Here is a 57,671-nt window from a genome sequence, read left to right as displayed (position 1 = left end):
TCGGCAGCGCCGCTGCTATCGCCGGGCTGGCCTACTGGCTGGGGCAGCCGTTCAACGCTTCGCTGGCGTTGGGTATGATCCTGTCGTTGTCATCTACCGCTATTGTGCTGCAAACGCTCAATGAAAAAGGGTGGATGCAGACGGCTGCAGGGCAGAGCGCTTTTTCCGTGTTATTGTTCCAGGATATCGCGGTAATCCCGATGTTGGCCATTTTCCCGTTGCTGGCCAGCGGAGCCGCCGGCACAACAGATGTTCATGAGTCATCGTTACGGGACAATCTGCCGGCATGGGGGCAAACGCTGGTGGTGTTGGGCGCCGTAGCCGCTATTGTTGTAGCCGGCCGCTACCTTGTCAACCCGCTGATGCGTATTATTGCCCGTACCCGTGTGAGGGAATTATTTACCGCGACGGCCCTGCTGATGGTGGTGGCCATTGCCGTACTGATGAATCTTGTAGGGTTAAGTTCCGCGCTGGGCGCCTTTTTGGGTGGCGTGGTGCTGGCCAACAGTGAATACCGCCACGAGCTGGAAAGTGATATAGAGCCTTTCAAAGGTTTGTTGCTGGGATTGTTTTTCATTGCAGTGGGAGCGTCCATTGATTTTTCGCTGATCATGGAAGAGCCGTTGCTGATATTCGGACTGGTACTGGGATTGATGGTCATAAAAGGTATTGTGCTGATGATATTGGGGAAGATATTCAAGCTGAGTACCGACCAGAACCTCCTCTTTGCCTTTGCGTTGGCTGACATTGGCGAGTTTGCGTTTGTATTGCTGGCCTTCAGCAACCAGGTAAGGCTGATCGATGGCAGGCTGTCGGCAATGCTCACCGCTATTGTGGCCATCAGCATGGCGCTGACGCCGCTGATCATGTTGTTGTACGAAAAAGTGATACAGCCGCGGTTCACCCGCCAGGCCCCGCGCGGAAACGAGCGTTCTTCCGATGAAATCCATGAAAAGAACCCGGTGATCATCGCCGGCTTCGGCCGTTTCGGCAGTATGACCGGGCGTTTCCTGCGGGCCAACGGTATCAAATGTACCATTCTTGATATGGATTCGGACCGGGTGGATGCGCTGCATAACCTGGGCATCAAAGTATATTATGGCGATGCTTCCCGTTACGACCTGCTGGTCGCTGCCGGCGCCGCCGACGCCAGGCTGCTGATCGTAGCGACCGACCAATACGAACAGACCCGCCAGATCGTAACGCTGGCGCAGAAATATTTCCCTCACCTGCAGCTACTGGTACGAGCGCAGCAGGTGGAAGACACCTTCGAGCTGATGGACCAGGGCGTACTGCATATTTACCGTGAAACGGTGGACACTTCGCTGCGGATGGGCGCCGATGCGCTCCGGATGCTGGGTGTGCGTGCCTATCACAGTGAAAGGGCCGCGCGGACTTTCTTCCGCCAGGACGAACGGACGTTAAAAGGCCTGTCGGCCATGCGCGACGATAAAAAGCAATACCTCGTCAGTATGCGCGAGCGTATTGATGAGATGGAAAAACTCATCGCCTCCGACCGGATCAAAACATGGCTGGACGAAGGACAGGGCTGGGACGCCAGTTCCATCCGCGATGAGGTACGTGGAGAAGCAGAAAGCTGATTATTGAATGTGGTGTATGATCAGTTCAGCCACGTGGTGCAGTAGTTCTACGTCTACCGGGTGGCTGTGGTCGTGTATGGGTTTATCGGAAACGGCCCGCACATAACCTTCTTCATCGGGCTCGAAAGAGATCTCGTGTTCTTCAATGACGACTTTGTATACGGTTTTGTACGTCTGATGTACCGTGTTCACCTCCAGAATATGAGGGTGTCCCTTATATTCAAACTTCAGGGTAAATGTATCTGTTGCCATTGGTTACTGCCGTTGCAGGGCTCAGGCTTCTTTTTCTCTGTGCTGCTGTTGATAATAACGCTTGATCCTGTTTTTTTCATCGCGGGAAAGCTGATGAATGAACAACAGGGAGAAATAAGCCAGTCCGCTAATGATAAATATGTATCCTACGAATCCCAGTGTATGGAAAATCCGGAACCACATCCAGTCATTCGTGTAGGCGTACTGCGCTAAGATAGCTAAAATCACACCTGCCAGCATCAGAACAATTGCTATTTTTTTCATCGGGGGTAAATTTTGGGATAAAGAATACTACTCACGGGTTCCGGCGGCAAACGAAATGCCATTACCATATCTACGTTACAACAACCATATGCGGATGTTGTTCATGCAGATATTTTTCTACATAACGTATAAGCTATAACGAATAAGTGGGGAATATAGTTACAGCTGAAGGCGGATATGCAATTTGTTCAGTCCCTTTACCACGAACAACATGGCCACCGCGAAGCACATGCACCAGATGATACCCGGCACGCCCTGCTGTAGAACAGCCGGCAGGCTGAGGCCCAGGGCCATCATCCCGAAATAGACAATGTCCGGCAGGATGTAGGTGAGGAGTGGGTTAGAGCCTGCGGGCTTAAAGAAGGAAGTCCATCTGTTGAAATGTTTTACATCTATTAAAAAATATAAAAGTGAAAAGACGGCCACACAAATGGCTGCGCAGTACAGGCACCAGCTGGGCGTTGCCTGGATCTTTGATAATTTGTATGCGGGCCTTAACCAGGCGCCTGCAATCAGCAGCACCGTGCAAAACCCTGCCACCCTGGATACCAGGCGGCTGCCGGTCAGGCCCAGGTCTTCATCAAAATAAAATAAAGTCAGCAGCATTCCGCACAACACAATAGCGGTGTGGGCCGCATTACCGCTCTGTGCAGCCAGCAGGCTCCACTCGCTGTTTTGAATAAACGGCTGCCTGCATAAAATATAATACCCGATGCACACAGCAATCATCAAAAAGATAGCGTTGTGATTACCCTTAAAGAGCTGATAGATAATACAGGCATACAGGTATGCCCAGCCAATCAGCCCGAGGATGCCCCACCACTGTGGCGTGAGATAATGCGTTCCGTCTTCACCGCCGCGGTAGATCACCGCCAGCACGATCAATATCACAGCTCCGGCACCTTTCAGGCACCAGCTGATCCACGGCTGTTCAAATTTGTATACATTCCATACCAGTATTACGCTACCGTAAAACAACAGGGCCCATACGGCCATGCTCATACCGGTGGCAGCAGGATTGAGCTCACCGGTATTCACCATAAACACGCCCAGCACCAGCAGGCCCAGCGTGCGCCAGAGGATATGTTTCTGCAACTGCCAGAAGCTGTCGCCTTTACTCAAACGGCTATTGATCGCAAAAGGAATAGACATGCCCACGATAAAGAGGAATGCGGGAAACACCACGTCCACAAAAGTCATCCTGTCTTCATCCGCATGTGCATGCTGCATCCAGGAAGGGATACCCTGCACGCCGGCAACACTGTTAACAAAAATCATCACAAGGATGGTGATTCCGCGAAAAGCATCGATAGATAAAATACGACCGGTTGATAATTTATTGATCATAGGGGATGTGGGTTGACGATCATCCAAAATACAATATAATACTGATAGTATTAAGGCTATTTTAAGCAGGCAGTGTCCAAAAAAATTTATCTTTCCGGCCTTAAACCAATGAACACTTATGAGGAAATACCTGCTCACAGGCGTCAGCATTGCCGGCATGGCATGCATGGCCGCCTGCAACCAGGGACAGTCGACGGCCGATCAGCAACAAGCCACTCCCGACATCCTGGCTGCCAACGTAGACAGCACCGTCAACCCCGCACAAGATTATTTTGACTATGTCAACGGCGGATGGATCAAACGTAATCCTATCCCTGCAGAGTACAGCTCCTGGGGCATCGGCAATCTGGTGCAGGAAGAACTGTATAAACGTCTCCGGCTCATCAACGAGCAGGCTGTCGAAAAACCGGGCGATGATATCTCCCGTAAAATCGCCGCTTTCTGGAAAAGCGGGATGGACTCCGTAGCACTCAACGCCGCCGGCATTAAACCTATCGAGGCCGATCTGAAAGCCATCGATGCCGTTACCAACACCGGGGAACTGGTAGCCCTCGCCGCACAGCAAAACATCTTCACCGGCGCCATGTGCAGCCCCTACATCGCACAGGATGCCAAAAACAGTGAAGCCATGGCGCTGCAGTTCTACCAGGGCGGCCTTGGTTTACCCAACCGCGATTACTATTTCAATACCGACGAACGCACTACCAAAATAAGACAGGCGTATCCCGCGCACATCGCCAAAATGCTGCAGTTCACCGGTATGGACAGCATTGCCGCCAAAGCTGCCGCCGCCAGCGTCGTACAACTGGAAACCATCCTGGCGAAGTCCAGCCGCAAACTGGCGGACCTGCGTGATCCCGAAGCCAACTATCATAAAATGGCCGTCACCCAGCTGAACAAAATAGCCGGTAATATTGACTGGGCCGCCTTTATCAAACAACAAGGTATTAACAGTCACGCAGATACGATTATTGTGGGTCAACCGGAATTCTATACCGCTCTCAGCAACGCAGTGAAATCACAGCCGCTGGACACCTGGAAGCAATACCTGAAATGGCACCTGATCAACAGCAGCGCTTCCATGCTCAGCGATGACATTGCCGCCACCGACTTTGCCTTCTACGGCACCCTGCTGAAAGGCCAGGAGAAACAAAAACCACGCTGGAAACGGGTGCTCGATGCTGAAGAACGCGCTATGGGCGAGGCCCTCGGCCAGCTGTTCGTGAAAGAGTTCTTCAACGCCACCGCTAAAAAGAGATACGAGAACCTGGTGGAAGATATCCGCGGCGCGCTGAAAACACGCATCGAAAACCTTACCTGGATGAGCGACAGCACCAAACAGAAAGCGCTGTACAAATTGTCTAAGATCACAAAAAAAGTGGGTTATCCGGACAAGTGGAAAGACTTCTCCACAATGGCCATCAAAGACCAGTCTTATGCAGCAAATGCCAGAGCCGCACAGCAATGGTGGCATAACTACCAGGTCAACAAACTGGGCAAACCGGTAGACCGCACCGAATGGGACATGACACCGCAGACCTATAACGCCTACTATAACCCCAGCAACAACGAAATTGTGCTGCCTGCCGGTATCTTCACCGTGCCCGGCAAACGTGACGAAGAGCTGGACGACGCACTGGTATACGGTTATGCCGGGGCCTCCACCATCGGTCATGAAATTACCCACGGCTTCGACGATGAAGGCCGTCAGTTTGACGCAGACGGCAACCTGAAAAACTGGTGGACCAAAGAAGACGAAGCGAAATTCAATCAACGTGCAGCCGTGATGATCAACCAGTTCAACTCCTACGTAGTAGTAGATTCCCTGCATATCAACGGTAAAGCCACCCTCGGCGAAAATATCGCAGACCTTGGCGGTATCCTCCTCGGCTGGGACGCGTTCCAGAAAACAGAACAGTTTAAAAAGAACCAACCTATCGCCGGTTATTCCCCAGCACAGCGCTACTTCATGGGCTATTCCCTCGGTTGGCTCAGCCACACCAAAAAAGAAGACCTGGCGAGAAGAGTGCTGACCGATGTGCATTCCCCTGCCAAATTCAGGGTGATCGGACCTTTCAGCGATGTAGACGCTTTTTACAAAGTGTATAACCTGAAAGAAGGCGATGGCATGTGGAGACCGGACAGTGCACGCGTCAGAATATGGTAGTACCTTTTTAAGATGTCTTAAAAGCCTGATTGGGACTCCTTTCCAGTCAGGCTTTTTTGTTTGTCTGAATGCCGTCAGGAAAAGAGATAATGTACATATTGCGCGAACTATTATTTATCTTGAGTCCCGAATTTTAGGAATTGGATTGCTAAATTAATTTTGGAGCTATAAGAGAAATGGGAAGTTCATGCTATGAGGCGCGCAAACCAGCCGCCCACGTTTTTGCTATTGTTATTATTGGAGTTATCGCAGTTTGCGCCGGGGTAAAAAACGTTTCCGCTCAGACTTTTTCGGAAGCCTTCAAACCCTTTGCCGGTACGCCCCGCCACTATGTATGTTACCGTACTGCTGACAGTGTGGCCATTGACGGCCGGCTGTCGGAAAAAGCGTGGGGACAGGTACCCTGGACGGAGGATTTTACTGATATTGAAGGAGCTGTGAAACCGGTGCCACCGCTTCGCAGCCGCGTAAAAATGATGTGGGACGACCAATATCTCTACATTGCCGCCGTGATGGAGGAGCCTCACATATGGGCTACCCTTAAAGACCACGATGCGATTATATTTCAGGATAATGACTTTGAAGTGTTCATAGATCCTGATGGCGATACACATCAATATTTTGAACTGGAAATCAACGCCTTTAATACCATGATGGATTTGTTTATGAACAAGCCGTATCGTCATGGTGGCAACGCGTTGCTCAACTGGGATACTAAAGGGCTGAAGACCGCCGTTCATATCAACGGCACCCTCAACCAGCCCGGTGACAAAGACCAGGAGTGGACCGTGGAAATGGCGATCCCGTTTCATGCGCTGCGTTTCTTCAACGATGCGCGCCGCCCGTCTGATGGCAGCACCTGGCGTATCAATTTCTCCCGGGTAGAGTGGGACACTGATATCAAAGACGGTCGGTATGTAAAGCGGAAGAAGCCGGAAAACAACTGGGTATGGTCTCCGCAGGAAATCATCAATATGCATGCCCCTGAGAGATGGGGATACCTGCAGTTCAGCACACAGCCCACCCATGAAGCCACCGCTCCCTTCCGGATGCCGGTTGCCGAACCCGCCAAACGCCTGTTGTGGCATGTATTTGATGAGCAGGTGCGGTACCGGGAGCGGCACGGTAAATTTGCCGCCAACCTGCGGGAGCTGAACCTGCCTGCCAAACAAACCGCTGCCGATGGTGTTACCTACTCGCTGCAGCTGGAAGGCATCAGTTCGCAGTTCACCGCCTCCGTACAGGGCGGCAAACTGGAGGGAACTGTTTACATTAACCAGGAAGGCCGTATCTACAGCAACACGAAAAGAAAATAACGCTTATGAATAAACGTAATTTCATCAAAGCATTGGGACTCAGCGGGCTGGCATTAGCAAAACCGTCGCTGCCCGCGCTGGCGGGCACCGCAGAGAAGCCGCAGTCCATGGAAAAAACAGGTGTACAGCACCGTGTCTGGATCAATCCGGATCCCAGGGAGAAAGCAGCCGATCTGGCAAAACGTTATGCCACGTATCGTAAAGCAGGCATTACGGACCTCTTCTTTGAAGCGGACAGCGAAGTACATTTCAGGGCGGCCAAAGCTGCCGGCATAAAGGCGCATCGCTGGATGTGGACCATGAACCGGGGCGAAAAAGAGCTGCTGGCCAGTCATCCGGAATGGTATGCGGTGAACCGCAAGGGCGAGTCCTGCTCCGACCATCCGCCGTATGTGGACTACTACCGCTGGTTGTGTCCCAGCAAACCGGAAGTGATCAACTATCTGAAATCGCAGGTGGAACAGGCATTGTCTAAGAATTATGTAGATGGTATCCACCTCGACTATGTTCGTTTTTGCGATGTTATTCTGCCGGTGAACCTTTGGAGTAAATATGGTATTGATCAGTCGAAAGAACTGCCGGAATACGATTTCTGTTACTGCAACGATTGCCGCAGTGCTTATAAAACCGCATATGGCAAGGATCCGCTGGAGATAGCGCATCCGGACCAAAGTCCTTCCTGGCGGAAGTTCCGCTATGACCGGATTACCAACGTGGTAAAGAACCTGGCACAGGTAGCCCAACAACATAAAAAGCCTATTTCCGCCGCGGTATTTCCCACACCGGAGATAGCCAAACGCATTGTGCGGCAGGATTGGACCAACTGGCCGCTGAACGCCGTTATGCCGATGATCTATCATGGGTTTTACTGGGAAAACATCACCTGGATAGGGGATGCGGTAGCAGAAGGCGTTAAAACCCTGCATGGAGCGTTTCCATTGTATGCAGGCTTATTCCTGCCTGACTTCAATAATAACTACAATGATCTGCGCGAAGCGGTGAAACTGGCCATAGACAATGGCGCCGCGGGGGTCTCTATTTTCGGGGATATGACGCCTGAAGTACTAAGGGTACTGGGAGAAAGCGTGTAAATTTAGAAATTTGGGTATTAGGTATTTAGCTATTTAGTGCCATGTTGTTTCGGCTTGTTTTTAATAGCTAAATTCCTAAATACCCAAATTTTCACATGACAAAATTTACAACTCGTTGGCAGGCCTGTCTGCTACTGCCTTACCAAAATTGACATTCGGTTTGTTACCCATTGTCACTACCATGGTACCGCCTTTTAGGAGGTCCTGGTGGGTGATAAAGCTCTTCGTATATGGCTTACCGTTAATGGTAACGTTTTGGATATAGATATTTTCCTTGCTATTGTTGATCGTTTGTACTGTGAAGGTCTTACCGCCTTCCAGTTTTACCGTTGCCTTATCGAACAGCGGGCTGCCCAGTACATACACGCCATTGGCGGGGTTTACCGGGTAGAAGCCCAGCGAGGAGAACACATACCATGAGGACATCGCGCCGCAATCTTCATTGCCTGCCAGGCCTTCCGGCTGATCGAAGTAAAAGTCTTTCATCACCTGTCTTACTTTCTCCGCGGTTTTCCACTGGTTACCTGCAAAAGCGTACATGTAGGTAACGTGATGGCTGGGTTCATTACCATGCGCGTACATGCCGATCAGGCCGGAGATATCGTTGGATGCCTGCGCGCCCATATCGCCTTTGGCCGTAAAGAGGCTGTCCAGTTTGCGGGTGAAAGCTTCATCGCCGCCCATCAGGCTGATCAGTCCTTCCACGTCCTGCGGTACCAGCCAGGTGTATTGCCAGCCGTTGCCTTCTGTGAAGTCGCCTTTCTCATGGATGGAGTTGAACGGATCGTAAGGTGTTTTGAAGCTGCCGTCGCTTATGCGCGGCCGTACAAATTTAATGGTGCTGTCGAAGTAGTTTTTATAGTAGGCAGCACGTTTTTTATAGTATTCGTAGTCTTCCTGTTTGCCCATTTTTTTAGCCATGGCAGCGATACACCAGTCGTCGATCGCGTATTCGAGGGCTTTGGACACAGATTCGTATTCTTTATCCGCAGGGATGTAACCTCTTTCTTTTACGTATTTCACGCCGAGGTCGTCGCGCATGGAAGTGGCTTTCATGGCTTCGAAGGCATCTTCAGCGTTAAAGCCGGTGAATCCTTTCAGATAGGCGTCCACGATAGGGGGTACGCCATGATATCCTACCATACAGTTGGTTTCGCTGCCCATGAGCGGCCATACCGGCAGTTTGCCCTGTTGTTTGTGTATGGTGATCATGGAGTTTACGAAGCTGTTCACTTTTTCCGGATGCAGGATGGTGCTCAGCGGCGCAGCAGAGCGGTAGATATCCCACAGGGAGAAAACGGAATAGTTATCGAAGCCCGGGTTGGGATATACTTTTTTATCGGTGCCGCGGTAGCTGCCGTCGTGATCGTTGAAGAGGGCAGGATCTATCATCGTGTGATAGAGGGCGGTGTAGAATACACGGCGGGCCGCATCGTCTTTTGTCTGGATGTCTACTTTAGACAGTTCCTTGTCCCACTTGGCGTTGGCGCTGTTCACCACCCGGGTGAAGTTCCAGCCTGGCATTTCCGCGTTGATGTTAGCCAGTGCGTTGGCGCTGCTGACAGGGGAGATACCCACTTTCAGCATGACCTGTCCCGGTGATTTTGCAAAGGAGATCACGCCTTTTACAGCTTTTCCTTTCAGGGAGACGCCTTCCTGTTTTGTATCTCCTTCGAATACCTGGAATTGTTTTACCGGCACATTGGATTTAATGGTGAACCATACGCGCTGGTCTTCCGCCCATCCTTTGGAGTAGCGGTAACCTTCGAGGGTATAGTCGTCTACTTTGCGGATGAATGTTTCCACCGGAGCGTCCCAGCCGATACCTTCCTTCAGGTCGATGATAATGTTGGCTGGTTCGTTTTTCGGGAAGGTGTATTTATGCAGCGCCACTCTTTCAGCGGCAGTGAGTTCCACGTCGATGTTGTAGTCGTCCAGTTTTACCCGGTAGTAGCCGGGTCTGGCTTGTTCGCGGGCATGTGAATAGTGGGAGCCATAGCCGGATGTAGGATTTTCCTGGGTACCGCGGTTAGTACGGATTTTTCCGGTGTAGGGCATGATCAGCACGTCGCCGAGGTCGCCGATGCCGGTGCCGCTCAGGTGCATCTGAGAGAAACCGATGACAACGCTGTCAGAGTAGTGGTAGCCGGAGCACCAGTCCCAGCCCTTTACGATATTGGTAGGGCCTACCTGTACCGCGCCATAAGGCACGCTGGCGCCTACAAATACGTGGCCATGGCCGCCGGAGCCAATGTAAGGGTCTACCGCCGCTACCGCGCTGCTTTCGATGAAACCTTCAGCGGCTTTAGCCTTTTTGGCCTGTGCTGACACCTGCGTGCCTTGCAGCATCAGGGCCGACAAGGCCAGTGCGCCACCGATCCTAAATCCCATATTCATAACTAAATCCTTTTAGCAAGCTAATATACGCGGTCGGAACAACTTTTCAAGCACTTTTTTTGTGAATGGCAGGTTATTGTAGAGAGGGAGGAGAGGTAGAAACGGGGCGGGGGAGGCCCGAGTGAAAGCGGAGGATTGAGTGGGGGCGGAGGTTCGGGTAAAAGCAGAGGATTGAGTAACAGCGGAGGTTCGAGTGAAGGTGGAAGCTCGAGTGGAAGCGGAGGCTTGAGTGGAGGCGGAAGCTTGAGTGGAAGTGGAGGCTTGAATGGAGGCGGAGGCTCGAGTGGAAGCGGAGGCAGGGAATCAGTTTTTAAAAAAGCAGCCGGAAAACGGACATGGTAAACGCCGTTTTCCGGATGGAGACTTAAAGTTGCCCGGCGGGTTCCAGTACAGGAGCAGCTGCTTCCGGCTTTTCCAGCTTCTTCAGGAACTGTTTGGTAAGAATTTCCCATGCGATCATCAGCCACAGTACAAGGCAGGGCAGGGCTTTCAGCGCATAGGGCACAGCAACGTTTTTCCGTACCCACGGTGTGACGAGGTCTGAATGGGAGAAGCTCACCAGCAGGATGGCGAAAAACAGGAAGATATTGGTCGCGCGGGTGATAGGCTGCATCACATACCAGATACAGATAGCCGGTATAGCAATAATGTAAGTTGGTGATTCTGAGCTGCTGCTGAATAATACCGGGAACATTAGCACGGAACAGAGCATATACAGCCGGTAGCGGGAATTATAGCGATAGGGCAGCCGGATGTATTGTGCCAGGAAAATCAATACTGCAGGGACCAGCACATAATTATGATTCAGCGCAGGCAGGTGGAGCACGCGCTGGATAAAGCCTCCGGCGGATATATTCTGGAAGATGGTGGTGGTAGCCTCGTTCAGCGTATTCTTGTGCACCAGGGCGGCATACCATTCAAAATAACAGTTAATAACATACTGTGGGCTGGAAAGCAGCATAGGTGCAGCAAACAGGATAGCTCCCCAAAGGAACAAGCCGCCAATCAACCGTCTTGGGTTGCTGCTGAAAAAGAAGAATGCCAGTCCCACAACGCCGTAAATCTTCGTCAGCGTTCCCAGTACTATCAGGAATGCCGCCATCATATCCTTCCCTTTTACAATACTGGCGAAAGTCAGGATAATAAAGGCGCCGATGAACTGGTTCATCTGGAACCATCCGCTGGCGCCCATCAGTTCCTGGGTACAGAGCAGCAGGATAATGTTTTGCTGTATCCTGTTGAGCGGCAGCTGGCGAATAGCATAATACAATACACCGGCGCCGGCCATTGCCCATAACATGGCGCCGACTTTCGTTTCCAGTCCGGCGAAAGGCGCGATGACAAGGCTGAATACCGGTCCATACAGGTTCACATCGTAGTATTCCTGCGGATACTCGATATAAAGTGGTTGCTGATGTATGAGATGAAAGAATACGTTCTTGAAAATGAGGAAGTTATTGATATTACCCCGGGATATTTCCGTAATAGCACCAATAAAAGCCAGTCCAAACCAAAGGAACATGATCAGCCATTCCTTTTCTCCCAAATAAGTCAGCAGGTTGCGTTTATGCTGTACAGCCGTGTAGTTCATCGTAGGTCTAAATACTATATATGCTGATATGACGCAGCAAAAAGCCGCATCCCCCTATTAGAGGGCGGCGATTACAAAAAGTAAGCAGGTAATTAATCTTCGGAAGAAGCCCACTGTGCGGACTGCAGATTAATGGCGGTTACCGCGCCTGCCACCAACACAACGGCCGCGGCCGCAACAAGAACAAGTACTACCATGTAGATCAGATTTTGCATTCTCAGGGGCAAATATAGGGAATTGGTCACCGGTTTCGCATGGCATTTTTCCGTAAATTAATACCATGAATAAGTATGGCACAACGCACAAGAAACGAACAAGGGCTGCGGAAGATAAACTGACTTTTCAGGAAAGACTGGCCGCCCTTCGTAATATCCCTGCCTTTTTCAGGATGGTATGGCAGACCAACCGCGGCTTAACCATCACCAACGGACTGCTGCGTATTGCCCAGTCAGCCATGCCGCTTTCCCTGTTGTATGTAGGCAAACTCATTATCGACGAGGTGGTATTGATCAGTAAAGACCATGCCCACCATGGCACACAACACCTGTGGCAGCTGGTGGCCCTGGAGTTCGGGCTGGCTATCCTCTCCGATGGGCTCAGCAGGGCCATTACACTCATTGACAGCCTGTTGGGCGATCTGGTGGCCAACCATACATCCGTTAAAATTATGGAGCATGCCGCTTCGCTGGACCTTGACCAGTTTGAAGATTCGGAATTTTATGACAAGCTGGAACGTGCCCGGCAACAGACAATAGGCCGTACTATCCTGCTGTCGCAGGTATTCAGCCAGGTGCAGGATCTCATTACCATGGGCTTTCTGGCCGCCGGCCTGATTGTCTTCAACCCATGGCTGATACTGCTGCTGCTCGTTGCCGTTATCCCGGCGTTCCTGAACGAATCGCATTTCAACCACCTGCATTACCGCCTTACCTGGGGGCAGACATCCGACCGCCGGGAACTGGACTATATCCGTTACCTCGGCGCCAGCGACGAAACCGCCAAAGAAGTGAAAGTCTTCGATCTCTCCAATTTTCTCATCCAGCGCTTCCGCGTGATCTCCGATAAGTTCTACAACGATAAAAAGAACCTCGAATCCCGTCATGCCGTCTGGGGTACCCTGTTCGCCCTGCTGGGCAGCGCCGGCTACTACGCCGCGTATGTGATCATCATCCTGCAAACCGTCAACGGCGTGCTGACCATCGGTAGCCTCGCCTTCCTCGCCGGCTCCTTCCGGCAGCTGCGCACCACCTTCCAGGGCATCCTGATCCGCTTCTCCAGCGTAACACAAGGCGCCATGTACCTCAAAGACCTCTTCGACTTCTTCGAGATACAGCCACAGATGCGCTCACCGCAGCATCCAAAACGTTTTCCCCATCCTATCCGCCAGGGCTTTACCTTCGAAAATGTAGGCTTCAAATACCACAACTCCGACAAATGGGCTATCCGTCACCTGAACTTCACCCTGCACGCCGGCGAAAAACTGGCGCTGGTAGGAGAGAACGGCGCCGGGAAGACCACGCTGGTGAAGCTGCTGGCACGCCTCTACGATCCTGTGGAAGGCCGTATCCTCCTCGATGGCGTAGACCTCCGGGAATACGACCTTTCAGAACTACGTACGCAGGTAGGCGTTATCTTCCAGGACTATCAGCGGTATCAGATGACCGTCGCCCAGAACATTGCCGTCGGTAATATCACTCACAGCCATGACCATCAGCTCATACAGGATGCTGCGCGGCAAAGCCTCGCTGAACCCCTCATCGAAAAAATGCCACTCGGCTACGAACAGATGCTGGGCCGCCGCTTCAACCAGGGCATCGATCTCTCCGGCGGCGAATGGCAGAAGATAGCGCTCGCCCGCGCCTATATGAAAGACGCACAGCTGCTGATCCTCGATGAACCCACCTCCGCCCTGGACGCCCGGGCGGAATACAACGTGTTCCTCCGCTTCGCAGACCTTACCCGCGACAGGACCGCAGTATTGATATCTCACCGGTTCTCTACCGTACGCATGGCCAACCGGATACTGGTGCTGGAGAAAGGACAGCTGGCGGAGATAGGGAGCCATGAAGAGCTGCTGGAGCAAAGAGGGAAGTATGCGGAGTTGTTTGAGTTGCAGGCGGCGGGGTATAAGTAGTACCTGCGCTTTTTGTTTGACTGGCAGCAGCAGCATAAACTGCAATCAGTATAGACAATATTTTGTAATATTGAAGAGAACCCCTGGATCATGTTAAAAGAACTATTCTCAGAATTCATCGATATCTATCCTGGAGAGAAAAATAGTGTTAAGAACTCCGCAGATAAAAATTACGGACATCTTCGTTCTACTAAAATAATGACGGAAGAACTGCCTGCGCTACTGCAGCAAATGTCAGGTTTGCCCGCTACTCAATACCTTTTCAAAGGTTCCGTGGGAAAAGGTAATATGACAGAAGTGCCCAACTTGTGTATCCTAGATCAAGCTATCACACATTCACCCGAAAGAGGGTATTATATTGTTTATTTGTTTGATCCTGAAATGACCAAGTTTTACCTAACATTATTAATAGGATGGACACAGTTTGAAAAATATTACGATTATCCACAGCAAGGTAGAAAAGCTATTCTAAAACTTCAACAGGCGCTCAGAAATCAATACGACACGTTGACTTCATTCTCATCAAGCGAGCTAGGCCTAATAGCGGAAAGAACACGAACGAGAGGCTATATCTATGGAACGATCTTTCACAAAGTGTACTACATTGATGAAATGCCCAGCGATCAAATGTTGTTAAACGACCTTCACCAGATGACGAACCTCTATCAAACCATGAAAGAGGAAGTTGGTACAGATATTCTCCACAAAGTCATGCCCACAGAAGCAGATTTCCAGCTAGCCATACAAACCGCTACTCCTGCTCAACTTTCTGACGGACCAATTTCACGGTCATCTAAAATACCGCGGGCGCCAACAAAGTGGCAAAGAGATCCCAGTATTTCCTCAGAGGCGTTGAGACGTGCACAATATAGATGCGAGGTAGATTCCACGCACACCACCTTCATCTCCAAGAAGAACAAACATCAATTTGTTGAAGCGCATCATTTCCTACCAATGGCTATGCAGGATAATTTCCCTTATAGCATTGATGTTCCAGAAAATATCATTGCGTTATGTCCCAATTGCCATAGGGCTTTCCATCATGGCGAAAATGATTATAAAAAAGAACTGATTAACCTGTTTTATGGAGAAAGGATACTAGGGCTGCAACGCAGAGGCATTGATATTTCAGAAGATGCCCTTTTGAAGATCTATCTCAAGCTCGACGACGTAATAGAATAAGAGGTGCCCTTAGCACCTCTTATGCTTTAGGACACCTACTGTATCTTATACCAGGGCAATCCCTGTACCCCTTTCGGATGGTTTATCGACGTTTTCAGGCTGCTTCCATTGATTTCAAACCAAGGGAAAGAACTGCGTCCGTTGGGGTGATACACCGTCGGATAAACCTTGTCGTTGGTAATTTCAAACCAGGGCTGTGTATGGGTACCGCTGGCATGATGAACAGTAGTGAAGATCTGGTTGTCCCGGATTTCAAATTCGGCCAGACCTTTCCATCCTTCCGGATGATGGAGTGTTCTGTAGATGTACATTGGTTAAAATTTTCGGGTTAAAAACGTAGTATAAATTTAAGGGAAAAACGGATGCAGTGAAAGAGGGGACAGTGGTTTATTCACATAATTTTTGCTATTATAAATTTTAATTTACAAATAATTACAAATGTTAAAATAATATATATTATTATTTCACAGCGTGGTGTACCTGGGACCCTGTTATACAAGACAGGTAACAACAGGTGGAATCTCTCCCTTTTTCATTGACCCGCAATTTGTTATTATCGACATTAGACACACCGGACATATACGTATAACCGTCAACGTTATCATAAACAAATTTTAAAAGAAAATACGAAACCATTACTCACAAAGTATTTTCACGAAATAAAAACAACTGCTTCTTATCAGGACTAAAAAAATATTTTGGAGATATTAAAATATTTTCTTCATCTTTGCATTGTTAAAAAAATCATAAACATGCATCCAAAGTATACACATACACAAAAATTTAGCGCGTCAGGCCGCATAGGCTATACGGGTTGCGGGGCATGTTATGCTACAGAATAGTTAAATCAACGAATTCGATATAACACAAGCCCTGCAAGAGATTGCGGGGCTTTTTTAATTTTTAAAAACATGCGTCACTTAACGATATATCACATTCATTTTAGCATACAGCCACAAGGCAGTAAGCATTCCTATACCCCAAAACGACAACGACATCGGTAGTACCCCTCACGTTTCATCCCGTGAAAAGTAATCTGAAACCGGTCGTCGTAAAAGAGGACCGGTTTTTTTGTTGCCCCAAAAAACAAACGGGTAAGGTAGTTCAACGGCAGAACACCCGATTGTGGATCGGAGGATCAGGGTTCGATTCCCGCCTTTACCCCTATGTGAGTGCTGCGATGACGGTGTATCGCAATGGTCTGTAAAACCATCGCCTCCGGGCTTAGCAGGTTCGAATCCTGCCATTCACACCAGGCTATAAGCCACAAGTTCTTCTCAGTCAGAGAAGCAGGAATAGTTATGTATGCAAACCAGGTGAGGGTTTCATAAAGCCCCGCAGTGCAACGGTAGTAACCGGTTGTATGCTGTTGCCACATACACTGTGCCCTGTATTTCATCTATGGGTAAGAGGTTCGAATCCTCTCTGGTCTTTAAGACCAGTAGCTCATCCGGTAGAGCAATAGAAACACAAAAAAGGGTTCGATTCCCACCCCGCAAGGGGCAAGCCAATGGTCGGCAAAGGACTAAAAATCCTCGGGAAGCGCACATCTTCCATAAAAGGTGCTCATTCATAAAGTCAGGGCTATATGCCTGTGCTACCGCGTCAAAAGGGCGCAACAGCAATCCGGTGGACACCAGCAAACAGCTGTATACCTGCGCGTGGTCCGTATCTCTTAGTTACCTTCCTTCCGCCATAACAGATACGCACACACGCAGTGAAAGTTGTTTCCGTGAAAACGGGATAGTCACATACTCCTGGCTTTATTATTTCATCCACCCAAAAACAGAAAAAAATGAAAAGGGTCATCATCAATGCGTACGAAATAGGACTCGTCTTCAAAAGAGGCGTATACCTGCGTATGCTGAAAGCCGGCAGCCACTGGCTGTTCGGCGAAGAAGTGAAAGTGTATAACATCAATACCGCTTTCACCGCACCGGTAGAACTGAACATCCTCCTGCAGGATGCAGCACTGGCCGATGCCCTGCACGTCGTCGACGTAAAAGAAACAGAAATCGTACTGCTGTACGAAAACGGTTTGCTGAAACAAGTCCTCACCACCGGAAGATATACTTTCTGGAAAAACCTGATCGAATACACCTTCGTCAGAGCGGACCTCAGCAAAGTGAACATCACGGAGAAAATTGACCGCGCCACGCTGAACCATAAACTGGTAGCGCCCTTCGTAAGGTCCACCACCGTAGAAAACTACGAAAAAGCGGTGCTCCTGATCGATGGCAAATATGAGATTACCCTCTCTCACGGTACTTACTACTGGTGGAAGAACGATATCCCCATCCTCGTCAGCAAAATAGATATGAGACAGCGCCAGCTGGAGATCAACGGACAGGAAATCCTGACCAAAGACAAAGCGGCGCTGCGGCTCAACGCCTGGGCACAGTACCGGACTGACGATATCGAAAAAGCACTGCTGGCCAATAAGGATTATGAAAAACAGCTCTACGTCCTTTTCCAGCTGGCACTGCGGGAATATATCGCCGGCCTCGGCTTCGATGAACTGATGGAGAAAAAAGACTCCCTGTCCGCCTTCGTGCTCGACGCCGTCGGCAACAGCGCGGCAGCGCTGGGCATCACGGTGACCAGCTTCGGCATCCGGGATATCATCCTGCCGGGCGATGTGAAAGACATCATGAACCAGGTACTGGTGGCCGAGAAAAAAGCACAGGCCAATATCATCATGAGAAGAGAAGAAACCGCCAGCACCCGGAGCCTGCTCAACACGGCCAAACTGATGGAAGACAACCCCATGCTGTTCAAATTGAAAGAAATGGAATACGTGGAGAAAATCGCGGAAAAAATCAACAACATCAGCGTCTCCGGCAACGGCGTCCTGATAGATCAGCTCCGGCAGCTCTTCATCAGCAAATAGTTTTTCAGAAAAGAGTTAACTTTGCGGTTGACTCTTTTCTAATTTTTTCAACTATGCACGGACGTAACCGAAACGATATTTACCCAGGCCTGGAAGTAGCGATCATCCTCAAAAAAGACCAGCGTACCGGCAAACGCACCTACGGCATCGTGCAGGATATCCTCACTTCCGCCCCCTTTCATTCCCGCGGCATTAAAGTCCGCCTCGAAGACGGCCAGGTTGGCCGTGTGGCCGAAATCAACGTCACGGAAGAAGACTGACAATTTCACTACATATAAGTACCGATTATCAGGTGATAGGGCATTCCCCATCACGCAGAAAAGTCGTACTTTGACAATGTTTCAAGAGTGCGAATCTACATGCGTAATATAACCACCCTCAATGATGTTCACCAGCAGTTTGCCGAGTATTTCGAGGTACCGGTCCTGAAGCCGTACGCCTACCTGCTGTCTAAAAAACTCAGTGAGGGACATATCTGCCTCGACCTGGACGTCATCAGCGAAGAACAGGAAAACCTGCCGGGATTTTACCAGATCCCGGAAAACGGCCCCGCTCCGCTGACAGCCATCCCGCTGGTGGGTAAAAACGGGAACGACACCCAGCCTTTCGTGCTCTTCCAAAACAGGCTGTACCTGCAACGGTACTACCGCTACGAAACCAGCTTCCTGCAGCATATCAACGACTTCCTGGCAGCCGAAAAAGAATTGCTGCCCGAAAGGACCGCGCTCCTGGAACAGCAACAGGAACTGATACGGCAGCTGTTTCCCGCGGGCAATAACCTCCGCGACGGCGACGATCCCGCCGACTGGCAGCTGGCAGCCGCCATCACCGGCGTATTAAACAATTTCACCATCATCACCGGCGGCCCCGGCACCGGTAAAACCACCACCGTTGCCAAACTGCTGGCCATTCTCTATGCTACCGATCCCGCCCTCAGGGTGGCGCTGGCCGCACCTACCGGTAAAGCCGCAGCCAGGATGGCCGAAAGCTTACGCAATACCACCATCCCGGTAGACCCGGCCATCGCAGCAAAATTCCAGGAGCTGAGCCCGTCCACCATCCACCGGCTGCTCAAATCCATCAAAAACAGCCCATATTTCCGGTACAATAAAAAAAATCCGCTCACCTATGATGTCGTCATCATCGATGAGTGCTCTATGATAGACGTAGCCCTCTTCGCCAAACTGCTGGATGCCATCCACCCGCAGACACGCCTCATCCTGCTGGGCGATAAAGACCAGCTGGCCTCCGTAGAGGCAGGAAGCCTTTTCGGCGACCTGTGCCAGGCGCAGGAGAAACTGAATATGTTCTCTGCTGAACGGCTGCAACTGATCAACCGGTTCATCGCAGATGACAACCGGAAAATACCCGCAGCACAGGCGCAAACAAAATCGCGGCACCCGCTGTTTGAACATCTTGTAGAGCTCCGCCGCAGCCACCGCTTTACCGGTCACACCGGTATCGGTAAATTCAGTAAGGCACTGATCCGCAACGATCAGCCGGCTATCCGCAGCTTCTTTGCCGCCGGCGCCGACGAGCAGGTGGTCATCGATCAATCCTGCGACGTAGCGCTGTTCCATAAATTCATCGCCGGCTACGAATCGTTTATCAACGAACCGGACACCCGCACCGCCCTTCGCAAACTCAACGATCAGCGTGTGCTCGTAGCCGTAAGGGAAGGGGCGCAAGGCCTCTACGCCATCAACCGCGACATCGAGAAATATCTCCATGATCACGGAAAAATCAGGATCACGGCGGACTTTTACGAAAACCGCCCCGTCATCCTCACCCGTAACTATTACGAGCACGGGCTGTTTAATGGCGATACCGGCATCATCCGTCCGGACGAAAACGGCGTGCTGATGGCCTGGTTTGAAGACAGCAACGGTGAACTGAAAGGCGTACTGCCGGGCTATCTGACCCTCGCGGAAACAGCTTTTGCGATGACCATCCACAAAAGCCAGGGCTCCGAATTCGGGCAGGTGCTGGTGGTATTACCGGATGCCGCCGACGTGCCCATCCTGACAAGGGAGCTATTGTATACCGCGGTCAGCCGCGCACGGAACAAAGTATATGTGCAGGGCTCCGCAGAAGTGATCCTCGCCGCCGCAGAACGTTTTGTGGCCAGGGCCTCCGGCATCGCCGCCCGCTTCCTGGCGCAAGCTGCGGACGTCAAAACAGGAAATTAAACATGGCTATATATCTAAAGGTTTCGAACTCGCTCAACAGTCTGGCTGCCGGCCTTTCAGATGATCTGAAAGCCGCAGGCAATGGCGTGTTCCAGCCGCATTATATCATCACCCAGACGGAAGGGATGAACAACTGGCTGAAACTGCAGCTGGCCTATAAAATGGGCATCGCCGCCAACTGCCGGTTCATGAAACCCAACGATCTGCTCTTTCACCTCTACCTGCTGCTGGGAGGCCCCTTCACACAGGTGCTCTCCCCACAGAACCTCAGCTGGCTGCTCTTTAAGCTGATGGGAGAACCCGAATTCGCAGAGAAATACCCGGAAGTGGCCGCCTATTTCAACGAGGGGGAAGGTGAGAGCGAACTGAAACGCATGGGACTGGCGGAAAAAGTGGCCGACTTATTCGACCAGTACCAGGTATACCGCCCGGAGATGATCAAAGAGTGGAGCCAGGCCAATCCGGCCTCACTGAAAGACGACGAATGGCAGGCCTGGCTCTGGGCCAAAGTAAAAGCAGTTTCCGGCAGCGCCCTGCCGGATAAAACGCTGGTAGGCAACTATATCCTCGAAACCCTTTTCTATAAAGGACCCCACGCCGGCCTTGCCAGTAAAATGCCGGCAGTGCACCTCTTTGGGTTGTCCATCATCACTGCCTACCACATCAAAATCCTGCATGAACTATCTTCTTACATAGATATCCATTTCCATATCATCAACCCGGCGCCTGTGGTGTATTGGTTTGATGATAAAAGCGAAAAACAGCTGGCCCGCTGGCGCCAGAAAGGACTGGAAGAGCAGAAATCCAGCGACCCCCGCAACGTCGGCAACGCCCTGCTCACCGGATGGGGACGCGTGATACAGAACACTTTCGGCCTGTTTTTTCAATATGATGCTTTCATTAACGCCTTTGAAGAAATAGGCATCGAAGAACCGATACCGGACTCGCTGCTGCACAAAGTACAGCACGACATCTTCACCGCCGCCACCGACCACCGCCATCTGCTCAGCCTGGAAGACATACAGGACGGCTCCCTCACTATCAACTCCTGCTATACTATTGCCCGGGAAGTGGAAGTGCTGTACAACTACCTCGTTCACCTGGTAGATCAGCGCCAGGAATACCTTTCTCCCCGCGATATTGTGGTGATGGTCAGCGATATCGACGCTTACGCACCCTATATCAAAGCCGTATTCAACAACGCGCCCTACAAATTCCGCTACACCATCGCGGACGAAAGTTATACCGACAACGACAACCTTTTCAACGCCCTCTATGCGCTGCTCACCATCAATGAAGACAACTTCACCGCCGAAGCGGTCATGCAGCTGCTGGACTTTTCCTATATCCGTAACCGTTTTGGGCTCAACGACCCGGTGCGGCTCCGCAGCATTGTGGAAGCCGCCAATATCCGTTTCGGTATAGAAGGCAAAAAATCGGAAGAAACACATTTCGTCAGCTGGCGCTACGGCATACAACGTATCATGTACGGCATCTGTATGAGCGGAGAAGAAGAATACGGCTATGGCGACGACAGCTTCTTCCCACTGGATGTGCAGGAAGGCAGCGACGCGCATGAAACCATCCGCTTCTGCCACTTTGCAGAAGTACTCATGGCGTCTATCGAAGAAAGGAAAAAGCTGCGCAGCATAGCCGACTGGGTAAAATATACCGAACAGGTAGTTCATAACCTGGTCTTTGAACAACAGGAAGAAGTAGATGAAGACTATAACGCGCTCATCAAACAACTGACCGACTACCATTCACTGAATGACTATATGCAGGAACCGGTAGCCTTCGAAGTGTTCAGCCACAGCCTGTTGCAGGCCCTCACCGGAAGCACCCGCGCGGGCCTGTTCGTCAACGGCGGCATCACCTTCTGTTCGTTGATCCCTATGCGTAGTATCCCTTTCAAAGTGGTAGCGCTCATGGGACTCAACTTCGACAAGTTCCCCCGCCGGGAAATCAGGTCGAGCTTCAACCTGATGGAAAAACAATGGCAGCGCGGTGATCGTAACGTGAAAGAGAACGATAAACACCTGTTCCTCGAAACGGTACTATCGGCACAGCAATACCTCTACATCAGCTACGTAGGCCGCAACGCCAAAGACAATACACCGTTGCCCCCGTCCGCACTGGTAGACGAGCTGGTGGATTATATTATCTCCGGCGTGAAAGACGGCGCAGAAAAAGTGCGGGACCTGCTGATCACGCAGCAGCCATTACAGGGATTCAGCCGTAAATACAGCATGGGCAACGATCGCCTGTACAGTTACCTGAACCGGTACCAGGACACGGGCAAGGCGGTCATCAACCAACAGAAAAAAATCGATCCGGTCACCTTTGAAGAAGTAACCCTGGATGAACTGGTCAGCTTTTTCAAAAACCCGTTCAAAGCGTATTACAACAAGGTGCTGGGCATCTACTATAACGATGAACAAATACTGCTCAGTGATACAGAGCTGTTCAGCCTCGATAACCTCCAGCAATGGAGTATTAAAAATCAGCTGCTGCCGGTAACGGAAGCGGATAAACGCACGTTGCAGAAAAGGCTGGTTAAAAAAGGTCAGCTGCCACTCAACAATATGGCATTTGTAGCCATTCAGCAGGTAGAAGAGCGGGTACATCCCGTTCGTACCCTGTATGAAAATGCTACACAGGGCAGCCCGGAGCAAAAAGTTTCCTTTGAAACAGACATCGACGGCACGCTGCTCAAAGGCACTATCAGTAATGTATACAACGATCAGCTGCTGCAAATATCCTGGTCCAGGAACGAGACCAAATACATGGTAGAGGCTTATGTACGTTACCTTGCAGGTGTTGCGTCCGGAACGGTTAAAGGGATGCAATACATCTCCGGCGCTAAAAAAGAAGCAATCTTCAACGCATCCGGGCTTTCCAGGGAAGCGGCGTATAGCCGTTTAAGAGAGCTAATGAAAATATACAAATCAGGATTTAACAAGATCGTTCCGTTCTATCCTGATTTCGGTACCGCGCCTAAAGATCTTCCGGATCTTGACAGCAAAGCATTTGATGACCTGGTGGAAAAAAAACTGAATAATTACCAGTTCCCTTGTAACGATAATTATATCCTCCAGGAATATGAAAAAGGATTTTTCAGCGATGAAGCCGTATTGGCTGAATATAAGCAACTGTGCGGGCAGCTCATTGTGCCGCTGGCTGAAATTTTCCCTGACTATTACGCGTAAACGATGACGGAGAACAGATATCAACATTTCGTAGCGACTGAAGTACCACTGGAAGGGAGTAACCTGATAGAAGCCAGTGCCGGCACGGGGAAGACATATTCCATCGCGGTGCTGGTGCTGCGTCTTATCCTGGAAAAACAACTGTCGGTGAAAGACATCCTGATGGTGACGTTTACCAAAGCCGCAGTAGCGGAGCTGGAAGACCGTATCCGGCTCTTTATCCGCAAAGCCTACACCGTAAGCTTCGGTAACCCCGTAGACGACGACACGATCGTGAACCTGGTACTGCAGGCCGTAGACCAATGGGGCGCCATTGAAGTCAATCACCGGCTGCGCGACGCCGTACTGCTGCTCGACGAAACATCTGTACTCACCATCCATAGCTTCTGCCAGCAGACGCTGAACGAGTTCGCCTTTGAAACAGACCAGCTCTTCGGCGCAGAGATGGTACCCGATACTACGCCCATCATCGAAAACGAACTGAATAAATTCTGGCGTACGCACATCACGACGCTGCATCCTGTAATACTGCAGATGCTGTGGCGGGAGAGTATGCGCAGCGATATCCAGAAAGTGCTACAGGAACATCTCAGCGGCAAAAAATACCTGGGATACCAGCCATGGGAACGCTACAACGTGACCGCTGCACAACAGCAAAGCTGGCTGGAGGAGCTGGACAACATCCGTCAGCAGCAAACAGCAGCGGAGGCAGCCCTGCATGAATACATCCTTCAAAACAGGGAAGACCTCGTCAATGCCTGTAACACCAAAGCCAACGCCAGGAAGGATATCCTGCCCCTGATCGATAAGCCGGACGAATTCGCCGCCATCATCCAAAAAAGGAGAGGATCGGGTTATATCAAAGAGCTTTTCCCGGAGATACTGGAGCTGATAGACGCCCAGGAAGGTTTTGGGGAGATGATCGGCGAGCATATCGATACTATCCGCCGGCAGCTGAACTGCCTGGCGATACAGGAAGTCGCCGAAGGCGTAAAAGCCTACAAACAGCACAGCAACATGCTGAACTACGACGACCTGATCAGTCATCTGAACCTCGCTTTGGTGCAAAAAGACAACCCTGGCCTGGTGGCATCGCTGCGCAACAAATACAAAGCGGTATTTGTAGATGAATTCCAGGACACGGACCGGCAACAGTACGAGATCTTCAACAGCGCTTTCGGCGAAGACACTATCCTGTTCTATATCGGCGACCCCAAGCAAAGCATTTATGCATGGCGGAAAGCGGATATCTTCACCTACTTCGATGCCCGCAACAGCGTGAAACATCTCTACGACATGAACCACAACTACCGTTCGTCGGAGAACCTGATCGCCGCTATGAATACTTTCTTCAAGCCCACGCCCGATTTCGACACGTTTGAATTTGCAGGCGAAAAAGACAGTATACAGTACATCGATGTAATGGCGCCGGAAGAAAGCAGCAAAGGGTTCCTCTACTACAACGAAGCGAAGGAAGTGCCCATTACCATCTTCAACTGCAAAAACAAAGATATCATCGCCGGCGCAGTGGCAGCCCAGGTTGCGCAACTGCTGCTCGATCCCGCTTATAAAATCATTAAAGACAAAACGCTGGAGATCACCCCGGCAGATATCGGTATACTGGTGCGCACCGGCAAGGAGGGCAGAGACATCAAGCAGAAACTGGCCCAACTGGGTATTCCCGCGGTCACCATCGACGATACGAAAGTCCTGAATACCGCCGAAGCACTCGATGTGCTATACCTGCTGGAAGCCATGGAGACGCCGGAACGCTCCACCATCAACCGGGCACTGTTATCGCCCTTTACCGGCTTCAGCGTACAGGACATTCTCAACCTCGATGATGAAATAGCGCTCACCCGTTTCGGCCACTACCATACACTGTGGCAGGACAACGGCGCCTATACCGCCCTGATGACCTTCATCGCCGACTTCGGCGTGCGCGGCGTACTGCTGGGCGATCATTCCAAAAACGGCGAACGCGCCATCACCAACCTGTATCAGCTGGCCGAACTGGTGCACCAGGTGCAGAACCGCAAGAACCTGTCTATGCGCGACCTGATCTCGTGGCTGAAACGTGGCATCGACGGGATGCCGGTGGAAGGGGACGAGTACACCCAGCGGGTGGAAAGCGATGAAGAGGCGGTAAATATCGTTACCATTCACAAAAGTAAAGGTCTCGACTATCGTATCGTACTGGCGCCTTACCTGGACTTCCGGAATGCCGACAGTGATTTTCTCAGCTTCCGTGATCCGGACACCGGGGACTATATCAACGCGGAAGCTAAAAGGGTTTCACCGGAACAGAAAGCCGCACAACAGCGGCAGCAGGAGCAGGAGGACCGGCGGCTTATTTATGTGGCCATCACCCGCGCGGTCTATAAATGTTACCTGTTCAACAATACGAGTAATAACAAATCGTCTTTCACCCGGTTCATAGACGCCTTCCGGCATTACCCGCCGGACCCGGCGCTCATAGAGGTCAAAGATACCCTGCCACAGGAACCGGAACAACGCTACCGCAAAAGCAAGCTGGCGCCCAACAGGAATGCCGGCAATGCGCCGGTGTCGTTCTTCCTCAGGGAGGAAAACTGGCGTAAAATGAGTTACACCATGCTGGCGGCCAAACCGGAGCAGAAGCCGCGTATCCGCAGCGCTCAGCAGGAAAACGAATACGATAACTTCATATTCAATACCCTGCGCAAAGGCGCCAAGACGGGTAACCTGCTGCACTTTATCTTCGAAAATGTCAATTTCTCCGATGACAGCCAGTGGGATTACTGGATCACAGAAGCTATCGCCCGCTTTGTACCCGGACAGGAAGAAATTTACCAGCCGATGCTGCTGGAACTGCTGCAGCATGTGATGCACACCCAGATCAAAGTCGGTAAAACCAGCCTGCAGCTGGCATCTGTCAGCAAACACAAACGCCTTGCCGAGCTGGAATTCGACTTCCCGGTGCCGCTGTTCCGTGCCAATATGCTGAATACCCTTTCCGACAATGAATTAACGGTAACGGTGAAACGTTTTTCCGAAGACCGGAACCAGGAACTGGAAGGCATCATGAATGGCAAGATAGACCTGTTCTTTGAGCATCATCACCGGTATTATATCCTCGACTGGAAGTCCAACTACCTGGGCGGCAGCGTAGAGGATTATGCGCCGGCAGCACTGGCAGCCGCCATGAACGACAACAACTACCACCTGCAGTACCTCATCTATACGGTGGCCGTAAAAAAATATCTCGAAAGCAGGTTACCGGATTTCGACTACCATAAACATTTTGGCGGCGTGATCTACTGCTTTGTGCGTGGTATCAGGAACAATGGCAACTACGGTATTTTTACCGCCCGTCCCGACCTGGACACCATTACCTTCATAGAGGATATGCTGACGGCCAAAAGTCACCGGTATTAAAGCAGCTTCAGATCTCTGGTGATCCTGTCTATTTCCGTATTCAGGTTAGGGCCGATGGCGCAACAGGTTTTGGTGGGCACTCCACCGAATTCCGTCAACCCCGAATCGGTGATCAGCGTGGCATTCAGGCCATCTTCCACCGCCTGCTGATAAACACGCACCAGCTCTTCCTCCGAGTCCACTGACAGGCATATCTTGGTAAACCCTTTGGTGAACCACTCACGTACCTCTTCCGGGTTACGGATATTTGTCTGCAAAGTATTTCCTTCAATGGTCGCTTCGCGGGTCAAAAAAGCAATAGAGGCGTGGGCTCCCTGCGCAATCATCTTTCCTTTCCGCATATTCAGGTCTTTGCGCATAACAATGACTTGTTTGACAATTCTCGATGACATGGATTGTAGTAATTTTTTATCTTACTGTAAATGTAACCCATATGCGCATACGGTCCTGCTGTTGTTGTTATTGCCTGTTGCCGGGTAAGGTGGGATTTGCAGAAAAGCGGGCAGGTGATGGTGATGGCAGCCCCTTATGCCCTCAAAGGAAAATAGAGCGGAAGACGGGACTCGAACCCGCTACCTACAGCTTGGGAAGCTGTCGCTCTACCAGGTGAGCTACTTCCGCAGGTGAATAACTAAGATAAAAAAAATATGAATACGTCGGGCTGATCCGAAGGCAAAGAATTTTTTTCGGGCGTTTATGTCACATACGCAGCTCCGCTGGTGTCTTCATGTTATCTTCAATAACATCAAAAAAAGACATATTATGGCATTACGTATTTCAAAAGCTGAGCTCCCTGCCACACTCCGGGAAAATATGATCGCACAGATGGGCGCCGTGCCCGAACCCGTAGAGGTAGCCTGGCACAGTCCCCAGGTGGCCGAAGCCAGCCTGGTATTCGGGCAAAAAATCGGTGAGTGGAAAGCGGTGGATGAACAGCTGAAGACATTCGCACACATGGCCGTTGCAGCGCAGGTAGGCTGCAGCTGGTGCCTTGATATCAACTACTTCATGGCCCTGAACAAACAGCTGGACCCGGTGAAGGCCAGCCAGATACCCTGTTGGCGGGAATCGGACGTATTCAGTCCGCTGGAGCGGGAAGTGCTGGAATATGCCGAGGCTATGACCAACACACCGGCGACCGTCACTGATGAGCTGGCGGCCAGTTTGCTGGAGCAACTGGGTGCGCAAGGGCTGGTGGAACTATCCGCTCTTATCGGATTTGCTAATTTTGCCGCCAGGGTGAACACAGCGCACGGCATCAAATCGCAGGGCTATGCCGCCCACTGTGAGATTCCGCTGGCTAAACGTGCCGGGGCCGCCGGTGTATTATCAAAATCATGACACAAGACCCATTTATTTTACATCGAAGCCTGTTATTCACGGTAGCTTACGAGATGTTAGGCTCCGCTACCGACGCGGAAGACGTGGTACAGGAGGCCTGGCTACGATGGTCAGATGCAGATCAGCCGGCGGTACTGGACCCACGGGCCTATCTTGTCCGGACCGTTACACGGCTGGCGCTCAACCATATGCGGACATTGTCGCGCCGCCGGGAGGAATACGTCGGCGAGTGGCTGCCGGAGCCGCTGCTGACAAGCGCCGAGACAGGCCGGGACCTCGAGCTCCGGCAAAGTGTCTCGATGGCTATGCTGATCGTGCTGGAAACGCTGGCGCCAACGGAGCGGGCGGTATTTATCCTCCACGAAGTGTTCGGTATGCCACATGGGGAGATCTCCCAGGTGATCGGGAAATCTGTTGCCGCAGTCAGGCAGATTGCGCGCAGGGCGCGGCAGCATGTGACGGCCCGGCAATCGCGGCAACCCGTGAGTCCTTCTGAGCAGCAGACGGTGGTGGAGCGTTTCCTTATCGCCCTGCAAACGGGGCAGCTGCAGCAGCTGATGGAGGTATTGGCGCCCGACGTGGTCCTGACGGCTGATGGTGGCGGGCTGGTGCCGGCTGCCAAGGCGCCGGTGCATGGGGCTGCGGTAGTAGCCAATTTACTGGTGCGCCCGAACCGGCAGGTAACGGCCACGCCTGTATGGCTCAATGGCGAACCGGCAGGACGTGTTAACATCGATGGCGTCACCGCGGCAGTGAGCTTCGAAGTAAAAGATGGGCGGATCGTCCGGATCTATGCCATTGCGAACCCCAGGAAACTGACACGGATAAACGAGCCGGTTGATCTCTCCCGGTGAGCTTACGCCAGCAGCAAGGCGTCTGTGGAAAAGTTACGGTATACTTTCCCCTGACCATAACCATCGGAGTTCACACAGGAAGGCTTTTTCCTGTTACGGAAGAAGACCTTCCTGCCGAGATAAATAGCCCGCTGAAGCAGGAAGTTATTCAACAGGACAGGGGAGGTTACGCGATGAAAAAGGCGGTTATCCGCCGCCAGCAAGGTATCCTTGTCCTGCAGGGTGAGTTGCAGGTAGGTGCTCCCGTTCTCCTTATACAACCGGATATCGTTATCCCGGACCTGGTACGTACCGGCGTATCTCCTTTTCGGAAGGATGTCTTCCTGGGTGCTTTCATAATGAAGGAGGTCCCTGTCGATAAAAAATCTTTCGAAGGTATAATCGTTTTGCAGGCAGATCACTTCCGAAGTTTGTTCACAGTAGTGCCCTACCAGCAAGTCCCTGATCTTAGCCGTGGTGAAGCCGGAGGCGATGCGCATGGTATCGTCATGCCGGATCGCCTGCAGATAGGCAGGATCGCGGATAACCATTTTCTTCCGTCCCAGTCCCTGCAGCCGGCTTTTAAAGTCCTGGTCTTCGTAGCCATAATCCATGACCCGCTCATCATACCCATGCAGCCTGCGGAAATCTTCTTTTTTCAGGCAGATACGTCCCTGCACGTCCCACCATTTTTTCCCGGGGCCGATACCGGCGGGGGAGAGGAAGGCTAACGGCTCTTCGTTGAAAACCTGGTTCACATAGGCTGCGAAGCCGGCACCGGTGTAGTTGTCGGCATCCACGCTGCAGAGGATATCTCCGGAAGCCAGCCGAAAGGCCATGTTTTTTGCATGGCTCATATGAAAATAGGTCGGCCCGGGATGGTGATAATATACCAGCAGCCCTGATTCGACATAGGCGCCTAACGTTTGTTGCACCCATTCGTGCAGGTCATCGGCAGACCCGTAATTGAGTATTACAAATTCCAGTGAATGGTAGCCTGCATTATCCTGTATGTTCCGCAGCAGGGTTTCCTTCAGATGCATGGTGCGGTTCATACAAACCGTACAGCAGGATATTTTATGTTGCAACATATTCTTTAATGGTGAGGCGTACGAGATCATAACATTCCCGTGGGCCGTTTGTTTGAGGGACTTGCAAAAATGTGAAGTTATCATTAACTTCCTGTAAGGTTCCACGACTTACCTCTTTGCTGCTTTAGCTTTACGGCCTTCAGATGATTTCTTTTCAACCATTTAATACAACATCCTATGAAGCTACACGCTTATCATCTTCCGCTGGCGCTGTCCCTCTGTCTGGCCGCCTGCAGTAAAAACATGGCAGATCAGGCTGCACCCGGCGATACGCCGCCGCCACAACAGACCATCGATGCCGGCGTTCTTGCCGCCAGTACGGTCACCTATACAGACGAGAGCAGCTTCGTCAGCAGCCTGTCGTCTTATGGCTTTAAAACGCCCGACCAGCTGGACCTCAACCGGGTGGCTTCCACCAGTGGCTACAACACCGTGTACGGATTTAACATTCCGGCCGCCAACCAGGTGACCGGCTTCAAATGGAACAGTGGAGATGAACAGACGCAGGAATGGCGTCCGCAGGGCATTACCGGGTTCTCATGGGGTGGAAAAAAATTCCTGCTGGTGACATGGTACGGCGTAGATCCCGGTACCATCGCGGGGATTAACAACCAGCATAAGGGCGTGCGTATCTCGCTGGTAGACATTACCAATATGGCCAGTATCACTTATCGCCATATTCTGCTGGTACAAAACGCTGCCAACATGTCCAATTCCGCGCTGTACAAGGCTTCCAATCCTTATACGCAGCTGGGGGCGTTCTGTCCGGTGACTATCCATGCCGGCGGCGTTGCGTATTATGCCGGGAAGATCTATGTAGCCGATACCAACCTCGGCATCCGTGTGTTTGATCTCAATACCTTCCTGTCTGCCGCCGGCGACGCCACAGAAACGCGCATCGGCCAGGAAACCAACGGCGATCTCAAAGCGTTTAACTACGCCTATATCCTGCCGCAGACCGGCTATTACAAGATCACCAACGCCAAGCCGTTTTCCTGTATAGAACTGGGCGAAGGCGCTACCGCAGCAGATAAATACCTGTGGACGTCACAGTATATTACTTCTTCCTCTACCGCCACGCCGCAGGTTTTCGGATTTCCGATCAATACCGCAGGGCAGGTAAGCACCACCACACAACCGACGGTGATCGTGCCCGTTGACAACGACAGCGGCCATGTATACGGCATACAAGGCGTTTTCCGGGCAGGCAGCAAGACGTTCATGACTATTACCGGCACCAGTTCCTACCTGGGCTCTACCGCCCGCCTGGTACGTTACAATGATGGCACTACCGCCGGCACGCGCTACCGCTGGCCTCACGGGGCAGAAGACCTTTTCCGCGACGCTTCCACCGGCTACCTCTGGAATCTGACAGAATATGAAACCGCTAAATACGGGCAGGATAACAGAGTAGTATTTGCAGTGAGGTTATCTGATTATGATTGATAGCAGCAAACAAAGGAGTAGCATACTGTTCAGGCAGTATGCCGCTCCTTTGACAAGCGTTATTAGTTGCTGATTTTTTTATAAGATGAGATCATCCACCCTCCATTATTCGACATACTGCCGTATCTGATCGTAAGAGAATCACCCGTTAGCTGATAAAAGGTTGTTGCTCCTGTTTCTGTTTGGTTATCAAATATAATTCTGTCGTCAAGCGCGCCTTCAACGTTAAATCCTTTGGTTAACCGGAAAGTGCCGCTACGGCGTACACGGTTCTGCGATCGTTCTTCATAACTATTGCCCGTAAAGCGAAGCTGCTCTCCCTTACCAGGCTCAATGACCATCAGTACATCAGTCTGTTGCCTTCTGATTTCCCAGGTGCCGGCGAGTACTTCCGGCGAAATGTCCTTGTCCTTTTTACAGCTTATGCTGCCAGCAAACAGCAGTGACAGAAGTAATATTTTTTTCATAAAGCGGGATGTTTGATAGATGCCTGTATAACGTGCCGGCGGGCCTAAAGTTACAGCTCCCCGGAAACCGGCATTCATACTCCCGGCAACGTAGTATTTTGATAACTACCCATTGGTTTTCTCAGACATACTTAGTAAATTAGACTACCTGTAGCGCCAACAACCCAACAAACTCAAATAACCTGGTTTCACGTGTTAACCATTCTACTCCTTTTTTAATCACTCAAAAATCCAAACAAACATGAAAAAGAAAAAACCCGTACTGAACCCAAAGCTGTTCCTCAACAAGCTCACCATTACTGAATTAACAGCAGAAGAACAAATCAAACTGGCTGGTGGTGTTACTGCATTGCCCCGTTGCGGCACAACAGCTACCCAACGCCCTACAGATTGTACTGCTATTCCCGGCCATACGTGCTGCTAAGGACCGGTAATCAGTAATTGCTGTAAAAAACATCCCGGCTCCGGGAGGTGATTGGTTTTGTTTGAACTGATCCTACTTCCCGGCCGGGATACCTGTGCCCTCTTTTTTGCGTATCTTTACAAGTGTACAGTGAAACGGAAAGACCATGGATTTCAGGCTTCTATATCCCGCTCAGCCGCTGAAAAAATATATCCGTTATTTCTGGATGCTTGAACAAAGGTCTGCCGACACCGAAGGACGAAGCTTCAGGATTATGGCCGACGGCATCCCGGGAATGATCTTTCAGCAGTACCCGGAAGCGTCCCTCGACCACTACCATCAACAACTGCCCAGTCTGTTCCTTTACGGCACCAAAACACAGTACGCGCATATGCAGGTGAAAGGAACGTTCCTGGACGTTGGTATCAGCTTTCATCCGGGCGTCCTGACAAGTCTCTTCCCGGTGCCGGTATGCGATCTCACCAACCAATATATTGACCTGGATGACCTTATCCGTACCTCCCTCAGCGAACAACTCCTGCACGCTGTTACCTTTGAGCAAAAAGTGCAGATACTGGAAAGCTTCCTTCTGCAACGACTGAAGCGTAACAATGCCCCCGACGGAAAGACGGAATGGGCCATTCACCTGCTTCAGCAGGGTCAAACGCTGCCACAGGTGCAGGCAGCCCTTAACCTCTCAGAACGCTCACTGGAGCGGTATTTCAAGCACCATATCGGCATAACGCCCAAGATGTACGCCCGTATTTATCGCTTCCAGTCGGCGCTGGACCTGATAAGACAATCCAATTTCGGCTCACTGACGGCCGTCGCCCACCTCCGGCAGTACTTCGACCAGGCCCATTTCATCAAAGCGTTTCAGCAGTTTGCCGGCGCTTCCCCGAAACACTTTCTGCGCAAGGCAAAAGAACAACTCCCTAACTTTCCCGAATGGCTAAAATAACGGCTGTCGGTTTTTTACAATTCTGGTGTTGTTCGCCGGACTAATTTTACATTCATCTAAAATATACAAGATGAAAAACGCAGTGAATTGGTTCGAAATCTACACCGCTAACTTTAGCAGGGCTAAAAAGTTCTACAGCGATGTTTTCCAGGTAGAATTAACAGTAACGCCTATACAGAGTGACCGGCATGCCCATATGGACTATGCCCTCTTCCCGGGCAATGAAGACGGGAACGGCAGCATGGGCGCGCTGGTGAAGCTGGATAAAATCAATCCTGGTCCGGGCGGCACGCTGGTCTACTTCGATACGCACGAGATCAGCAACGAGTTGAGCCGGGTAACCGCCGCCGGCGGAAAAATCCTGCAACCGAAAGTCAACATCGGCGAAGCTGGTTTCATTGCCCTGGTAGAAGATACAGAAGGAAATATTATTGGTTTACGTTCAAAAGCATAACACCCCATGCAGCAACCCAATTCCACTGCGGTACGCACCGCCCTCTGGAGAGCACTCCATGTTCAGCTGGATGCGCCGCCGCATATCCTCGAAGATACCACCGGTCTTCAGCTCATCGCCCCGGAAGAAGGGTGGCAACAACGACCTGATATGGACCCGGTCTTCTCCCGGAGGGTACGGGCAGCGATGGCTGCCAGGGCACGGTTTATCGAAGAGCTGATTATTAAAGAGACAGAAAACGGCATCACCCAGTATGTGATCCTCGGCGCCGGTCTCGATGCCTTCGCGCAACGTAACCCGGCAGTAGCCTCCCGCCTGCATATCTACGAAATAGACGAACCCGGCACGCTGGAATGGAAACGCCGGCGGCTCATCGACACCGGCTACGGCGTTGCTTCGGGGCTGCACTTCGTAGGCGTCGACTTCGAAAAAGGGCAGTCGTGGTGGGACCGCCTGCTGCAAGCCGGCTTTAACCCACAGCAACCCGCCGTCATCGCCTGTACCGGCGTAACGCTCTACCTCAGCAGAGAAGCGATCAGTCAGCTGTTGCGCTATATTGCCGGCATGGCCCCCGGCAGCAAAGCGGCTATCACCTTCTTGTTGCCTCAGGAACTGCTGGAAGAAGAAGATCTCGCACTGCAGCAAGCGTCCGTCAAAGGCGCGAAAGCCTCCGGGAATCCGTTCGTGAGTTTCTTTACACCGGAGCAGGTGATAGCATTAGCCGCTGAAAGCGGGCTTAAAAATGTGGCGATTGTGTCGCCAGCGGAACTGAAAGCGCGTTACTTTTCAGGGCGGGAAGATGGACTGGCGCCGGCGAGCGGGGAGATGTTTTTGGTAGCCACGATAGGGGAGTAGGAAGTTGTTATCGGAAACACTTACATTAGCAGCTTATGAAGATAAATCAACTCTGGACGAAACTTTTTCGCCGTAACGACGAAGCTGATGAAATAGCCCTGCATATTGCAGGAGCTACGGTACGTCACAGAAACCCATTTGAACACCTGGAAGTGCCGAGAAACGAAGAAGAGTTGTCTCAGGAGTTTGTCGACCAATGGGTAGTTCCGTTTTATTTTTTCGATACCAGGACCAAAGAATCTGTTCTTCGCTTCGCGCAAGCCGCCCGGGAAATAAACATTGATATCGTTAAAAAACTATTAGGTGATTTTGACTGGAGACCGAGGATAACAGGAGCCTATTTTGCGGCCATCAATCAGTACCGGGAACTGGAGGATATTATTGGCAGACATCTGCTGAAAAGCGAAGTCTGTTATGCCGGGCAGGGGTATTGTCTGGCTTTAGCCGCGTTTGGCACCCACACCTCCCAAAAATATCTGACGGACTACCTGAAGCACTATCTTGAACAAAAAGATTTGTGGTTCGATCAAGCTTCAGCACTGGCTGCACTATACCATCTCTCACCCGAAGAAGCGGATAAGTTAACCGGCCAATGGAACACCTTTATAGCCGATAAAGAAAATTGGAATCTTGAAAGGTCCAGGGCAGGGTTTAATGAAAGTATGACTAAAATCGAACAAATAAAAAAGGCAAAAGTGAATCAATGAATACAGCGCACGATTATATCTCCCAGCTGGCGCAACACTATCAGCAGTATTATGGTGTTGAAGGCAGGAAACATACACTTGACAAAGGCCCCCGTGAAAAACTCCCCCCGGTCTTCTACGTACTTGAAATCCCACCCAATAAGCGCCATGGCGCCTTTGTGTATTGCACCGTCGGCATGTCTGCTGACAGAACAGACGATAACCTGATCGAGCTGTTTGTATTCTCCCCTAAGTCAGACCCCAAACTGGTGGAGTTACTTACCTACTGTGCGTCTTATCACAGAACAGGCCGGCCGCTCAACATCCATCATACGGTTAATATCGGTCAGCCGTGGCTGGATAGCTCTGTTTGTGATCACGCTTTTATATCCTTGCCTTATCTTGAGGAAGAAGGTTTTGGAATTTTCCCCTTCGATAATCGCGAAATCCATTGCTACTGGCTCATTCCCATCACGAAAGAAGAACGGAGCTATAAAGTGGAAAATGGCTGTGAGGCTTTGGAGCAGTTGTTTGAAGAGAAGGAGCTGGATTATATAAATCCGAAGCGGAAGTGCCTGGTTACAGGGAAAATGACGTCATTCTTTTATTATGGTGGCCTCCCAACGGTCATAATTGCCTCCGCACTCTTTGGCTTTTCTTCTTAAATTCAAATAAAATTTCCCTACCCGCCGACAGAAATCCCTTCATCTTTCCAAATACGCAGGAGATTCTTTATGAGATAATCAAAGTATTTATTTGAGTCCAGGTTGGTGGAAACATTCGATTGACCGATCCAAAAGGGCTCATGCAGGCTTGATTTATCCAGCAGGTAAAACGTTTCCAGTTGATTGGCAAACGCTTTCCGGCTATAGCGATTGGGGGCCAGGAGGGGGCCTAAAAGTACCAGGGAGGCTGCTCTTGTCAAGGGCTTATTCGGATTTTTCGTCACCGCATGATCTTCCACTTCTTTTGGCACAACCACCAGCACTACATCATGCGGAAACATAGCTGACGCTTTGGCTATATTTTCATCAGTGCAGTATTCTAACGTACCCAAATGTACGATCGAAGTCTGAAATGATTTGTTGCGAAATTGTTTATCCAGCGCATACTTCATGTCCTGGCCAATTTTGCGGGTGGACATCGGTCCAGCGGAAATAATCAGCAAACTGCCGATTTTACGGGCGGTGGTGTTCTCTCTGATTTCATTCAGAACAAAATCATGCCCCTGGCCCATAGCCGAGATGACGGGGACTAACAGCCAAAGTAACAGTAACAGGCGTTTCATAAATTATAGGAAATACCTGAAAGATACATTTTTTTGTACCGCCCCCATCACAGCCACCTGGTTTTACTTGATGAATCCGATGACCTATCTGCATTTTACCGGCTTACATTGTGTTCTGCACTTGGGAGCAAGGCATCTTTTAGGTTTAGCAGGCTTTGCGAGATACTCAGCATTGAAGGCTTTTGCATAGAGCTTCTTAGTTTCCTCAAATGCGTCAATTAAATTTTGTTCGTCTTCCGGGCCATTCATTCCAAAATAAGGATAATGATGCAAGAAAAAGCCAAATATTGCCTCACAATCCTTCGCATAATTCTCTGTATCGAGAATGTGCTGGTGCCAAAAAAGATCAACATCTCTGTGCGGCACAATGTCCTTTTCCGGATACTTCCTTTTCAGCGCCAGAAACCTCTTATATTCTATTTCTGCAATGTCCGCTTGTGATGCAGACCAACCATGCCCCTCATAAGGCGGTTCTTGCAACTTCAGTTTTACCATCGTAAAATCAATCCTATTAATATCTTCCATAAAGGGAGCAATTAATGAATTTGAAGAACTCATTGTTTCCATGGTTAATTAAATTAGAGCATTAATAAAATAATATCTGGTATCCAATGCTAAAATAAAAAGGCTTCACCGGTGACTTTTACGGTAAACCGTAATTAATTCAAATGTTCAGATGGAGTGTTTAATTAATGGGAAATAGGGATGATTGGACGATCGCCAAAGATTTCAGAAAAATATAATGACAAATTTAGGGTTACATAGAATCGTGCCATCATCACTACGCATGAAACAAAAAAAGGTCCGCATTTCTGCGGACCTTTTAGGTGCTCCCCCTGCTGGACTTGAACCAGCGACCCTCTGATTAACAGTCAGATGCTCTAACCAACTGAGCTAAGGAGGAGTGTTTCCCGTATCGTTTGTGCGATTTGGGATTGCAAAAATAGGTAAAATTTCATTTTTGCAAAATCTTATAGCCACTTTTTTTAAAATTTTTTCTGAAAAGTTATAAAACCCGCTACTGCAAAGCATTTCAGGGAGACACTTTTTTAACCCTGACCAGCATTTTTTCTCCGAGAGCGCTGGCGCGCGTAGCTTTCCGCACAAAAGGCAGGTCCAGTTTACTCACGTAAAAATTAGGAAAACGCTGTAGCAGGGTATAGCTGTACCCTTGCTGCTGCAGACTGGCCAGCCCTTCCGGCGTGGTAAACATCACCCCTTCGGCGGCAGTGTCGGCGCGCGGCACGGGGGCGTTCAGGTAGTATTCGAAAGCGTAGGAGTTGTTCCGAAACAGGGTGACCGGCATGCCGGGAATGGTGGCGTTGGCATAACGGGCGGCTTCGCTGCCGCTCTGGTACTGCATCATATCGGGGTACAGGATGGTGTTGACGTACAGGTTCAACAGGATACTCATGGCCACCGTCCGGTAAAACACGGCTTCCCTGGTGCTTTTGTCGAGCCAGTAGTGCAGCAGCATGTATAAAACAATCAGCGCGGCGATAGGGACCAGCCAGGCATAACCCATGACCGGCTTGTATAGCAGGTCTATCACCACGCCGGCGATGGCCAGCAGGATGATGATGGTATACTGTGTGGTACGGAAAAAACGCAGTCCCTTGCCGGTATGCAGCGACAGGATATACTGTGCGGTGAGGATGGCGAAAAAAGGGAAAATGATATTGAGGTAGTGCGGCAGCTGGAACCGTGACAGCGAGAACAGCACGAAAGTAGCCAGTGCGCCGCAGAGGCAGTAGTATTCTGACTGCTGTTTCCATTTCCGGAAAAAGAGGACCACGGCGGCATACAGCATCACCGGCCACGGCAGGAATGCCCACAGCAGGGTGTGAAAGAAGAAGAAAGGATCGCCGGCGCCTTTGATAGGGCCGGTGTTCATAAAACGTCCGAACTGGCTGTCCCAGAAAAAGAAACGCAGTCCGGATACGCCGGTGCTGCCGAAGACCACCTTCTCCGGATGCAGGTCGAACTGCTGATAGAGCGCGAACAGCTCCGGTAATATGAACAGGGCGATGAGCGCCAGCGCCACTACCCACTGCCATTGAAAAATCTGTTTCCATTGACCGGTGAACAGCAAATGCCCGCCGATAGCGGCCCCTATGGGCACCAGGGCGAAAATGCCTTTGGTCATAATAGCGCAGGCGGTGAACAACGCTGCGGCGATCAGGTGATAATGCCACCGCTCTTCAACGCTGCGGTAAAAGTGATACACGGCGGCGATGATAAGTCCCGTGAGATAAGGCTCTGCCCGCACATCGTTGTTGGAGATAATGATATGTTCTGCAGTCAGCAGGATACAAACGGCCCAGCGGGCAGTAGTGCTGCCATACAGGGAAAACGCAAAACGGTAGGTATACCAGGCGCCCATCAGCAGAAAGAGTATAGCCGGCAGTTTATACGACCACGTATGAAAACCGAACAACTGAAAGCTCAGGGCGGCCATCCAGAAAGGGAAGTGGGGCTTGTCCAGCCATTCATGGCCATCGGCGTAGAGGTTCAGATAGTCATGTTTCAGCACCATGGTTTTGGCGATGCCGGCATAGAGCGCGCCGTCGGGCTCCAGGATAGGCACCTGGAGGGCGCTGAATTGCAGTAAAGTCAGCAGGGAAATAATAAACACCCAGATCTGCTTCTCTGAAAAGGCAAACGGGCGGACAGTTGCAGGTAACGGTAACATGACCAAAAGTTACGTTCATCCGTTGACGGATAAAAACCTGCCGGGGCTAATTAACATAAAAATAAACCGGCGGCTACCACAGCCAGCCGCTCTTTTCCATACCTACGTAGGGGCCGTCTTCCCGTTGTTCTATCGGGTATGTTTTGAGGAAATAACCTTCGCCGCTGCAGTTAAACCCGTTCTTCATGCTGAACTTATAACGGTGCAACGGGCACACCACATTACCGGCGGCATCAATGAAACCATCGGCCATGATACCCCCGGCATGCGGGCATTTATGGGCAAAAGCGTACAATTGGCCCTGGTGCAGGGCTACACTGATCTTTTTTCCGTTCACTTCCTGTATACGGATGGCATTGTCGGCAAGTGGCAGGTATCCTTCGTCCAGTTTATGCCAGGTGTACGTTTTGGCCATTAGTAGAAAAATTCTGTTTTGTAGGGATAACGCTCTCTGTAAAGCTGGGCCACCTTGTCCATAATGGTCTTACGCAGCTCCTCCACATTACGCCTTTCCAGCGCGGCGATGAAAACGGTATTGCCATGGGTTTTCGTATCCCAGTTCTGTTTGAGCGACTGCAGGATGTCTTTTTTAACATCTTCCTCCAGCCATTTATCAAAAGTATTGGCTTCGTACAGGTCCATCTTGTTGAAGACCATGATGGTCGGCTTGTCAAAAGCTTTCAGCTCCTGCAGCGTGCGGTTCACCACTTCTATCTGCTCTTCGTACTGCGGATGGGAGATGTCCACCACGTGCAACAGGATATCGCTCTCGCGCACCTCATCCAGCGTGGATTTGAAGCTCTCCACCAGGTGGTGCGGCAGCTTGCGGATAAATCCTACGGTATCGCTGAGCAGGAAGGGCGTCTGTTCAAACACCACCTTACGGGTAGTGGTATCCAGCGTGGCAAACAGCTTGTTCTCCGCAAACACCTCGCTTTTACTGAGCATGTTCATGATGGTGCTCTTACCTACGTTGGTATAACCTACCAGCGCCACCCGGATAAACTCGCCGCGTTCCTTACGCTGGGTAAGGGACTGCTTGTCTATTTCAGCGAGACGCTTACGCAGCAACGCGATCTTGTCTTTAACGATACGACGGTCGGTTTCGATCTCCGTTTCACCGGGACCTCTGCTACCGATACCGCCCCCCTGGCGTTCCAGGTGGCTCCACATACCACGCAAACGGGGAAGGATATACTGATACTGGGCCAGCTCCACCTGCACCTTGGCCTGCGCCGTGCGGGCACGGCGGGCGAAGATATCCAGGATAAGGTCGCTGCGGTCGATGGTCTTTACCTTCAGTACCTTTTCGATATTGGCGATCTGGGACCCCGTCAGCTCATCATCGAAGATGACCAGCGACACGTCCCGGCTGGCGATATATTGATGAATCTCTTCCAGTTTACCTTTACCCACAAAAGTAGCCCTGTCCGGATGGGACAGTTTCTGGGTAAAGCGCTTTAAAGTGGTGGCCCCTGCCGTTTCCGCCAGGAACACCAGCTCGTCCAGGAATTCCTGTACCTGCCGTTCCGTCTGGTCTTTGGTGATAACCCCCACGATAACCGCTTTCTCTTCTTTTTGGACGACTTGTTTCTTTTCTATCAAAGTGTTTAAAAATTTGTTGCAAAAATACTTGTTTTTACCCAGTGATGCCGATGATGGATTATTTTTTCTGTTATATGAAGACGGCTGTCACCGCTCCATTCATCAGAAAAACAGTTAAAAACGGCAGAATCAGCACGCAGTTTCCTACATTTACGCGATCCAAAACATCTTGCAGATCATGTACAAACCATTTTTACTGACAGGACTATTCATTTCAACTATGGCGACAGCCCAGGACAAAATGACGCCCGAATTGCTATGGCAGCTCGGCAGAGTCAGCGGGGAGGCGATCAGCGCAGACGGCAAAACCGTCTTCTTCAGCGTATCGCAGCCCAGCCTGGCCGACAACAAGAGTCAAAGACACCTTTATGCCATCCCGCTCGCCGGCGGCATTCCCCAACAACTGGCCGAAGGGGCCGGCGACGTAGCCGTACTCCCCGGCGGAAAAATTGGCTACTCCCTCAAAGGCCAATGGTGGGAAATGAACGCTGACGGCGCCGGCGCCACACAGAAAACCAGCGGGACCGGTGAAATGCAAAACATCAAAATTTCTCCCGACGGCAAACACATCCTGTTTACCAAAGAGGTGAAAGTAAAAAAAATCGCCGGCGCAGACCACTACCCCGACCTTCCCAAATCGAACGTTCAGATCTATGATAACCTGAACTACCGCCACTGGGATACCTGGGAAGACGGTAACTTCTCCCACGTATTTTATGCCACCTACAACAATGGGGAGATAGGTACGCCGGTAGATATTATGGCAGACGAACCACACGACTGCCCGCAAATGCCCTCCGGCGGCCCGGAAGACCTGATCTGGAGCCCCGACGGCCAAAGCATCCTGTATGTGTGCAAGAAAAAATATGGTAAAGACTACGCCATCAGCACCAATACAGACATCTACGAATACAGCATCGCTACCAAAGCCACCCGCAACCTCTCCGAAGGTATGATGGGCTATGATGTGGCCCCCGCTTTCAGCCAGGACGGCAAATACCTCACCTGGCTCAGCATGGAACACGACGGCTTCGAAGCAGATAAAAATGATGTCATCCTCCTGGACCGCGCTACCGGCGTTAAAACCAACCTCACCAAAAAATGGGATGGTACCGCCTCCGCAGTACGCTTCAGCACCGACGGTAAAAAAATCTTCTTCCTCGCCGTACTGAAAGGCACCGAACAACTGCTGGAAATAGCCCTGCAGAAAGATCCTGCCCAAACAACTGACAAGCATATACGCCAGATCACCTCCGGCGACTTCGATATCAACGGCATCGTGGCCCAGTCCGGCAACACCATGGTGGTGTCCCGCACAGACATGAACCACGCCGCCGAACTGTTTACCGTCGACCTCCGGAAAGGCGCACTGCAGCAGCTGACCAACGTCAACAAAAGCACCTACGATAAAATAGGAATGTGCAAAGTGGATAAACGCTGGGTGAAAACCACCGACAACAAAGAGATGCTGGCATGGGTGATCTTCCCGCCGGACTTCGACCCGGCTAAAAAATATCCCACCCTGCTGTATTGCCAGGGCGGCCCGCAGTCAGCACTCTCACAGTTTTATTCCTACCGCTGGAACTTCCAGCTGATCGCTTCCCAGGGTTATATCGTGGTAGCGCCCAACAGGAGAGGGATGCCCGGCCACGGCGTGGAATGGAACGCCTCCATCTCCAAAGACTGGGGCGGCCAGCCTATCCGCGACTACCTGAGCGCCATCGATGATGTGAGCAAAGAAAGTTATGTGGACAAAAACCGCCTCGGCGCTATCGGCGCCAGCTACGGCGGATACTCCGTATACATGCTGGCAGGCGTTCACGAAAACCGCTTCAAAACCTTCATCTCGCATGATGGACTGTTTGACCTGAAGAGCTGGTACGGCACCACCGAAGAACTGTGGTTCGCCAACTGGGACATCGGCGCCTACTGGGACCCCGCCAACGCCAAAGCGTACAGGGACTTCAACCCCAGCGAACATGCCAGCAAATGGAACACACCCATCCTGATCATCCAGGGTGGCATCGATTTCCGCGTGCCCATCGAGCAGGGCCTGCAAGCCTTCCAGCTCGCACAGCTGAATGGCATCAAAAGCAAACTGCTGTATTTCCCCGAAGAAAACCACTGGGTGCTGAAACCCCAGAATGCCATCGTATGGCAGCGCGAATTCTTCAACTGGCTGAAAGAAACCCTTTAATCCAATTACGAATTACGAATTACGAATTACGAATTTGGAGCTTATCGGTGGCCTGATGGCTAAATAACTTCAAATTCGTAATTTCATTCGTAATTCGTAATTCGTAATTCGTAATTCGTAATTGTCTATGACTTCTCTGTTACTGGAAACGGCCAATGGCGTGGCCACCATCACCCTCAACCGCCCGGAGGTTTACAACGCCTTCAACGATCCGCTCAGTTATGAATTGCAGGATGCCCTCAAACAGGCAGAGAGAGATCCCGCTGTCAGGGTAGTGGTGCTGACAGGGGCAGGCAAAGCCTTCAGCAGCGGGCAGGACCTCAAAGCCTCCATGGAAGCGGGTAAACGCAACCTGAGCGAGTCACTGCATAAACGCTACAATCCCATCATCCGGGCCATCCGCAATATGCCCAAACCGGTGATCTGCAAACTCAACGGCGTGGCCGCCGGCGCCGGATGTTCCCTCGCACTGGCCTGCGATATGATCATCGCCAGCGAAACCGCCACCATGATCGAGATCTTCGTTAATATCGCACTGGTGCTGGATTCCGGCTCTTCCTATTTCCTGCCCCGCACCGTAGGCTATCACCGCGCTTTTGAACTGGCTACCAAAGCCTCTAAAATCACCGCCGCGGAAGCCCTGCAAATGGGACTGGTCAATAAAGTAGTGCCGGCAGACGCCCTCGATGCGGCCGTGGAAGCTGAGGCAGCCTATTATGCCGCCGCACCCACCAAAGCCATCGCCCTCATGAAAAAAATGCTCACCAAAGGCATGACCGAATCTCTGGACGCCACCCTGGATTACGAAGCCTACTGCCAGGAGATCGCCGGCAACTCCGCCGACAACCGCGAAGGCATCAACGCTTTCCTCGAAAAAAGAAAACCGGCTTTCACCGGCAACTGATACCAAAACAACAAGAAATAAAAAACGGCCATGGTTTAGTACAACCATGGCCGTTATATTTTTGGTCCTGTGGACAATTACAGTCCGCTCAGGCAGATACCGATCTGGTAAGGTCTGATATCCAGATCGCTGTTGTCTTTCAGCATCGGGTTCAGAGAATAGGCGCCAAACAGGGCGAAGTTGCCATAACCTACACGGGCAGTGGCAGAAAAACGCCAGGGATTGAAAAAGCCTTTGTTCAGGTCTTTATCCCAGTTTTTGGAACCGTTAGGCGCGGTGTTGCGGCCTTTGGTGTGTGCATTCACCAACGTGCCCACCTTTACGCCCAGTGCCGCTTTAAAGCCTTTGTTGGCGTTATCCGGCACACTGCGGTAACGCAGCTCGATGGGAATTTCCAGGTAGGTAGTGGCTACCTTGAATTTCTTATAGGCATTGCTGGCCACAAAAGAAGCCCGGTCGCTATGTACTTTTCCGGCAACATCCAAAGTATGATCTTTCAGAAAAACCCCGCTGGTGCTGATACCCAGACCCGCAGCCACGCTCAGCGGCGACTTTTTGAACGGGAAGTCGTACATCAGCGCGATGTTAAAGCCCCTGTTGAAACCCGTCTTGATACTATCAGGAGCTCCAGCCCAACCATCGTAGGATAACTGAATCATCAGAAAATCCCTGGAATGGGTAGCCCTGTTAACTGCCTTGTTCATGGGAGAACCGCCTTCCTGTGCAAAAACACCCACAGCTACAGCTATCAGGCCAAGGGTAAAAATTATTTTTTTCATAAAATATTTTAATACTTAGGAAAAAGAATATTAGGCAAATATATTGGAATGATTGTAAAAGAATTGGTTAAAAAATTCCTAAACACCTCCTTTTCGGCGCGAAAGTTACATAAAAGTTCATATTGACAACTCATATTCTTTACATGTACCACCTCCGGGAAATGAACAAGATGAACAACAATAATGCTTTTTTTTAGGTAAATTTCAGGAATGGATCCTCCAACGGGGAAACAATCCCGGCCAAAACAGCAAACTAGTCTGTGAAACCAAAAATCTGATGAGAAATATTGCCCTCACCGTCATAACCCTCGTGATAGCCGTACTCATGGTACTCAGCGGCTTCATATTTTATGCCGGGATGGTACAAAAAAGGACCAACGCCGCCGTCAACTGGATCACCAACAGCCAGAACATCACCAACCAGGTCCGCGCCATCGCCATACTGGACTATAAAAGCACCGCCGGCATCAAAGACCACCTGCTCAGCAACGGCAACATCCCCCTCGAAGAAGCTCTGCTGCAGGACAGCATCCAGCAGGCACTTCAGCACCTGTCCGGCAACAGGCACAACACCGCCTCCCAGCAAGGCTACCTCCAGGCTATTCAAAAACTGCTGCTCCAGCGGCGCCATACCAAACTGCAGATTGTTACCATGGCCGCTACCAACCCGGCCAAAGCACAGGAACTGGTCGTCAGCCCCGCCTTCACCGCGCAGACTGACAGCCTCCGCGACCTCGTCGCCGGTTACATTCAGGCAGAACAACGGGAACTGCTCCAACGCAACAATAACGACTCCTCCTATACCACCTGGTCTTTCCGGGTAACACTGATCATCAGCGCCTTTTTGCTCATCCTCCTGGTAGGAGAAGCCCGCTATATCTTTAAATTACTGCACAGAATAAAGACCTGGAGCAACCAGCTGCTCAAAAGCGAACAAACTTTCAAACGCCTCGCCGAAGAAGCCGAACCCATTATCTACAAATCCACCATACATGGCTTCTTCACCTACGTCAGCCCCCGCGCGGAAGAACTGACCGGCTATCCCAATACCACCCTCGTGGGCAAACATTATTCCCTGCTGCTGGAAGACAAAGAATTTGAACGGCTGAAAACCTTCTACCTGCAACAACTGGAGAACGGCGACGAATACTCGTCGCTCCGCTTTGAAATCGTCACCCGCACCGGGCAGAAAAAATGGGTGGAGCAACTGGCCTACCTCCTCACCGGCGACAACGGCCGTAAGGAATTTGAATGCATTGTACGCGATATCGACCAGGAATACCGGAAAGAACAACATGTCCAGTACCTCCAGAAAAGACTGGAAGCCATCCTGGACAATATGCCCTCCATGATGTTCGTGAAAGATATGCCCGGCAATTACCTGCTGGTCAACAACCGCTTCATGGAAGTAATGGGCGTCAGCAAAGAAGACATCGTCGGCAAAACAGACGCCGAACTCCGCTACCCCTGGGTAGAACGCTATGCCGGCATGAGCCGCAAAGTGATGGAAACCGGCGCCAGGGAAAAAGCAGAAGAAACGCTCACCATCGACGGGAAAACATTCCACTTCCTGCTCACCATGTTCCCTCTCCGCAATGCCAGCCATGAAATGATTGGCATCTGCTGCATCGGCACCGACCTCACGGAGAAGACACTCTATCTCCAGCAGGAAAAAGAAGCCCGCGAAAAGGCCGTGGAAGCACAGAAAAGCCAGGAAACGTTCCTGGCCAACATGAGCCACGAAATCCGTACGCCCATGAACGGTATCGTAGGAATGACCCAACTCCTGCTGCAGGAAAAAGCACTTTCCCCCATCCAGCAGGAATATGTGAACGCCATCCGGCGGTCTGCCGAAAACCTGCTGGTCATCATCAACGAAATACTCGATTTCTCCAGGATAAAAGCGGGCAAACTGGAAGTGGTCAGCGAGCCGTTCAACCTCCGCGAAGTAATAAGCAGCACCGTTTTCCCCTTACAGCTGCAAGCCCGCGAAAAAGGACTGGTCTTCAATGTCCGCACCGCGGAAAATATCCCCGTGGAACTGCTGGGCGATGCGGTAAGACTGCGCCAGATCCTCACCAACCTGATCGAAAACGCTATTAAATTCACGCCCAAAGGCTATGTAACGGTGACGGTTACACTGGTATCCGCCGATAAAAACAACTCCGGCGTCCGGATAGGTTTTGAGGTAAAAGACACTGGCATCGGCATACCGGCAGATAAACAGGAAGTCATCTTTGAGAGCTTCTCCCAAAGCCACAAAGGCAACAGCCGTGATTTCGGCGGCACCGGACTGGGGCTCACTATCTGCAAACACCTGATAGACCTGCAAAACGGCACCCTCACGGTAGAGAGCAGCCCCAACACCGGCTCTGTATTCTATTTTGAGCTACCTTTCACTAAAAATCCTTTCCCGCGACTTCACCAACAAGGCCAGCCGCAGTCATCCTCTCCGGCATTACCGCTACGGGGACTGTCTGTCCTGATCGTGGAAGACAACCGTATCAATCAGCAGGTAGCCTACTACACGCTGAAGAAAGGCGGATGCTCCCGCATAGACGTGGCCGATAGCGGCATGGCCGCACTCGAAATATTAAGTACCAAATCCTATAATTGTATCATTATGGACCTACAAATGCCCGGCATGGATGGTTATGAAACCACCCGTGCTATCCGCAACAACGGAATCAATACCAGCATCATTGCCCTCACTGCTTCCGCACTCGATGGCGAAAGGGAACGCTGCCTGCAGGCCGGGATGAACGACTACGTGTCCAAGCCCTTCGAAAAAGAAGACCTGTTCCGCAAAATCCAGGCTTCTACCGGCAACAGCAACGACCAGGGTCCACAACCGGAACACCGCCCCGAGCCGGCGAAGCACCTGTCTAACCCAACCGGCGCCGGCAACAACACACCTCCGCCCGCCCCCCCGGACGGGAAGAAAAACCACCTATCAGCTTCGAATTTATCCACCAGGCGGTAGCCGAAGATGAAGTAAAAATTGTACTGGAAGAGCTGGTGCTCACCATGCCCAATTACATCTCTCAAATGCGGCAATATATCGAGGAAAAAAACTGGCATGAAGTGGGTAATCTCGCGCACCAGCTGAAAGGCAACCTGGGCTTCGTTTCCATGCATGAAGCCGTACAGCTGGCGCATGAAATCAACAGGGGCGTCATTCTGGACAACAATTATGAGGAGATCTCCCGCAAAGCCGCGAGGATAGAAGAATTATTCAATCACTTTAAACCTGCTATTGAAGCGCACATCGCTACCTGCCCGTAATTATTGCGCCGCCGGCAATGTAAAATAAAACAGGCTGCCTTTGCCCTCTTCACTGGCAACACCGATTACACCGCCCTGCGCTTCGATAAACTCTTTGGAAATGGCCAGTCCAAGGCCATTTCCTTTATGCCCCTTTCCGCCGGGCACCTGGAAAAACCGCTCGAAGATCCGGTCACGGAAAGCCAGTGGTATCCCTTTCCCATAATCCTGTACGGAGAAAGATATCATGTTCGTGCCGGTATCCTCCACCTTCAGATCTATCGCTGATTTCAGGGTAGAATAACGAATAGCATTGGTCAGCAGGTTGATCAGCACCCAGGCGGTTTTTTCCACATCGGCCATCACCCGGGGCAATACCTCCGGAACATGCTGCCGGATAGTGATCTCCCGCTGGGCAGCCTGCTTCTGCACCGTGTCCAGCGCATACTGTACGATGTTTAAAGCGGTGACAGGCTGCGGCTGCAACTGTATATTGCCGCTCTCCACCTGCGAGAGGTCCAGCAACTCGCTCACAATCTTGATCATCCGCTGGTTGTCCTGCTTCATGCTTTCCAGCAACTCCCGTTGCTCCGGTTTCAATGTGCCGATACGTTCATCCTCCAGCAGCTTAATACTGAAGTCGGACGACGCCAGCGGTGTCTTTAATTCATGGGATATGGTTGCAATAAAATGTGTTTTGGCAAGGTCCTGCTCCTTAAAAGCGGTAATATTTTTAAGGATAACGACATAGCCTATACGGGTATCTTCATGGCGGATATCAGCCACTTCCTGCGTAAAGAAACATTCCTTGCCCTCCACAACGATCTTCAGCGGCACGTTCTCCCGGGGATTGATCAGGAAACGCAACAGGTCATTCTGCTTTGCAATCTCATCTGCAGAACGACCGATCAGTTCTTTTTCCGGTATACTCAGCAACTGCAACGCCTGCGCATTGGCAAACAGCACGGTGTTCTGCGTATCAAAACCAACGGTAGCGTCTTTCAGGCTGCTGATCACCGCTTCTGCACGTTGTTTTTCAAAAGTGATGCGGGCGATGTTACTATGCTCATATTCATCCAGCCGCTGGGCCATGGTATTAAAAGCGGTGGCCAGCTCCCCGAATTCATCATTGGATTTAAAATGCAACCGCTTACTGTATTGTTTATCGGAAATACCTTTAATAGCCTCGGTCAGCGCAACAATGGGGTCGGCGATATATCCGGGGAAATTGTACACGAAGGTGAAACCCAGCAGGAAACAAACCCCGCTGATGATAGCGATATATAACAAAGCATGATCGGCCGTCCGCTTTACCAGCTCGTTCTTCCCGACAATAGCGTTCATGTTGAGGTCCATGATGGTATAGATACCGCCTTTGATCGCCGCTACATCGGCAGGACTGGCCACGCTGTCTTTTCTCAGCTTTTCAAAGGTAGCCGTTACCGTAGCGGTGGCGGCACGCTCGCCGCGCTCGGTCACATTGGCCTGCTGTTGTTTCAGGTTAGTGGCAAACTGCTGCAGGGCCTGCGCCCGGTGTACCGGCAGGTCTTCCAGCGCTACCAGCATGTTCTTGGCATACTCCAGCGACTCATAGTTGTCTTTCAGGATGATCTTGGCCTTGTCTGTCAGCCGGTTCAGGTAATAATATCCCAGTACACTGACAATCAGCAGCATAATATAGAGGAACAACACCCCCAAAGTAATCTTCGTTTTTAACCTCAGTGTACTCATGACAGGATAATCAAATCTATGTCGTTGGAAGAAAGTGTTTTCAGCAGCTGGTTAAACAGGTTGGTCCGCAGGATGATCCGGAACAAACTGATGTGCGGTTTGCCAATGCATACGGTGGTGATCTGCTTATCCAGCGCTACGCGGATGATCGCATCTGAAATACGCCCGTCATGTTCCTGCACAACTTCCGCGCCTAATTCCGTGGCCAGCTTCAGGTTATTGATCAGGTGACGCTGCGCGGCCAGGGGGATCTTCTCTACGCTTTCCCGGGGTGTCTGTACATACAGCACATACCAGTCGGCGTGATAATAGGCCGCAAGGCGGGCGGTTTTCCGGATCACTTTACGGGCCACTTCATCGTTGGTGGAGATACAGGCGAGGAAAGACTCGTGGCGCATCTGCTGGCTGCGGGGAACCTCGGTTTCCACTTTTCTTTCCACCTGCGTAGCCACTTCTTTCAGCGCCAGCTCGCGCAACTGCAGGATTTTGTCTGCCTGGAAGAAGTTCCGCAGGGCCGTCTCTACTTTAGACTGATCGTAGATCTTTCCTTCTTTCAGACGGGTAATCAGTTCATCGGCAGTAAGGTCGATATTCACCACTTCATCGGCCATCTGCAGCATGCTGTCGGGCACCCGCTCTTTCACTTCCACGCCGGTAATGGCTTTCACCTCCTGGTTGATGCTCTCGATATGTTGTATGTTGACAGCCGAGATGACGCTGATGCCGGCGTTGAGCAGGTCTATCACGTCCTGCCAGCGCTTTTCGTTTTTGGAGCCGGGGATATTGGTATGCGCCAGTTCATCCACCACTACCCATTCCGGCGCCAGCAGCAGGATAGTGCTGAGGTCCATCTCATCCAGCATCTTGCCTTTATAGAAAACCTGCCTGCGGGGGATCGCAGGCAGGCCTTCCAGCAGGGCGTGTGTTTCCGTACGCCCGTGCGTTTCTATGTATCCGATCTGGATATTGATACCATTCCTCAACATGGCATGCGCTTCCTGCAACATGCGGTAAGTTTTGCCCACACCGGCACTCATGCCGATGTAAATCTTGAACTTACCCCGGCCGCTCCGGTTGGCCAGATCAAGGTAGTGTTGTACTTGTTGTTCTTTTTCTGTCATGATAAATTAAAACCACACTGCCAGCGATGCCGTTACAGCTGCATTGTTGTTTTTAAGATCTGTCCCTTTGATAAATGTTTTGTCCCTTCCGTTAAACATTTTTCCTTCTATACGAAACATCACATTGCTGACAGGGGTGAAATCAAGGTTAAGGGAATAACCGGTAGTCTGGAATCCATGCGGGGTATCGGTTGCAATCACCACGCCATCGGCATCGTTGAAATACTCCACTCTTCCTGCTGCCGCCAGTTTATCCGTGAAGGCATAACGGGCAATGACAATGGGCGTATACCAGTTGGACAAGTCACTGCTTCCTTTGGCTTTCTGTTGCAGACCATAATCTATCCCTGCTATCAGACTGAATTTATCTGTTATACCAAAGGTACCATAAAGGTTGTTAAAATAACGCATCCGGCGGGTGCTGTCGGGGAGATCGTTGCCTACATAAGTGCTCCAGTTCAGCAGTATTTTGCCGGTTGGTTTAAAGGTGATCTGTGTGCCGAAATTGGGGGTCTGGTTACCATCCACCCGTTTGATGCGCTGCCAGCCATTAAGGTACATAGCGGCGAATGACCATTTTTCATTCGGCGTCCAGGTAATTTTGGCGCCGGTTTCATAGTAGGGGGAGTTTTCAGCCAGCATACTGCGGGTGAGGGTATAGCAGTCTTTCCCGATAGCACTTTCAAAGCCAATGTGGGCGGGCATGATACCGGCATCGATCCACACATTTTTACCCACTCTTACGCCTGCATTCGCCTCATAAACGTACTGGAAAATAGATGGTTCGGCCGCCAGGTTGTACTGGGCGTAAGTACCCGCCATCAGCGCGATGTTACCGCGTACACGGTCGGAGTTATAGTTGGCTTTCAGCATGGCCAGGTTCAGGTTCAGCTCATTGTGACGGTTGAAATTATACAGAAAACCGGGCCTGGTATGATTGGCAGGCTGATTAAAATCATAACTGTAATAAGCTTCGGCATAACCGGAAAATGTCAGTTTACCTTTCTCTTTTTCTTTCTCTGTAGTTGGCTCCGTTTGGGCAAAAACGGTGATAGCGGCAGCCAGGACAGCCACCAGCAGTAAAATCTTCTTCATAAATTTTATATAGGTTAGATAGATTTCCGGTGATCGCTCACCGGAAACCCGTTATTTATTTTAACTCGTCGAGGGCGACGTTCAGTTTGAGCACGTTGACTGTAGAAGGGCCAAGCATCCCCAGCAGAGGCGCTTTGGTATTGGCGTCTATCAGCTGCTTCAGTTTTTCCGGTGCAATACCCCTGGCTTTGGCCACACGGGCAATCTGCACGTAAGCCGCAGCGGGGGAGAGGTGCGGGTCCAGGCCGCTGGCAGAAGCAGTCACCAGTTCAGCCGGGATATCTGCTTTTTTCACGTCCGGGTTGTGTGCCAGGAAAGTGTCTGTTCTCTCGGCCACGGTTTTCAGGTAGTCCGGGTTGCCGGGTGCCTTGTTGGAGCCACCGGAGCCGGCGGCATTATAGTCTACGGCGCTCGGACGGGACCAGAAGTACTTATCGTCGGTAAACTTCTGTCCTATATTTTCATACCCTACTACTTTTCCATTATGCGTTACCGTTACACCGCCGCCTTTACCGGCCGCCAGTTTAGCGACACCGGCAATAAAGAGCGGGTAGATGCCTGCCAGCAGTACCAGCAGGAGAACGGTCAGTTTGATAGAGGGCAGGAGATACTTTTTCATTTTCTTGATTTTTTATTTTCCCATTTTACTGCATAAAAAGAGCGATCAGCATATCAATCAGTTTGATACCGATGAAGGGGGCGATCACACCGCCCACGCCGTATATCAGCAGATTCCGGCGAAGCAGCGCGCTGGCGCCGATGGGCTTGTAAGCCACGCCGCGCAATGCCAGCGGAATCAGCATAGGAATAATGATCGCGTTGAAGATCACGGCGCTGAGAATAGCTGTCTCAGGGCTGTGCAGCTTCATGATATTGATACCCTGTAAAGCAGGGATAGAGGCTACGAAGAGCGCCGGTACGATGGCGAAGTATTTCGCCACGTCGTTGGCGATGGAGAAAGTGGTGAGGGTGCCGCGCGTCATCAGCAGCTGTTTGCCGATTTCCACGATCTCAATCAGTTTGGTGGGGTCGTTGTCAAGGTCCACCATGTTACCGGCTTCCTTGGCCGCCTGGGTACCGCTGTTCATGGCTACGCCCACATCGGCCTGGGCCAGGGCGGGAGCGTCGTTGGTACCGTCGCCCATCATGGCTACCAGCCGGCCTTCCTGCTGTTCCTTACGGATGTACGTCATTTTGTCTTCCGGTTTGGCTTCTGCGATGAAGTCGTCCACACCGGCTTTGGTGGCGATGTATTTGGCAGTGAGCGGGTTGTCGCCGGTGACCATCACGGTTTTTACGCCCATCTTACGCAGTCGTTCAAAACGTTCGCTGATACCGGGTTTGATGATATCCTGCAGTTCGATGACGCCCTGCACCTTACTGTTGAGAGCCACTACCAGCGGGGTACCGCCATCGCGGGAGATAGCTTCCACGCGGGCTTGTGTGTCTTCCGGAAAACGGAAGCCTTCTCTTTCGGTGAGCTTTTTAATAGCGTCATAAGCGCCTTTGCGGATACGGTTGCCATCAGCCAGATCGATACCGCTGCTGCGGGTTTCGGCGGTGAATTTCACGAGGCTGGCGCCGCTGACGGTCAGTTTGCTGACGATGTCTTTACCGGCCAGTTCCACGATGGACTTACCTTCCGGCGTTTCGTCAGACAGGGAGCTGAGGGCGCACAGCCGGATAAACTCTTCCGGTGCATGACCGTTGGAAGGGTAGAAGTTGGTGGCTTTACGGTTACCGATGGTGATGGTACCGGTTTTGTCCAGCAGCAGCACGTCGATGTCGCCGGCTGTTTCCACAGCTTTCCCGGATTTGGTGATCACATTGGCACGCAGGGCGCGGTCCATACCGGCAATACCGATAGCGGAGAGCAGCCCGCCGATGGTAGTAGGGATCAGGCAGACAAACAGGGAGATGAAAGCTGCGATGGTGATCGGTGTCTGCGCATAGTCCGCAAATGGTTTCAGGGTCACACATACAATGATGAACACGAGCGTGAAGCTGGCCAACAGGATGGTCAGCGCAATTTCGTTCGGTGTTTTCTGACGGCTGGCGCCTTCTACCAGGGCGATCATTTTGTCGAGGAACGATTCGCCTGGCTCGGTGGTCACCCGCACTTTGATATGGTCTGACAGTACCTTGGTACCGCCTACTACGCTGGATTTGTCGCCGCCGGCTTCGCGGATCACCGGTGCAGATTCACCGGTGATAGCAGATTCGTCGATACTGGCAAGGCCCTGAACGATCTCGCCATCGGCCGGGATGATATCGCCCGGGTCGCAAACGAAGATATCGCCTTTGCGCAGGGAGGAAGAAGAAACCACTTTCACTTCGTTGGTGAAAATCTCTCCTATCAGCTCTACTTTTTTGGCAGGTGTTTCTTCCCTGGTGCGGCGCAGGCTCTCTGCCTGCGCTTTGCCGCGTGCTTCTGCAATGGCTTCCGCGAAGTTGGCAAACAGCACGGTGAGGAAGAGTATGATAAAGACGGTGAAGTTATAAGCCGCACTGCCCTGGTCTGTGTTTTTGGTAAAGGCAGCGTACAGGGCAACGATCAGCATCACCACCGTACCCACTTCCACGGTAAACATCACCGGGTTTTTGATCATCAGTCTCGGATTCAGTTTCACAAAGGACTGCTTCAGGCTTTGCAGCACCTGCTCCTTCGGAAACAATGTATTATCTCTTTTCTTCATGGTAATTGTTCGTTATAGTTTATCATCAGTACAGGGAGAAATACTCTGCAATCGGGCCCAGCGCCAGTGCAGGGAAATAGGACAAAGCAGTCAGTACCACGATCACGGCAAACGTCATAGCGCCGAAAGTGATCGAATCTGTACGGAGGGTACCGGCAGATTCCGGGATGTGCTTTTTAGATGCCATAATACCCGCAATGGCCACAGGACCGATGATTGGCAGGAACCTGCCCAATATCAGCACAAAGCCGGTGGATACGTTCCAGAACACGTTGCCGTCGCCAAGGCCTTCGAAACCGGAACCGTTGTTGGCGTTGGCGGAAGTATATTCATACAGCATCTCGGAGAATCCATGATAGCCGGGGTTGTTCAACCAGGCTGACGGCTTCACGGCCCAGTCGGCCTCCGGGTGATGAGCCAGTACCCAGGAGGAGAGGGCCGTGCCCGCCAATATCAGGAAGGGTGACAGCAGCGTGATGATAGCGGCGATCTTCACCTCTCTGGCCTCCAGCTTATGTCCCATAAACTCAGGCGTACGGCCTACCATCAGACCGGAAATAAACACTGCGATGATGATAAAGATGTAATAGTTGAGAATACCCACGCCGCAACCGCCATAGAAACAGTTCAGCATCATGCCCAGCAGCTCCATCATACCGGTCATCGGCATGGTACTGTCATGGAAACCGCAGACAGAACCGGTGGAGATAATGGTAGTAACGGTGCTCCAGTAACCGGTGGCAGCAGGACCGAAGCGGACCTCCTTGCCCTCCATGGCGCCGGTGGCCTGTTGTATGCCCATGTGCGCTATAGCCGGGTTACCGTTTATTTCCGCCATCATGGTGGGTATCAGCAGGCATATCATCCCGATGGTCATCACCCCGAAAATGACGTAGGCAAACTTGCGGCGGTTGATAAACATCCCCAACGCAAATACCATGGCGATAGGGATCACCACCTGTGCCACCATTTCGGTCATCCAGGTAACATAGTTGGGGTTCTCCAGCGGATGTGCGGAGTTTACGCCAAACCATCCGCCACCGTTGGTGCCCAGGTGTTTGATGGCCACAAAACCGGCGGCAGGGCCGCGGGATACATTCACGGTATCGCCCTGCATCGTTACCACGGTGTCTTTACCGTCGAAGCTGGCAGGCGTACCATTAAACGCCAGTATCAGCGCTATGATAACGCAGAACGGTAAAAGGATGCGGGTGTTGGTCTTCAGGAAAATATCCCAGAAGTTGCCCAGTTTGGTGGTGGTCTTTTCCTTAAATGCTTTGAATACGACGATCAGTGCGGCGATACCGGTGGCTGCGCTCACAAACTGCAGGAAAGCCAGCACAAACAGCTGGGTGAGATAGGTGACGCCGGTTTCACCGGAATAGTGCTGCAGGTTACAGTTCACCAGGAAACTGATGGCGGTGTTAAACGCCAGGTCTGCCGACTGGCCCGGATTGCCATCCGGGTTCAGCGGCAGCTTGTCCTGGAACATCAGCATAAAAAAAGCATATACAAACCATACCAGGTTGATGGTCAGCAACGCTTTCAAATGTTCTTTCCAGGTCATTTCCTCTTTGGGATTGATCCCGGAAATCTTAAAGAACAGCCGCTCCATGGGAGCCATAAAGTCGGACCAGGTTTTTTCGCCTTTGAATACCTTTACGATATACCTCGCCAGTGGCCAGGCCAGTAGTAATGTTAGTCCATAGGTGGCAATAACGCCTAAAATTTCTGTTGTCATTTCTAATTAGTTAAAAGCATGTTGCATGCGGCCACAGATAAAGGCCGTCTCAGAATTTCTCCGGTTTCAGCAATACATATATCATGTAGCCGAAGACCAATATTGATAGCACGAATAAGGCGGTCATAACAGATTTGTTTATCAGATTTTTTCAAAATAATCGACAGAGGCAAAGAACAGGGCAAAGCAGGCCAGGCCCGCGAGTACCAGTAATACAGTCATCATAAAAATTGTTTTAAAGCGCTATTGTTTGTAAATGTTGAATCCTGACAGTTCTGAGAGAAGAAGGTAACATGTCCCTGTGATGCGTGCACAACAGGGGAGACAACGCATATACGAACACACTTTCAATCGCATTTCGCAACGCGCTGCTGCCGTTGCGGTACAATACGCCTGCAATGGTAAAACAACGCTTCACTTCCTGCAATTGTTCATGACGGATCATGTTGCCGGTATAGTCGGCAAACGTGTGGATCACTTTGCTCACTCTTTCTTTGGCCGTCAGTTGCTCCATAGGGAATGACAGGCCGGGGATCTGTAAACCGATCAATTGTGAGATTTTCGAGTCTGGTAACATGTGAATCAAATGTTTTGATACAATGACTGGCATACCAGCCGGATGCCAGTATTAAAAAGGGATTAAAAAATCTACATAATCGATTATAAATCAACCAAATAAAAAAATAAAAAATAACCCAATAAAAAAATAAAAACCGGAAACCATGCAGAATCTGAAGGGTCATTTCAAAAACGGAAGGGGGGTAGCTGCATAAAAAAAGCGCTTCCCGGGCGGGAAGCGCTGATCAATTTTTACAGTCGTGAAATTTAATTGCTTTAGCTGAACAGGTACAACACATCTTCTTTGGTCAGCTTCTTCACAAAGCCGCTATCATCGGAGATGATCTCTTTCACCAGCGATTTTTTACGTTCCTGTAACTGTAATATTTTTTCTTCAACCGTGTCTTTACAGATCA

48 protein-coding genes and 4 tRNA genes (2 of these 52 cut by a window edge) are annotated in these 57,671 nt (G+C 51.0%); 26 read left to right on the top strand and 26 right to left on the bottom strand.

Annotated features, from left to right (window positions below):
* Window positions 1–1,601, top strand: the 3' portion of a protein-coding gene (locus tag HF324_RS01720; protein WP_168861819.1) for a monovalent cation:proton antiporter-2 (CPA2) family protein. 289 nt of this gene lie to the left of the window's left edge; only the last 1,601 of its 1,890 coding nucleotides appear in the window; its start codon lies off the left edge, out of view; it ends in the stop codon at window positions 1,599–1,601.
* Here the strand turns inward: HF324_RS01720 and HF324_RS01715 are convergent, their stop codons facing one another.
* From HF324_RS01715 to HF324_RS01705, 3 genes are all read right to left on the bottom strand, one after another.
* Window positions 1,602–1,853: a hypothetical protein gene (locus HF324_RS01715; protein WP_168808861.1), complete on the bottom strand. Its 252-nt coding sequence runs from the start codon at window positions 1,851–1,853 to the stop codon at window positions 1,602–1,604. It abuts the gene before it with no gap.
* A gap of 21 nt (window positions 1,854–1,874) precedes the next feature.
* A complete protein-coding gene (locus tag HF324_RS01710) occupies window positions 1,875–2,117 on the bottom strand; it encodes a hypothetical protein (protein WP_168808859.1) in 243 nt (80 codons plus the stop codon).
* 159 nt (window positions 2,118–2,276) lie between these two features.
* On the bottom strand, window positions 2,277–3,464 hold the full coding sequence (locus HF324_RS01705; RefSeq protein ID WP_168861818.1) for a DUF5009 domain-containing protein: 1,188 nt from the start codon (window positions 3,462–3,464) through the stop codon (window positions 2,277–2,279).
* Between the two features lie 118 nt (window positions 3,465–3,582).
* Between HF324_RS01705 and HF324_RS01700 the strand changes: the two genes are divergently transcribed.
* The 3 genes from HF324_RS01700 to HF324_RS01690 all read left to right on the top strand — a co-directional run bounded on the left by HF324_RS01700 (window position 3,583) and on the right by HF324_RS01690 (window position 8,038).
* The gene (locus HF324_RS01700; RefSeq protein WP_168861817.1) at window positions 3,583–5,631 is read left to right on the top strand and encodes a M13 family metallopeptidase; all 2,049 of its coding nucleotides are present in this window, start codon (window positions 3,583–3,585) and stop codon (window positions 5,629–5,631) included.
* Between the two features lie 176 nt (window positions 5,632–5,807).
* Window positions 5,808–6,947 carry a carbohydrate-binding family 9-like protein gene (locus HF324_RS01695; protein ID WP_168861816.1) on the top strand — a complete coding sequence of 380 codons (1,140 nt, stop codon included), beginning with the start codon at window positions 5,808–5,810 and terminating at the stop codon, window positions 6,945–6,947.
* A gap of 5 nt (window positions 6,948–6,952) precedes the next feature.
* Entirely contained in the window at window positions 6,953–8,038 is a 1,086-nt protein-coding gene (locus tag HF324_RS01690) for a family 10 glycosylhydrolase (RefSeq protein ID WP_168861815.1), read from the top strand.
* 105 nt (window positions 8,039–8,143) lie between these two features.
* Here HF324_RS01690 and HF324_RS01685 read toward each other — a convergent pair whose 3' ends face one another.
* Both HF324_RS01685 and HF324_RS01680 read right to left on the bottom strand, forming a co-directional pair.
* Window positions 8,144–10,435: a GH92 family glycosyl hydrolase gene (locus HF324_RS01685; protein ID WP_168861814.1), complete on the bottom strand. Its 2,292-nt coding sequence runs from the start codon at window positions 10,433–10,435 to the stop codon at window positions 8,144–8,146.
* Between the two features lie 364 nt (window positions 10,436–10,799).
* Window positions 10,800–12,026 (bottom strand): glycosyltransferase family 87 protein, encoded by a 1,227-nt coding sequence (locus tag HF324_RS01680; RefSeq protein ID WP_168808847.1) that lies wholly within the window; start codon window positions 12,024–12,026, stop codon window positions 10,800–10,802.
* Between the two features lie 280 nt (window positions 12,027–12,306).
* On the opposite strand from HF324_RS01680, the gene HF324_RS01675 reads away from it, so the two are divergent.
* Together HF324_RS01675 and HF324_RS01670 are read left to right on the top strand one after the other, a co-directional pair.
* Window positions 12,307–14,160: an ABC transporter ATP-binding protein gene (locus tag HF324_RS01675; RefSeq protein ID WP_168808845.1), complete on the top strand. Its 1,854-nt coding sequence runs from the start codon at window positions 12,307–12,309 to the stop codon at window positions 14,158–14,160.
* Between the two features lie 90 nt (window positions 14,161–14,250).
* Complete coding sequence (locus tag HF324_RS01670; protein ID WP_168808843.1) at window positions 14,251–15,342, top strand: MrcB family domain-containing protein; 1,092 nt, start codon at window positions 14,251–14,253, stop codon at window positions 15,340–15,342.
* A gap of 35 nt (window positions 15,343–15,377) precedes the next feature.
* Here the strand turns inward: HF324_RS01670 and HF324_RS01665 are convergent, their stop codons facing one another.
* Complete coding sequence (locus HF324_RS01665; RefSeq protein ID WP_168808841.1) at window positions 15,378–15,653, bottom strand: hypothetical protein; 276 nt, start codon at window positions 15,651–15,653, stop codon at window positions 15,378–15,380.
* Between the two features lie 781 nt (window positions 15,654–16,434).
* On the opposite strand from HF324_RS01665, the gene HF324_RS01660 reads away from it, so the two are divergent.
* The 7 genes from HF324_RS01660 (at window position 16,435) to recB (ending at window position 27,047) form a co-directional block, all read left to right on the top strand.
* A tRNA-His gene (locus HF324_RS01660) sits at window positions 16,435–16,507 on the top strand.
* A gap of 3 nt (window positions 16,508–16,510) precedes the next feature.
* Window positions 16,511–16,597: transfer RNA gene (locus tag HF324_RS01655), tRNA-Tyr, on the top strand.
* Window positions 16,598–17,137: 540 nt separating this feature from the next.
* On the top strand, window positions 17,138–18,232 hold the full coding sequence (locus HF324_RS01650) for a slipin family protein (RefSeq protein ID WP_168861813.1): 1,095 nt from the start codon (window positions 17,138–17,140) through the stop codon (window positions 18,230–18,232).
* A gap of 53 nt (window positions 18,233–18,285) precedes the next feature.
* A complete protein-coding gene (locus tag HF324_RS01645) occupies window positions 18,286–18,492 on the top strand; it encodes a YwbE family protein (RefSeq protein WP_078669488.1) in 207 nt (68 codons plus the stop codon).
* A gap of 99 nt (window positions 18,493–18,591) precedes the next feature.
* Entirely contained in the window at window positions 18,592–20,421 is a 1,830-nt protein-coding gene (gene recD, locus HF324_RS01640) for an exodeoxyribonuclease V subunit alpha (RefSeq protein WP_258539387.1), read from the top strand.
* A 2-nt stretch (window positions 20,422–20,423) separates the two neighbouring features.
* Window positions 20,424–23,630, top strand: a complete 3,207-nt coding sequence (gene recC / locus HF324_RS01635; protein WP_168861812.1) for an exodeoxyribonuclease V subunit gamma — start codon at window positions 20,424–20,426, stop codon at window positions 23,628–23,630.
* A gap of 3 nt (window positions 23,631–23,633) precedes the next feature.
* On the top strand, window positions 23,634–27,047 hold the full coding sequence (gene recB / locus HF324_RS01630) for an exodeoxyribonuclease V subunit beta (protein WP_168861811.1): 3,414 nt from the start codon (window positions 23,634–23,636) through the stop codon (window positions 27,045–27,047).
* On the opposite strand, the gene pth2 is transcribed toward recB, so the two are convergent.
* The gene (pth2, locus tag HF324_RS01625) at window positions 27,044–27,439 is read right to left on the bottom strand and encodes an aminoacyl-tRNA hydrolase (RefSeq protein WP_168861810.1); all 396 of its coding nucleotides are present in this window, start codon (window positions 27,437–27,439) and stop codon (window positions 27,044–27,046) included. The two genes, recB and pth2, sit on opposite strands and share 4 nt — an antisense overlap.
* Window positions 27,440–27,595: 156 nt before the next feature.
* Window positions 27,596–27,668, bottom strand: a tRNA-Gly gene (locus HF324_RS01620).
* A gap of 141 nt (window positions 27,669–27,809) precedes the next feature.
* Between HF324_RS01620 and HF324_RS01615 the strand changes: the two genes are divergently transcribed.
* Complete coding sequence (locus HF324_RS01615) at window positions 27,810–28,388, top strand: carboxymuconolactone decarboxylase family protein (RefSeq protein ID WP_168808830.1); 579 nt, start codon at window positions 27,810–27,812, stop codon at window positions 28,386–28,388.
* The gene (sigJ, locus tag HF324_RS01610) at window positions 28,385–29,242 is read left to right on the top strand and encodes an RNA polymerase sigma factor SigJ (RefSeq protein ID WP_168861809.1); all 858 of its coding nucleotides are present in this window, start codon (window positions 28,385–28,387) and stop codon (window positions 29,240–29,242) included. The genes HF324_RS01615 and sigJ overlap by 4 nt, the downstream gene beginning before the upstream one ends.
* A 2-nt stretch (window positions 29,243–29,244) precedes the next feature.
* Here the strand turns inward: sigJ and HF324_RS01605 are convergent, their stop codons facing one another.
* A complete protein-coding gene (locus HF324_RS01605; RefSeq protein ID WP_168861808.1) occupies window positions 29,245–30,276 on the bottom strand; it encodes a glycosyltransferase family A protein in 1,032 nt (343 codons plus the stop codon).
* 213 nt (window positions 30,277–30,489) lie between these two features.
* Between HF324_RS01605 and HF324_RS01600 the strand changes: the two genes are divergently transcribed.
* On the top strand, window positions 30,490–31,758 hold the full coding sequence (locus tag HF324_RS01600; protein ID WP_168861807.1) for a hypothetical protein: 1,269 nt from the start codon (window positions 30,490–30,492) through the stop codon (window positions 31,756–31,758).
* Window positions 31,759–31,820: 62 nt separating this feature from the next.
* On the opposite strand, the gene HF324_RS01595 is transcribed toward HF324_RS01600, so the two are convergent.
* Window positions 31,821–32,225 (bottom strand): hypothetical protein, encoded by a 405-nt coding sequence (locus HF324_RS01595; RefSeq protein ID WP_168861806.1) that lies wholly within the window; start codon window positions 32,223–32,225, stop codon window positions 31,821–31,823.
* Window positions 32,226–32,466: 241 nt separating this feature from the next.
* Here HF324_RS01595 and HF324_RS01590 point away from each other — a divergent pair, with 241 nt between their 5' ends.
* The 6 genes from HF324_RS01590 to HF324_RS01565 all read left to right on the top strand — a co-directional run bounded on the left by HF324_RS01590 (window position 32,467) and on the right by HF324_RS01565 (window position 36,249).
* On the top strand, window positions 32,467–32,649 hold the full coding sequence (locus HF324_RS01590) for a class I lanthipeptide (RefSeq protein WP_168808820.1): 183 nt from the start codon (window positions 32,467–32,469) through the stop codon (window positions 32,647–32,649).
* Between the two features lie 145 nt (window positions 32,650–32,794).
* Complete coding sequence (locus HF324_RS01585; protein ID WP_168808818.1) at window positions 32,795–33,589, top strand: helix-turn-helix transcriptional regulator; 795 nt, start codon at window positions 32,795–32,797, stop codon at window positions 33,587–33,589.
* A gap of 70 nt (window positions 33,590–33,659) precedes the next feature.
* On the top strand, window positions 33,660–34,043 hold the full coding sequence (locus HF324_RS01580; RefSeq protein ID WP_168861805.1) for a VOC family protein: 384 nt from the start codon (window positions 33,660–33,662) through the stop codon (window positions 34,041–34,043).
* A gap of 6 nt (window positions 34,044–34,049) precedes the next feature.
* Window positions 34,050–34,898: a class I SAM-dependent methyltransferase gene (locus HF324_RS01575; protein ID WP_168861804.1), complete on the top strand. Its 849-nt coding sequence runs from the start codon at window positions 34,050–34,052 to the stop codon at window positions 34,896–34,898.
* A gap of 35 nt (window positions 34,899–34,933) precedes the next feature.
* Complete coding sequence (locus tag HF324_RS01570; protein WP_168861803.1) at window positions 34,934–35,605, top strand: DUF6000 family protein; 672 nt, start codon at window positions 34,934–34,936, stop codon at window positions 35,603–35,605.
* A complete protein-coding gene (locus HF324_RS01565; RefSeq protein ID WP_168861802.1) occupies window positions 35,602–36,249 on the top strand; it encodes a suppressor of fused domain protein in 648 nt (215 codons plus the stop codon). The genes HF324_RS01570 and HF324_RS01565 overlap by 4 nt, the downstream gene beginning before the upstream one ends.
* A gap of 17 nt (window positions 36,250–36,266) precedes the next feature.
* On the opposite strand, the gene HF324_RS01560 is transcribed toward HF324_RS01565, so the two are convergent.
* From HF324_RS01560 to hflX, 6 genes are all read right to left on the bottom strand, one after another.
* Complete coding sequence (locus HF324_RS01560) at window positions 36,267–36,872, bottom strand: hypothetical protein (protein ID WP_168861801.1); 606 nt, start codon at window positions 36,870–36,872, stop codon at window positions 36,267–36,269.
* 84 nt (window positions 36,873–36,956) lie between these two features.
* Window positions 36,957–37,439, bottom strand: coding sequence for a glycine-rich domain-containing protein (locus HF324_RS01555; RefSeq protein ID WP_168808806.1), 483 nt, complete (start codon window positions 37,437–37,439; stop codon window positions 36,957–36,959).
* Window positions 37,440–37,702: 263 nt separating this feature from the next.
* A tRNA-Asn gene (locus tag HF324_RS01550) sits at window positions 37,703–37,776 on the bottom strand.
* A 129-nt stretch (window positions 37,777–37,905) separates the two neighbouring features.
* Window positions 37,906–39,564, bottom strand: a complete 1,659-nt coding sequence (locus HF324_RS01545; RefSeq protein ID WP_168861800.1) for an ArnT family glycosyltransferase — start codon at window positions 39,562–39,564, stop codon at window positions 37,906–37,908.
* Between the two features lie 73 nt (window positions 39,565–39,637).
* Window positions 39,638–39,979: a Rieske (2Fe-2S) protein gene (locus HF324_RS01540; RefSeq protein WP_168808801.1), complete on the bottom strand. Its 342-nt coding sequence runs from the start codon at window positions 39,977–39,979 to the stop codon at window positions 39,638–39,640.
* Window positions 39,979–41,169 (bottom strand): GTPase HflX, encoded by a 1,191-nt coding sequence (gene hflX, locus HF324_RS01535; protein ID WP_168808791.1) that lies wholly within the window; start codon window positions 41,167–41,169, stop codon window positions 39,979–39,981. The genes HF324_RS01540 and hflX overlap by 1 nt, the downstream gene beginning before the upstream one ends.
* 178 nt (window positions 41,170–41,347) lie before the next feature.
* On the opposite strand from hflX, the gene HF324_RS01530 reads away from it, so the two are divergent.
* Entirely contained in the window at window positions 41,348–43,366 is a 2,019-nt protein-coding gene (locus HF324_RS01530; protein ID WP_168861799.1) for a S9 family peptidase, read from the top strand.
* A gap of 127 nt (window positions 43,367–43,493) precedes the next feature.
* Entirely contained in the window at window positions 43,494–44,270 is a 777-nt protein-coding gene (locus HF324_RS01525) for an enoyl-CoA hydratase-related protein (RefSeq protein ID WP_168808788.1), read from the top strand.
* Between the two features lie 77 nt (window positions 44,271–44,347).
* On the opposite strand, the gene HF324_RS01520 is transcribed toward HF324_RS01525, so the two are convergent.
* Window positions 44,348–45,049 carry a porin family protein gene (locus tag HF324_RS01520; protein WP_168808786.1) on the bottom strand — a complete coding sequence of 234 codons (702 nt, stop codon included), beginning with the start codon at window positions 45,047–45,049 and terminating at the stop codon, window positions 44,348–44,350.
* Between the two features lie 277 nt (window positions 45,050–45,326).
* Here HF324_RS01520 and HF324_RS01515 point away from each other — a divergent pair, with 277 nt between their 5' ends.
* The gene (locus HF324_RS01515) at window positions 45,327–48,032 is read left to right on the top strand and encodes a PAS domain S-box protein (RefSeq protein WP_168861798.1); all 2,706 of its coding nucleotides are present in this window, start codon (window positions 45,327–45,329) and stop codon (window positions 48,030–48,032) included.
* Between the two features lie 65 nt (window positions 48,033–48,097).
* Entirely contained in the window at window positions 48,098–48,334 is a 237-nt protein-coding gene (locus HF324_RS01510; protein ID WP_258539386.1) for an Hpt domain-containing protein, read from the top strand.
* Here the strand turns inward: HF324_RS01510 and HF324_RS01505 are convergent, their stop codons facing one another.
* The 9 genes from HF324_RS01505 to HF324_RS01465 all read right to left on the bottom strand — a co-directional run.
* Entirely contained in the window at window positions 48,335–50,044 is a 1,710-nt protein-coding gene (locus tag HF324_RS01505) for a sensor histidine kinase (RefSeq protein WP_168808782.1), read from the bottom strand.
* Window positions 50,041–51,165 (bottom strand): sensor protein KdpD, encoded by a 1,125-nt coding sequence (locus HF324_RS01500; protein WP_168808781.1) that lies wholly within the window; start codon window positions 51,163–51,165, stop codon window positions 50,041–50,043. The genes HF324_RS01505 and HF324_RS01500 overlap by 4 nt, the downstream gene beginning before the upstream one ends.
* A gap of 6 nt (window positions 51,166–51,171) precedes the next feature.
* Window positions 51,172–52,260 (bottom strand): porin, encoded by a 1,089-nt coding sequence (locus HF324_RS01495; protein ID WP_168808778.1) that lies wholly within the window; start codon window positions 52,258–52,260, stop codon window positions 51,172–51,174.
* 55 nt (window positions 52,261–52,315) lie between these two features.
* Window positions 52,316–52,879 (bottom strand): K(+)-transporting ATPase subunit C, encoded by a 564-nt coding sequence (locus HF324_RS01490; RefSeq protein ID WP_168808776.1) that lies wholly within the window; start codon window positions 52,877–52,879, stop codon window positions 52,316–52,318.
* Window positions 52,880–52,904: 25 nt separating this feature from the next.
* Window positions 52,905–54,956 (bottom strand): potassium-transporting ATPase subunit KdpB, encoded by a 2,052-nt coding sequence (kdpB, locus tag HF324_RS01485; RefSeq protein WP_168808775.1) that lies wholly within the window; start codon window positions 54,954–54,956, stop codon window positions 52,905–52,907.
* 25 nt (window positions 54,957–54,981) lie between these two features.
* Window positions 54,982–56,697 carry a potassium-transporting ATPase subunit KdpA gene (gene kdpA / locus HF324_RS01480; RefSeq protein WP_168808773.1) on the bottom strand — a complete coding sequence of 572 codons (1,716 nt, stop codon included), beginning with the start codon at window positions 56,695–56,697 and terminating at the stop codon, window positions 54,982–54,984.
* 49 nt (window positions 56,698–56,746) lie between these two features.
* Window positions 56,747–56,824 carry a potassium-transporting ATPase subunit F gene (locus HF324_RS33830; protein ID WP_078670327.1) on the bottom strand — a complete coding sequence of 26 codons (78 nt, stop codon included), beginning with the start codon at window positions 56,822–56,824 and terminating at the stop codon, window positions 56,747–56,749.
* Window positions 56,825–56,932: 108 nt separating this feature from the next.
* Complete coding sequence (locus HF324_RS01470) at window positions 56,933–57,274, bottom strand: DUF7674 family protein (RefSeq protein ID WP_168808771.1); 342 nt, start codon at window positions 57,272–57,274, stop codon at window positions 56,933–56,935.
* 257 nt (window positions 57,275–57,531) lie between these two features.
* A protein-coding gene (locus tag HF324_RS01465; RefSeq protein ID WP_168808769.1) for a DEAD/DEAH box helicase crosses the window boundary here: on the bottom strand, window positions 57,532–57,671 show its 3' portion. Its footprint extends 3,601 nt past the window's final position; only the last 140 of its 3,741 coding nucleotides appear in the window; its start codon lies beyond the right edge, outside the window — the gene reads right to left on this strand; its stop codon occupies window positions 57,532–57,534.

This window comes from Chitinophaga oryzae (assembly GCF_012516375.2).
Taxonomy (GTDB): Bacteria; Bacteroidota; Bacteroidia; order Chitinophagales; family Chitinophagaceae; genus Chitinophaga; species Chitinophaga oryzae.
This window is presented reverse-complemented; position numbering and strand designations above follow the sequence as displayed.

Bases quoted from the DNA above. Each gene is read 5' to 3' on its own strand.
- HF324_RS01715 (WP_168808861.1), bottom strand. From the start codon at position 1,853: ATGGCAACAGATACATTTACCCTGAAGTTTGAATATAAGGGACACCCT.
- HF324_RS01710 (WP_168808859.1), bottom strand. From the start codon at position 2,117: ATGAAAAAAATAGCAATTGTTCTGATGCTGGCAGGTGTGATTTTAGCT.
- HF324_RS01705 (WP_168861818.1), bottom strand. From the start codon at position 3,464: ATGATCAATAAATTATCAACCGGTCGTATTTTATCTATCGATGCTTTT.
- HF324_RS01700 (WP_168861817.1), top strand. From the start codon at position 3,583: ATGAGGAAATACCTGCTCACAGGCGTCAGCATTGCCGGCATGGCATGC.
- HF324_RS01695 (WP_168861816.1), top strand. From the start codon at position 5,808: ATGGGAAGTTCATGCTATGAGGCGCGCAAACCAGCCGCCCACGTTTTT.
- HF324_RS01690 (WP_168861815.1), top strand. From the start codon at position 6,953: ATGAATAAACGTAATTTCATCAAAGCATTGGGACTCAGCGGGCTGGCA.
- HF324_RS01685 (WP_168861814.1), bottom strand. From the start codon at position 10,435: ATGAATATGGGATTTAGGATCGGTGGCGCACTGGCCTTGTCGGCCCTG.
- HF324_RS01680 (WP_168808847.1), bottom strand. From the start codon at position 12,026: ATGAACTACACGGCTGTACAGCATAAACGCAACCTGCTGACTTATTTG.
- HF324_RS01675 (WP_168808845.1), top strand. From the start codon at position 12,307: ATGAATAAGTATGGCACAACGCACAAGAAACGAACAAGGGCTGCGGAA.
- HF324_RS01670 (WP_168808843.1), top strand. From the start codon at position 14,251: ATGTTAAAAGAACTATTCTCAGAATTCATCGATATCTATCCTGGAGAG.
- HF324_RS01665 (WP_168808841.1), bottom strand. From the start codon at position 15,653: ATGTACATCTACAGAACACTCCATCATCCGGAAGGATGGAAAGGTCTG.
- HF324_RS01650 (WP_168861813.1), top strand. From the start codon at position 17,138: ATGAAAAGGGTCATCATCAATGCGTACGAAATAGGACTCGTCTTCAAA.
- HF324_RS01645 (WP_078669488.1), top strand. From the start codon at position 18,286: ATGCACGGACGTAACCGAAACGATATTTACCCAGGCCTGGAAGTAGCG.
- recD (WP_258539387.1), top strand. From the start codon at position 18,592: ATGCGTAATATAACCACCCTCAATGATGTTCACCAGCAGTTTGCCGAG.
- recC (WP_168861812.1), top strand. From the start codon at position 20,424: ATGGCTATATATCTAAAGGTTTCGAACTCGCTCAACAGTCTGGCTGCC.
- recB (WP_168861811.1), top strand. From the start codon at position 23,634: ATGACGGAGAACAGATATCAACATTTCGTAGCGACTGAAGTACCACTG.
- pth2 (WP_168861810.1), bottom strand. From the start codon at position 27,439: ATGTCATCGAGAATTGTCAAACAAGTCATTGTTATGCGCAAAGACCTG.
- HF324_RS01615 (WP_168808830.1), top strand. From the start codon at position 27,810: ATGGCATTACGTATTTCAAAAGCTGAGCTCCCTGCCACACTCCGGGAA.
- sigJ (WP_168861809.1), top strand. From the start codon at position 28,385: ATGACACAAGACCCATTTATTTTACATCGAAGCCTGTTATTCACGGTA.
- HF324_RS01605 (WP_168861808.1), bottom strand. From the start codon at position 30,276: ATGAACCGCACCATGCATCTGAAGGAAACCCTGCTGCGGAACATACAG.
- HF324_RS01600 (WP_168861807.1), top strand. From the start codon at position 30,490: ATGAAGCTACACGCTTATCATCTTCCGCTGGCGCTGTCCCTCTGTCTG.
- HF324_RS01595 (WP_168861806.1), bottom strand. From the start codon at position 32,225: ATGAAAAAAATATTACTTCTGTCACTGCTGTTTGCTGGCAGCATAAGC.
- HF324_RS01590 (WP_168808820.1), top strand. From the start codon at position 32,467: ATGAAAAAGAAAAAACCCGTACTGAACCCAAAGCTGTTCCTCAACAAG.
- HF324_RS01585 (WP_168808818.1), top strand. From the start codon at position 32,795: ATGGATTTCAGGCTTCTATATCCCGCTCAGCCGCTGAAAAAATATATC.
- HF324_RS01580 (WP_168861805.1), top strand. From the start codon at position 33,660: ATGAAAAACGCAGTGAATTGGTTCGAAATCTACACCGCTAACTTTAGC.
- HF324_RS01575 (WP_168861804.1), top strand. From the start codon at position 34,050: ATGCAGCAACCCAATTCCACTGCGGTACGCACCGCCCTCTGGAGAGCA.
- HF324_RS01570 (WP_168861803.1), top strand. From the start codon at position 34,934: ATGAAGATAAATCAACTCTGGACGAAACTTTTTCGCCGTAACGACGAA.
- HF324_RS01565 (WP_168861802.1), top strand. From the start codon at position 35,602: ATGAATACAGCGCACGATTATATCTCCCAGCTGGCGCAACACTATCAG.
- HF324_RS01560 (WP_168861801.1), bottom strand. From the start codon at position 36,872: ATGAAACGCCTGTTACTGTTACTTTGGCTGTTAGTCCCCGTCATCTCG.
- HF324_RS01555 (WP_168808806.1), bottom strand. From the start codon at position 37,439: ATGGAAACAATGAGTTCTTCAAATTCATTAATTGCTCCCTTTATGGAA.
- HF324_RS01545 (WP_168861800.1), bottom strand. From the start codon at position 39,564: ATGTTACCGTTACCTGCAACTGTCCGCCCGTTTGCCTTTTCAGAGAAG.
- HF324_RS01540 (WP_168808801.1), bottom strand. From the start codon at position 39,979: ATGGCCAAAACGTACACCTGGCATAAACTGGACGAAGGATACCTGCCA.
- HF324_RS01530 (WP_168861799.1), top strand. From the start codon at position 41,348: ATGTACAAACCATTTTTACTGACAGGACTATTCATTTCAACTATGGCG.
- HF324_RS01525 (WP_168808788.1), top strand. From the start codon at position 43,494: ATGACTTCTCTGTTACTGGAAACGGCCAATGGCGTGGCCACCATCACC.
- HF324_RS01520 (WP_168808786.1), bottom strand. From the start codon at position 45,049: ATGAAAAAAATAATTTTTACCCTTGGCCTGATAGCTGTAGCTGTGGGT.
- HF324_RS01515 (WP_168861798.1), top strand. From the start codon at position 45,327: ATGAGAAATATTGCCCTCACCGTCATAACCCTCGTGATAGCCGTACTC.
- HF324_RS01510 (WP_258539386.1), top strand. From the start codon at position 48,098: ATGCGGCAATATATCGAGGAAAAAAACTGGCATGAAGTGGGTAATCTC.
- HF324_RS01505 (WP_168808782.1), bottom strand. From the start codon at position 50,044: ATGAGTACACTGAGGTTAAAAACGAAGATTACTTTGGGGGTGTTGTTC.
- HF324_RS01500 (WP_168808781.1), bottom strand. From the start codon at position 51,165: ATGACAGAAAAAGAACAACAAGTACAACACTACCTTGATCTGGCCAAC.
- HF324_RS01495 (WP_168808778.1), bottom strand. From the start codon at position 52,260: ATGAAGAAGATTTTACTGCTGGTGGCTGTCCTGGCTGCCGCTATCACC.
- HF324_RS01490 (WP_168808776.1), bottom strand. From the start codon at position 52,879: ATGAAAAAGTATCTCCTGCCCTCTATCAAACTGACCGTTCTCCTGCTG.
- kdpB (WP_168808775.1), bottom strand. From the start codon at position 54,956: ATGAAGAAAAGAGATAATACATTGTTTCCGAAGGAGCAGGTGCTGCAA.
- kdpA (WP_168808773.1), bottom strand. From the start codon at position 56,697: ATGACAACAGAAATTTTAGGCGTTATTGCCACCTATGGACTAACATTA.
- HF324_RS33830 (WP_078670327.1), bottom strand. From the start codon at position 56,824: ATGACCGCCTTATTCGTGCTATCAATATTGGTCTTCGGCTACATGATA.
- HF324_RS01470 (WP_168808771.1), bottom strand. From the start codon at position 57,274: ATGTTACCAGACTCGAAAATCTCACAATTGATCGGTTTACAGATCCCC.